Annotated in this window: 44 protein-coding genes and 1 pseudogene (2 of these 45 only partly in view); 18 read left to right on the forward strand and 27 right to left on the reverse strand. The window is 70.9% G+C overall.

Going from position 1 to position 57671, the window contains the following annotated elements:
• Window positions 1-681 carry the 3' portion of an aminoglycoside phosphotransferase family protein gene (locus AB0M63_RS16260; protein WP_366019806.1) on the forward strand. The gene continues 201 nt to the left of window position 1, outside the view, so only the last 681 of its 882 coding nucleotides appear in the window; its start codon lies beyond the left edge, outside the window; it ends in the stop codon at window positions 679-681.
• A gap of 353 nt (window positions 682-1034) precedes the next feature.
• Here the strand turns inward: AB0M63_RS16260 and AB0M63_RS16265 are convergent, their stop codons facing one another.
• Entirely contained in the window at window positions 1035-1964 is a 930-nt protein-coding gene (locus AB0M63_RS16265; RefSeq protein ID WP_366019807.1) for a LysR family transcriptional regulator, read from the reverse strand.
• A gap of 166 nt (window positions 1965-2130) precedes the next feature.
• Here AB0M63_RS16265 and AB0M63_RS16270 point away from each other — a divergent pair, with 166 nt between their 5' ends.
• From AB0M63_RS16270 to AB0M63_RS16280, 3 genes and pseudogenes are all read left to right on the forward strand, one after another.
• Window positions 2131-3378: an MFS transporter gene (locus AB0M63_RS16270; RefSeq protein ID WP_366019808.1), complete on the forward strand. Its 1248-nt coding sequence runs from the start codon at window positions 2131-2133 to the stop codon at window positions 3376-3378.
• Window positions 3375-3863, forward strand: a pseudogene (locus AB0M63_RS16275) (GNAT family N-acetyltransferase). Before AB0M63_RS16270 ends, AB0M63_RS16275 begins: the two are co-directional and overlap by 4 nt.
• A gap of 84 nt (window positions 3864-3947) precedes the next feature.
• Entirely contained in the window at window positions 3948-4973 is a 1026-nt protein-coding gene (locus AB0M63_RS16280) for a DUF4037 domain-containing protein (RefSeq protein ID WP_366019942.1), read from the forward strand.
• 13 nt (window positions 4974-4986) lie between these two features.
• On the opposite strand, the gene AB0M63_RS16285 is transcribed toward AB0M63_RS16280, so the two are convergent.
• A complete protein-coding gene (locus AB0M63_RS16285) occupies window positions 4987-6033 on the reverse strand; it encodes a LacI family DNA-binding transcriptional regulator (protein ID WP_355925477.1) in 1047 nt (348 codons plus the stop codon).
• 108 nt (window positions 6034-6141) lie between these two features.
• On the opposite strand from AB0M63_RS16285, the gene AB0M63_RS16290 reads away from it, so the two are divergent.
• The 4 genes from AB0M63_RS16290 to AB0M63_RS16305 are packed head-to-tail and all read left to right on the forward strand — an operon-like array spanning window position 6142 to window position 10152.
• Window positions 6142-7320: a phytanoyl-CoA dioxygenase family protein gene (locus tag AB0M63_RS16290; protein WP_366019809.1), complete on the forward strand. Its 1179-nt coding sequence runs from the start codon at window positions 6142-6144 to the stop codon at window positions 7318-7320.
• 16 nt (window positions 7321-7336) lie between these two features.
• Window positions 7337-8098, forward strand: coding sequence for an SDR family oxidoreductase (locus AB0M63_RS16295; RefSeq protein ID WP_366019810.1), 762 nt, complete (start codon window positions 7337-7339; stop codon window positions 8096-8098).
• 33 nt (window positions 8099-8131) lie between these two features.
• Complete coding sequence (locus AB0M63_RS16300; RefSeq protein WP_355925469.1) at window positions 8132-9136, forward strand: Gfo/Idh/MocA family oxidoreductase; 1005 nt, start codon at window positions 8132-8134, stop codon at window positions 9134-9136.
• Window positions 9133-10152 (forward strand): Gfo/Idh/MocA family oxidoreductase, encoded by a 1020-nt coding sequence (locus tag AB0M63_RS16305; RefSeq protein WP_355925466.1) that lies wholly within the window; start codon window positions 9133-9135, stop codon window positions 10150-10152. The genes AB0M63_RS16300 and AB0M63_RS16305 overlap by 4 nt, the downstream gene beginning before the upstream one ends.
• Window positions 10153-10255: 103 nt before the next feature.
• Here the strand turns inward: AB0M63_RS16305 and AB0M63_RS16310 are convergent, their stop codons facing one another.
• The 3 genes from AB0M63_RS16310 to AB0M63_RS16320 are packed head-to-tail and all read right to left on the reverse strand — an operon-like array spanning window position 10256 to window position 13262.
• On the reverse strand, window positions 10256-11158 hold the full coding sequence (locus tag AB0M63_RS16310) for an ATP-binding cassette domain-containing protein (RefSeq protein WP_358849596.1): 903 nt from the start codon (window positions 11156-11158) through the stop codon (window positions 10256-10258).
• Between the two features lie 5 nt (window positions 11159-11163).
• The gene (locus tag AB0M63_RS16315) at window positions 11164-12243 is read right to left on the reverse strand and encodes an ABC transporter permease (RefSeq protein WP_355925573.1); all 1080 of its coding nucleotides are present in this window, start codon (window positions 12241-12243) and stop codon (window positions 11164-11166) included.
• Complete coding sequence (locus AB0M63_RS16320; RefSeq protein WP_355925571.1) at window positions 12243-13262, reverse strand: sugar ABC transporter substrate-binding protein; 1020 nt, start codon at window positions 13260-13262, stop codon at window positions 12243-12245. The genes AB0M63_RS16315 and AB0M63_RS16320 overlap by 1 nt, the downstream gene beginning before the upstream one ends.
• Before the next feature lie 328 nt (window positions 13263-13590).
• Here AB0M63_RS16320 and mmsA point away from each other — a divergent pair, with 328 nt between their 5' ends.
• Window positions 13591-15090, forward strand: a complete 1500-nt coding sequence (mmsA, locus tag AB0M63_RS16325; protein ID WP_366019812.1) for a CoA-acylating methylmalonate-semialdehyde dehydrogenase — start codon at window positions 13591-13593, stop codon at window positions 15088-15090.
• Window positions 15091-15092: 2 nt separating this feature from the next.
• On the forward strand, window positions 15093-15866 hold the full coding sequence (locus AB0M63_RS16330; RefSeq protein ID WP_366019813.1) for a GntR family transcriptional regulator: 774 nt from the start codon (window positions 15093-15095) through the stop codon (window positions 15864-15866).
• 89 nt (window positions 15867-15955) lie between these two features.
• Here AB0M63_RS16330 and AB0M63_RS16335 read toward each other — a convergent pair whose 3' ends face one another.
• The 7 genes from AB0M63_RS16335 to AB0M63_RS16365 form a co-directional block, all read right to left on the reverse strand.
• The gene (locus AB0M63_RS16335) at window positions 15956-16804 is read right to left on the reverse strand and encodes a sugar phosphate isomerase/epimerase family protein (protein WP_366019815.1); all 849 of its coding nucleotides are present in this window, start codon (window positions 16802-16804) and stop codon (window positions 15956-15958) included.
• A 164-nt stretch (window positions 16805-16968) separates the two neighbouring features.
• Window positions 16969-17856: a sugar phosphate isomerase/epimerase gene (locus AB0M63_RS16340; RefSeq protein WP_366019816.1), complete on the reverse strand. Its 888-nt coding sequence runs from the start codon at window positions 17854-17856 to the stop codon at window positions 16969-16971.
• Window positions 17853-18800 (reverse strand): NAD(P)-dependent oxidoreductase, encoded by a 948-nt coding sequence (locus AB0M63_RS16345; protein ID WP_355910257.1) that lies wholly within the window; start codon window positions 18798-18800, stop codon window positions 17853-17855. Before AB0M63_RS16345 ends, AB0M63_RS16340 begins: the two co-directional genes overlap by 4 nt.
• A 4-nt stretch (window positions 18801-18804) precedes the next feature.
• Window positions 18805-20022: a Gfo/Idh/MocA family oxidoreductase gene (locus tag AB0M63_RS16350; RefSeq protein WP_355910254.1), complete on the reverse strand. Its 1218-nt coding sequence runs from the start codon at window positions 20020-20022 to the stop codon at window positions 18805-18807.
• Between the two features lie 18 nt (window positions 20023-20040).
• A complete protein-coding gene (locus AB0M63_RS16355; protein ID WP_355910251.1) occupies window positions 20041-20811 on the reverse strand; it encodes an aldolase/citrate lyase family protein in 771 nt (256 codons plus the stop codon).
• Window positions 20808-22766: a 3D-(3,5/4)-trihydroxycyclohexane-1,2-dione acylhydrolase (decyclizing) gene (gene iolD / locus AB0M63_RS16360; RefSeq protein ID WP_366019818.1), complete on the reverse strand. Its 1959-nt coding sequence runs from the start codon at window positions 22764-22766 to the stop codon at window positions 20808-20810. The genes AB0M63_RS16355 and iolD overlap by 4 nt, the downstream gene beginning before the upstream one ends.
• Window positions 22767-22797: 31 nt before the next feature.
• A complete protein-coding gene (locus AB0M63_RS16365) occupies window positions 22798-24240 on the reverse strand; it encodes an aldehyde dehydrogenase family protein (RefSeq protein ID WP_355910245.1) in 1443 nt (480 codons plus the stop codon).
• A gap of 186 nt (window positions 24241-24426) precedes the next feature.
• Here AB0M63_RS16365 and AB0M63_RS16370 point away from each other — a divergent pair, with 186 nt between their 5' ends.
• The gene (locus AB0M63_RS16370) at window positions 24427-25359 is read left to right on the forward strand and encodes a 2-hydroxy-3-oxopropionate reductase (RefSeq protein ID WP_366019819.1); all 933 of its coding nucleotides are present in this window, start codon (window positions 24427-24429) and stop codon (window positions 25357-25359) included.
• A 71-nt stretch (window positions 25360-25430) separates the two neighbouring features.
• On the opposite strand, the gene AB0M63_RS16375 is transcribed toward AB0M63_RS16370, so the two are convergent.
• Window positions 25431-27068 (reverse strand): subtype B tannase, encoded by a 1638-nt coding sequence (locus AB0M63_RS16375; protein ID WP_366019820.1) that lies wholly within the window; start codon window positions 27066-27068, stop codon window positions 25431-25433.
• 339 nt (window positions 27069-27407) lie between these two features.
• On the opposite strand from AB0M63_RS16375, the gene AB0M63_RS16380 reads away from it, so the two are divergent.
• Complete coding sequence (locus AB0M63_RS16380) at window positions 27408-28820, forward strand: PHB depolymerase family esterase (protein ID WP_366019821.1); 1413 nt, start codon at window positions 27408-27410, stop codon at window positions 28818-28820.
• Between the two features lie 55 nt (window positions 28821-28875).
• On the opposite strand, the gene AB0M63_RS16385 is transcribed toward AB0M63_RS16380, so the two are convergent.
• From AB0M63_RS16385 to AB0M63_RS16410, 6 genes are all read right to left on the reverse strand, one after another.
• Window positions 28876-30225 carry an alpha/beta hydrolase-fold protein gene (locus AB0M63_RS16385; RefSeq protein WP_366019822.1) on the reverse strand — a complete coding sequence of 450 codons (1350 nt, stop codon included), beginning with the start codon at window positions 30223-30225 and terminating at the stop codon, window positions 28876-28878.
• 61 nt (window positions 30226-30286) lie between these two features.
• The gene (locus AB0M63_RS16390) at window positions 30287-31843 is read right to left on the reverse strand and encodes an alpha/beta hydrolase-fold protein (RefSeq protein ID WP_366019823.1); all 1557 of its coding nucleotides are present in this window, start codon (window positions 31841-31843) and stop codon (window positions 30287-30289) included.
• 180 nt (window positions 31844-32023) lie between these two features.
• Window positions 32024-32404 (reverse strand): hypothetical protein, encoded by a 381-nt coding sequence (locus tag AB0M63_RS16395; protein ID WP_355910230.1) that lies wholly within the window; start codon window positions 32402-32404, stop codon window positions 32024-32026.
• A gap of 79 nt (window positions 32405-32483) precedes the next feature.
• Complete coding sequence (locus AB0M63_RS16400; RefSeq protein WP_366019824.1) at window positions 32484-34310, reverse strand: glycoside hydrolase family 15 protein; 1827 nt, start codon at window positions 34308-34310, stop codon at window positions 32484-32486.
• A complete protein-coding gene (locus AB0M63_RS16405; RefSeq protein WP_366019825.1) occupies window positions 34294-35703 on the reverse strand; it encodes a UDP-glucose/GDP-mannose dehydrogenase family protein in 1410 nt (469 codons plus the stop codon). Before AB0M63_RS16405 ends, AB0M63_RS16400 begins: the two co-directional genes overlap by 17 nt.
• Window positions 35704-35758: 55 nt before the next feature.
• Window positions 35759-37039, reverse strand: a complete 1281-nt coding sequence (locus AB0M63_RS16410) for a glycosyltransferase (RefSeq protein ID WP_366019826.1) — start codon at window positions 37037-37039, stop codon at window positions 35759-35761.
• Window positions 37040-37160: 121 nt separating this feature from the next.
• On the opposite strand from AB0M63_RS16410, the gene AB0M63_RS16415 reads away from it, so the two are divergent.
• Window positions 37161-38132, forward strand: a complete 972-nt coding sequence (locus tag AB0M63_RS16415) for a class I SAM-dependent methyltransferase (RefSeq protein ID WP_355910218.1) — start codon at window positions 37161-37163, stop codon at window positions 38130-38132.
• A gap of 15 nt (window positions 38133-38147) precedes the next feature.
• Here the strand turns inward: AB0M63_RS16415 and AB0M63_RS16420 are convergent, their stop codons facing one another.
• The 4 genes from AB0M63_RS16420 to AB0M63_RS16435 are packed head-to-tail and all read right to left on the reverse strand — an operon-like array spanning window position 38148 to window position 41948.
• Window positions 38148-39116 carry an NAD-dependent epimerase/dehydratase family protein gene (locus AB0M63_RS16420; protein WP_366019827.1) on the reverse strand — a complete coding sequence of 323 codons (969 nt, stop codon included), beginning with the start codon at window positions 39114-39116 and terminating at the stop codon, window positions 38148-38150.
• On the reverse strand, window positions 39116-39799 hold the full coding sequence (locus tag AB0M63_RS16425) for a sugar transferase (protein ID WP_355910212.1): 684 nt from the start codon (window positions 39797-39799) through the stop codon (window positions 39116-39118). Before AB0M63_RS16425 ends, AB0M63_RS16420 begins: the two co-directional genes overlap by 1 nt.
• Before the next feature lie 23 nt (window positions 39800-39822).
• On the reverse strand, window positions 39823-40887 hold the full coding sequence (locus AB0M63_RS16430; RefSeq protein ID WP_366019829.1) for a glycosyltransferase family 2 protein: 1065 nt from the start codon (window positions 40885-40887) through the stop codon (window positions 39823-39825).
• A complete protein-coding gene (locus tag AB0M63_RS16435; RefSeq protein WP_355910206.1) occupies window positions 40884-41948 on the reverse strand; it encodes a glycosyltransferase in 1065 nt (354 codons plus the stop codon). The genes AB0M63_RS16430 and AB0M63_RS16435 overlap by 4 nt, the downstream gene beginning before the upstream one ends.
• Before the next feature lie 112 nt (window positions 41949-42060).
• Between AB0M63_RS16435 and AB0M63_RS16440 the strand changes: the two genes are divergently transcribed.
• Entirely contained in the window at window positions 42061-43509 is a 1449-nt protein-coding gene (locus AB0M63_RS16440; protein WP_366019831.1) for a Wzz/FepE/Etk N-terminal domain-containing protein, read from the forward strand.
• A gap of 15 nt (window positions 43510-43524) precedes the next feature.
• Window positions 43525-44925, forward strand: a complete 1401-nt coding sequence (locus AB0M63_RS16445) for an O-antigen ligase family protein (protein WP_355910200.1) — start codon at window positions 43525-43527, stop codon at window positions 44923-44925.
• On the opposite strand, the gene AB0M63_RS16450 is transcribed toward AB0M63_RS16445, so the two are convergent.
• The 4 genes from AB0M63_RS16450 to AB0M63_RS16465 are packed head-to-tail and all read right to left on the reverse strand — an operon-like array spanning window position 44895 to window position 51298.
• Window positions 44895-46346 carry an oligosaccharide flippase family protein gene (locus tag AB0M63_RS16450; protein ID WP_366019832.1) on the reverse strand — a complete coding sequence of 484 codons (1452 nt, stop codon included), beginning with the start codon at window positions 46344-46346 and terminating at the stop codon, window positions 44895-44897. The genes AB0M63_RS16445 and AB0M63_RS16450 overlap by 31 nt on opposite strands.
• A gap of 52 nt (window positions 46347-46398) precedes the next feature.
• Window positions 46399-47565 carry a hypothetical protein gene (locus tag AB0M63_RS16455; protein WP_366019833.1) on the reverse strand — a complete coding sequence of 389 codons (1167 nt, stop codon included), beginning with the start codon at window positions 47563-47565 and terminating at the stop codon, window positions 46399-46401.
• The gene (locus tag AB0M63_RS16460) at window positions 47562-48581 is read right to left on the reverse strand and encodes an LCP family protein (RefSeq protein ID WP_366019834.1); all 1020 of its coding nucleotides are present in this window, start codon (window positions 48579-48581) and stop codon (window positions 47562-47564) included. Before AB0M63_RS16460 ends, AB0M63_RS16455 begins: the two co-directional genes overlap by 4 nt.
• A complete protein-coding gene (locus tag AB0M63_RS16465) occupies window positions 48581-51298 on the reverse strand; it encodes a DegT/DnrJ/EryC1/StrS family aminotransferase (protein WP_366019835.1) in 2718 nt (905 codons plus the stop codon). The genes AB0M63_RS16460 and AB0M63_RS16465 overlap by 1 nt, the downstream gene beginning before the upstream one ends.
• Before the next feature lie 153 nt (window positions 51299-51451).
• Here AB0M63_RS16465 and AB0M63_RS16470 point away from each other — a divergent pair, with 153 nt between their 5' ends.
• The 3 genes from AB0M63_RS16470 to AB0M63_RS16480 form a co-directional block, all read left to right on the forward strand.
• Window positions 51452-52195 (forward strand): TetR/AcrR family transcriptional regulator C-terminal domain-containing protein, encoded by a 744-nt coding sequence (locus AB0M63_RS16470; protein WP_355910188.1) that lies wholly within the window; start codon window positions 51452-51454, stop codon window positions 52193-52195.
• A 441-nt stretch (window positions 52196-52636) separates the two neighbouring features.
• The gene (locus tag AB0M63_RS16475; protein ID WP_366019836.1) at window positions 52637-55780 is read left to right on the forward strand and encodes an EAL domain-containing protein; all 3144 of its coding nucleotides are present in this window, start codon (window positions 52637-52639) and stop codon (window positions 55778-55780) included.
• 105 nt (window positions 55781-55885) lie between these two features.
• Window positions 55886-57671, forward strand: the 5' portion of a protein-coding gene (locus AB0M63_RS16480; protein WP_366019837.1) for an amino acid adenylation domain-containing protein. It continues 1505 nt past the right edge of the window; 1786 of the gene's 3291 nt are visible here — the first part of the coding sequence; its start codon is at window positions 55886-55888; the stop codon falls past the right edge of the window.

Genomic DNA, 57671 nt, shown 5'->3' on the forward strand with positions numbered 1-57671 from the left:
AAACTTCAGTACCTCGACGAGGAGACGGCCGGCGAGCCGGTCGCGCTGCGCACGTGGGCCGGCGACGGCGCCGTAGGACTCCTGGAGTACGACGACGGGACCGGCACCCTGCTCCTGGAACGCCTCGACGCGTCCCGCGCCCTCAGCCACGAACCGGACACCCGCGCGGCCACCGTCGTCATCGCCCGTCTCCTGGCGCGCCTGACGACGGTTTCCGCACCCCCGGACCTGCCCCGACGCCTCGGCCCCCTGTCCGCGACCATGCTGACCCGCGTCCCCGCGGCCCTCCCCCACCTCGTGTCCCCCGCCGACCGGCACCTGATCGAGGACTGCGCGGCGGCCGTCCGCGAGGTCGCCCCCGACCCCGGCGACCGCCTCCTCCACTGGGACCTGCACTACGACAACGTCCTCGCCGCCACCCGCGAACCCTGGCTCGCCATCGACCCCAAACCCCTCGCGGGCGACCCCGGTTTCGAACTCTTCCCGGCCCTGGCCAACCGCTTCGACCCCGACGAAATCCATTGGCGCTTCGACGCGATGACGGAGGTAATGGGCCTCGACCGGGGGCGGGCACGGGCCTGGACCTTGGGCCGGGTGCTGCAGAACGCGCTGTGGTCGATCGAGTCCGGGAACCGGCCGGCGCCGCACCACTTGGAGATCGGGCGGCGACTTCGCGGCTGAGGGGGGCTGCGTGTGCTGACACCGGTGTCCAGGTATCCCGGGTTGGCACGGCACGGTCGGACCTCGCGGCCGCGCGGCGACGGTTGTCGCGGGGGAGCGGAGATGCTCCCGTAGCGCGGCGAGGACGGGTGGCGGTCGCCGCGATGCGGGACCAGGGAATGCGGGCACACCGGGGTCGGCTTCCGTAACCGGATCCGGCGCAGGTGGTGATCGGCGGGCGAGATCAAATGAGTCCGCTCACCAACGAAGATCGACCCGGGCGCCTGCGCCCTGTCCAAGCCCCCGCACAGCGACGCCAGTCGCGGTACCGGCCCCGGAAGACAGAACCGCGACCGCACCTCTGCCCGAACCCCCTACGCCCACGCGGGCGTCCAAGTCCCCACCTCCATCCGGCCGGGCCTCCCAGCGGACCGGAGATGGTCCTCCAGCGCGGCAAGGGCCGGGTGGCGGTTGTCGCGGTGCCGGACCAGGGAATGCGGGTACACCGGTGTCGGATTCCGTACCGGAATGCGGCGCAGGTCGTGGTCCGTCGGCCAGGTCAGGCGGGTCTGCTCGCCGACGAGGGTCGCCAGGGAGTGGGAGCCGGCGATGGTGTCCAGCAGGGGTTCGACGCCGAAGTCGGGGCCCGTGCTCTCCACGGTGAGGCCGAACGCGGCGGCGAGGGCGTCGTAGTAGGCGGCCCACTCGGTGCCGGGGACCAGGCCGGGCATCCAGATGCGGTGGCCGGCGAGGTCGGCCGGGGTGAGGGTGCGGGCGGTGGCGAGGGCGTGGGCCGGGCCGGTGAGGAGCTGGACGGGCTCGTCGAAGGCGCGGGTGACCTGGATGTCGTCGGGGAGCCGTCGGCCGGTCATGGTGACGGCGCGGAAGGACGCGTCGACCGTGCCGGACCGGATGGCGTCCACGGCCGCCTCGGCGTCGAAGAGGGTCACGACGTCCAGCTCGATCTCGGGGCGCGCGCGGTGGAAGTCGCGCAGCAGGGCGGCCGGGGCGAGCCCGCGCCCGATCACGTCGACCCGCAGCGCGCGATGCCCGGGCCGGACGGAGGCGAACGCCCGCGCCTCGGCCCGCAGCAGCTCGCGGGCGTGGGGCAGGAACGCCCGCCCGTCGACGGTCGGCTCGGCCCCGCGCGGGGTCCGCACGAACAGCCGTACTCCTACGGCCCGCTCCAGCGCGGCGATGCGCTTGGAGACTGCCTGCTGGGTGATCGACAACTCCGTGGCGGCGTCCTGGAAACGGCCCGCGTCCGCGATGGCCACGAAGGTGCGCACAGCGTCGAGATCCACGCCGGTGACGATACTGGCGGCCACTGACAAGGGGCGGGGAGCAGGTCGTACAACCAGAGGTTGTGGTCTCGCGGCGGGTCGGTTGTTTGACCGGTCGGGGTGCTCCTCGGTTTGATCCCTGAGGTCCGTGAGGTCGGCGCGGGGTGGTTCGAGCGAGGGAGTACGGGTGGGCAGGCGGGCGCTCGGGCGGCGGTTCGGGTGGTTGTGGGCGGCGTTCGCCGTCAGCTCGTACGGCACGGGCCTCGGGTTCGGCGCGTTCTCCGTGCTCGCGATCCTGGTGCTGCACTCCGGGCCGACCCAGGTCGCGGTGCTGTCCGCCGCCGGGCGGGCCGTGGGAGCCCTGGTCGCGGTGCCGCTCGGCCCGTGGGTGGAGTTCCGCCGCAAGCGGCCGGTGATGATCGCGATGGACCTGACCCGGTTCGCGGCGCTGCTGAGCGTCCCCGCCGCGTACGCGCTCGGCCGGCTCACCTTCGCGCAGCTCCTCCTCGTCTCGATCACCGTCGCCGCCGCGAACATCGCCTTCAACGCGGCCAGTGGCTCGTATCTGAAGTCGCTCGTACCGCAGGAGGACCTGCTCGTCGCCAGCGCCCGCTTCGAGTCCACGACATGGACCTCGACCATGCTCGGACCGCCGCTCGGCGGGGCCGCGATCGGGCTGTTCGGCCCGGTGACGACCGTGGTGGCGGACGCGGTCAGCTATCTGCTCTCGGCTCTCGGTATCCGTGCCATCGGCGGGACGGAGCCGCGCCCCGAGCGGAGCGGCGGGCCGCGGCTGCGCGCGGGCGACCTGCTCGACGGCTGGCGCTACATCCTCGCCCACCCCACCCTGCGTCCGCTGCTCCTCAACGCGATGACGGTCAACGGCCTGATCATGGCCTCCGAGCCCCTGCTCGCCGTCCTCATGCTGGGCCGCCTCGGATTCGCGCCCTGGCAGTTCGCCCTCGCGCTCGCGGCCTCCTCCGGCGCCGGCGGCTTTCTCGGCTCACGCCTCGCGCGCCCGCTCGCGACCCGGTTCGGAGCACACAAGGTGATGCTCACCGCCGGGGCGCTGCGCGCGTGCTGGCCGATCGGGCTGGCGTTCGTCCGGCCCGGAGTCCCCGGAATGCTTCTCGTCACCGGCGTCCAACTCGGCCTGGTGACCTGCATCGGCGTCTTCAACCCCCTGCTGGCCACCGCCCGGCTCACCCGGACCGCCCCCGACCGCGTGGCCCGCACCCTCACCGCCTGGTCGGTCAGCACCAGCACGGCGATCGCGGCGACGACGGCCGCGTGGGGGCTGGTGGCGGCGGCCACCACCCCGCGCACCGCGATCGCACTGGCCGGAGCCCTCCTCCTGACCAGCCCGCTCCTGCTCCCCCGCCGCGAGCCCGCCGAGCGGGACATGGACCCGAGCCCGTCTACCCTCTCCGCATGATCCGCACCGCGATCCCCACCGACATCCCCGTCATCCACGCCCTGATCCGCGAACTCGCCGCCTAGGAGAAGGAACCCCAGGAGGCGAGGGCCACCCCGGAACAGCTCCACGAGGCCCTCTTCGGCCAACACCCGGGCGCCTACGCCCACTTGGCGATCGACGACACCACCGGCGAACCGGTCGGCTTCGCCCTGTGGTTCCTCAACTTCTCGACCTGGCGCGGCGTCCACGGCATCTACCTGGAGGACCTGTACGTCCGCCCCACCGCCCGCGGCACCGGCCAGGGCAAGGCCCTCCTCACCGAACTGGCCCGCATCTGCGTGGCCCGCGGCTACGAACGCCTGGAGTGGTCCGTCCTCAACTGGAACCGCCCCTCGATCGACTTCTACGAGGCACTGGGCGCCCGCCCCCAGGACGAGTGGACGGTGTACCGGCTGACGGACGAGGCGTTGCGGAAGCTGGGCGACACCGGGAAGCCGGCCTGAGGGCCAACTCGGCGATCACCGACGGAAATTGGGGCGCACGATCATGTCCGGACTGGGCAGGGTCTCCGCATGAGCTTCACGAATATGCCAACTTTTTTACCGGGCCTAGAACTCTCCCGCCGTTTCTACACGGAAGCCGTCCGCCCCCTCCTCGAAGAGACCGCCCCCGACCTCCCGCACTCCGCCGCCCGCATCGGCGGCGGCTCCGAGGTCCTCGGCTACGACACCCCGCGCTCGACCGACCACGAATGGGGGCCGCGGCTCCAGCTCTTCCTGCGCCCCCGGGACGTCCCCCGGCACGCGGGCCGCATAAGACACCACCTGGCCGAACACCTCCCGAAGACGTTCCACGGCTACCCGACCCACTTCGCCCCCACCGGCGAGGGAGACATCCGCGTCATGCGCGGCACCGACGGCCCGGTCCACCACCGCGTCGAAGTCACCCACACCAGGGCCTGGTTCACCGACACCCTCGGCTTCGACCCGACCCACGAGGTGACCTCCGCCGACTGGCTGGCCACGCCCACCCAGCTCCTCGCGGAGGTCACCGCGGGCGCGGTCTTCCACGACGGCCTGCACCAACTCGGCCCGCTGCGCCACACCTTGCGCTGGTACCCCCGCGACATCTGGCTCCATGTGCTGGCCCGTCAGTGGCTGCACATATCCGAGCGGGAGGCGTTCGTGGGCCGCTGCGGAGAGGTCGGCGACGAGCTGGGCTCCGCGGTGATCGCGGCCCACCAGATCCGCCATCTGATGCGCCTGTGCCTCCTCATGGACCGCCGCTACCCGCCGTACGACAAATGGCTGGGCAGCGCCTTCGCCCGCACCACCGCGGGCCACCGCCTCACCCCGGTCCTCACGGCCGCCCTCGCGGCCACGGACTGGCACACCCGCGAGAAACACCTCGCCTACGCCTACGAGGCCGTCGCCGGCATCCACAACCAGCTCGACCTGACCGACCGCGTCGACCCCACCACCCGCCCCTACCACTCCAGACCCTTCAGAGTCCTCCACGCCGAACGCTTCGCCAACGCCCTCACCGCCCGCATCACCGACCGGGCCCTCCGGGACCTGGACCGCGCCGGGCCCGATCGGGACCCGATCCCCTGAGAACCCCCGGGCGTCAGCCCAGGAACGGCATGGGCGAGGCGTCGGGCGGCAGGTTGAACGGTGTGACCACCTGGATCGCCGAGGGGAGGGTCGGGCCGTCGTCCGGCAGGGCTTTGTGGGCCCGCATGACGGCCTGGCAGGCGCGGCGTACGTCCTGGCGCAGATCGTGGTGGAGGACGGCGGAGAGGCGGCGTTCGCGCAGCAGCCGCGTGTTGTCGTGGTCGAGGTCGTGGGCGATGAAGACGGCACACGGCCTGCCGAGGTCGTCGAACGCGTCCAGCGTGGCGAGGTTGCCCCCGCCCATGGAGTAGACCGCGACGATGTCCTCGTCGTCCTTGAGCGCCTCAAGGACGAGGGCGCGCTGGGTGGCGTCCAGTCCGTCGCTGTCGGTGACCTCGACCAGGGAGCGCTTGGCGTCGCCGAGCCGCATCGCGCTGCGGAAGCCCATCTCGCGCTCCTCCTCGCCCCGGAAGGAACCGCGGCTGATCGTGGCGAGCACGTTGCCCGGCCGATCGCCGAGCCACTGCTGGAGGAGGTAGGCGGCGGTGGCGCCCGCGGCGCGGTTGTCGATGCCGATGTACGCCAGGCGAGAGCTGTGCGGCAGGTCGGTCACCAGAGTGACCACGGGGATGCCGGCCCCGACCAGTCGCCCGACGGCGGCGGAGATCTCCGGCAGGTCGGGGGCCTTGAGGATCACGCCCTGCGAACCGCGCCTGGCGATCTTTTCGAGGGTGCCGATCAGCTCCGCCGACGGGCAGGTCTCGCGGAAGTGGAAGCGTGAGCGCACGACGGCGGGATGCAGGGAGGGCAGCTCGGCCTCCAGCGCCTCGCGTACGGCGGTGGAGAACCGCTCCGGCGTCTGCATGACGATGTCGATCATGAAGGTACGGCCCGCGATCCGGACCTGGGTCTGCTGCCGGTCCAGATCCTTGATGGCTTCTTGCACCTCCCTGATGGTGCTCTCCGTCACGTTGCCCCGGCAGTTGAGGACACGGTCCACCGTGGCGGTACTCAGCCCGGCCTGGCGGGCGATTTCCCTGATCGGATAGGGGTGACGCATGACTGGCCCCAAAGGAGGATGATGGGTTTTTGATTCACCGCTGAGGATTGCCTGATGGGTGCGGGTTATCAAGACTGGCAGAAAAGCAGGCACTGCGAAAGGACCCTGATGCCCTCCCCAGCGACGGCGAAGCGAACCTGGCTCACCGAGGCCGACTGCGACCTCGATGCGTTCCGCTCACTCGTCGAGCAGAAGACCGACATCGGGGACTACCCGTCGGCCGCGGGCGTGGAGCAGAACGTGGTGCTCTACGACAGCGCCCGCCTCCGTGCTCTCGCGGCCACCTTCGAGGGCCGCCGGGACGTGCAGAGCGAACTGGTCTCCGCGCTGCTGGACGGGCCCGGCATCGTGGTCCTCAAGGGTGCCTTCTCGGACGAGGCCGTCGTGGACCGGGCGTCGGACGCCTTCCGCGCACTGATCGAGGAGGAGCGGGCGAGCAGTGCGGGCCGTGGCGACCACTTCGCCAAGCCCGGCGCGAACGACCGGGTGTGGAACGCCCTGGACAAGGTGGCCGTACGGGCGCCCGAGGTGTTCGCCGACTACTACGCCAACGACATCCTGGAGCTGATCTCCGAGGCCTGGCTGGGCCCCGCCTACCAGGTCACCTCCCAGCTCAACGTGGTCAACCCGGGCGGCGCCGCACAGAACGTGCACCGCGACTACCACCTCGGCTTCCTCACCCAGGAACGCGCCGCCGCCTACCCGGCGCACGTGCACCGTGTCTCCCCCGTGCTGACCCTCCAGGGCGCGGTGGCCCACTGCGACATGCCCGTAGAGTCCGGCCCCACCCTCTACCTCCCGCACTCGCAGAAGTTCGAGCCCGGCTACCTCGCCTGGCGCCTCCCCCAGTTCATCGAGTACTTCGGCGCGCACCACGTCCAGCTCCCCCTGGAGAAGGGCGACGCGGTCTTCTTCAACCCCGCGCTCTTCCACGGCGCCGGACACAACCGGTCGGTTGACATCAAGCGCATGGCCAACCTGCTGCAGATCTCCTCCGGCTTCGGGCGTGCGATGGAGACCGTGGACCGCGAGGCGATGGCGAACGCCCTCTTCCCGGTGCTGCTGACCCGCAAGGCCGAGGGCGTCACGGAAGACTGGCTGCGTCGCGTGATCGCCGCCACCGCCGAGGGCTACCCCTTCCCGACCAACCTCGACCTCGACCCACCGGTCGACGGCCTCGCCCCGCCCTCCCAGGCCGACACCCTCCACCAGGCCGTCACCGAGGACTGGGACCCCGAACGACTGCGCGACGAACTAGAGGCGGCCGCCAAGCGCCGCGAGAGCTGAAAGGCACCGAGACCTCATGGGACTTCTTGAGGACAGAGTCGTCCTCGTCAACGGCGGCAGCCAGGGCGTCGGCGCGGGGATCGTGCGGGCGGCCGTACGGGAAGGCGCGAGCGTCGTCTTCACCGGCCGCCGGGCCGAGGTGGGCGAGCAGCTCGCCGCGGACACCGGCGCGCACTTCGTGCGGGCGGACCTCTCCGACCCGGCGCAGGCGCGCGACAGCGTCGTACACGCCACGGACGTGTACGGGCGGGTCGACTGCCTGGTCAACGCGGCCGGACTGACGTCGCGCGGCTCGCTCCTGGACACCACGCCGGAGCTGTTCGACCAGCACATGGCGATCAATCTGCGGGCGCCGTTCTTCGCCATGCAGGCGGCGGTGGCGGACATGACGGCCCGCAAGGCGCCCGGCACCATCGTCAACATCATCTCCAACTGCGCTCACGGCGGGCCGCCCCACCTGGCGGCGTACTCCGCGGCCAAGGCCGGTCTGGCCGGCCTGACGCGCAACGCGGCGCACGCACACCGCTGGGACCGCATCCGGATCAACGGCCTCAACATCGGCTGGACGGACACCGAGGGCGAGGACGCCACCCAGCGCGCCTTTCACGGCGCGGGCGACGACTGGCGGGAGAAAGCGGCCGCCGCACAGCCCATGGGCAAGCTCGGGCAGGTCGACGAGATCGCGGACTTCGTCGTCCTGCTGCTCTCCGACCGCAGCGGTGTCGTCACCGGCTCGGTCATCGACTGGGACCAGATCGTCTTCGGCGGACAGGACTGAGCCGCCCCGCGGGGTGAAAGGAGCAGGATCTTCATGCGCTTGGGAATCATGGGCCTGGGCCGTATCGGCGCGTTCCACGCCGAGACCCTTTCCGGGCTGGACGTCGTGGACTCGCTGGTGGTCACCGACCCGGTGCCCGCGGCCGGCGCCTCGGCCGCCGAGCGGTTCGGGGCCCTCGCGGTGGACTCCCCCGAGGCCGTCCTCGCCGCCGGTGTGGACGGTGTCGTGATCGCCGCCGCCACCGACGCCCACCCGGAGCTGATCCGGGCCGCGGTCAAGGCGGGCGTCCCGGTCTTCTGCGAGAAGCCGGTGGCCCGTGGCGTCGAGGCGAGCCTCGATGTGCTGCGTGCCGTGGAGGGCAGCGGCGTCGAGGTGCACATCGGCTACAACCGTCGCTTCGACGCGGGCTGCGTGGCCGCCCGGCAAGCCGTGCTGAGCGGCGAGCTCGGCGACCTGCACACCGTACGGTCCACCACGCTCGACCCCGCCCCGCCGCCGGCCGCCTACGTGGCCGTCTCCGGCGGCATCTTCCGGGACTGCAGCGTGCACGACTTCGACATCGTGCGCTGGGTCACCGGCCGTGAGGTGGTCGAGGTGTACGCGACCGGCGGCAACCGGGGCGTCGACCACATCCGGGAGGCGGGCGACGTCGACACCGCGTCCTCGCTGCTCACACTCGACGACGGCGCCATCGCCGTCGTCTCCAACTCCCGGCACAACGCCCGCGGTCACGACGTACGCCTGGAACTGCACGGCATGAAGGACAGCATCGCGGTCGGTCTTGAGGACCGGCTGCCGCTGCGCTCCGTGGAGCCGGGCGCCACCTTCCCGGCGGGCACCCCGCACCACTTCTTCATGGACCGCTTCGCAGCCGCCTACCGCGCCGAGCTCACCGCGTTCACCGAGGTCGTCGCCGGCACCCGCCGCTCGCCCTGCACGGTGGCGGACGCCATCGAGGCGAGCTGGATCGCCGAGGCATGCACCCTGTCGCTGCGCGAGCACCGACCCGTACGACTTGAGGAGGTACGAAAGGCATGAGAGACGAACCCCTGCGGATCGGAGTGCTGGGCGCGGCCCGGATCGCCGAACTGTCCATTGTGGGACCGGCCCGCGCGGGCGGCCACCGGCTGGTGGCCGTGGCCGCCCGTGACCGGGGCCGCGCCGAGGCGTTCGCCGCCACGCACGGCGTCGAGCGGGTGGCCGCTTCCTACGCCGACCTGATCGCCGATCCCGAGATCGAGGTCGTCTACAACCCGTTGGCCAACAGCCTGCACGGGCCGTGGAACCTGGCCGCGCTCCAGGCCGGCAAGCATGTGCTCACCGAGAAGCCGTCCGCGAGCAACACCGAGGAGGCGACCGAGGTCCACGAGGCCGTCGCCAAGGCGGGCACGGTGTTCATGGAGGGCTTCCACTACCTCTTCCACCCGGTCATCACGCGCCTGCACGAGCTGCTGGACAGCGGGGAGTTGGGCGAGCTCCGGCACGTAGAGGCCATGGTCGCCATGCCCGCGCCGCCGGACAGCGACGTACGGTGGTCGCTGCCGCTGGCCGGCGGCGCGCTGATGGACCTCGGCTGCTACAGCCTGCACGCGCTGCGGATGCTCGCCCCCTGGGGAGGCGGCGCGCCCCGACTGGTCGCCGCGCGCGGCGGCGAGCGGGCCGGGGCCCCGGGAGTCGACGAATGGCTCTACGCCGACCTGGAGTTCCCCGGCGGCGCCACCGGCACCGCCCGCTGTCACATGGCCTACCACGAGTGGCAGATGGACCTTCGCGTCGTGGGCACGCTCGGCGAGGCCACGGTGATGAACTTCGTCCAGCCGCATCTGGACGACCGGGTGATGGTGCGGACAGCGGCCGGTGAGCGCGCTGAGGAACTCGGCCGCCGGTCGTCGTACACCTACCAACTGGAGGCGTTCGCCGCGCACTTGCGGCAGGGCGCACCGTTGGTGCTGGACGCCGATGACGCGTTGACCACCATGCGGTTCATCGACGAGTGCTACGGGGCGGCCGGGTTCTCCGTCCGGCCGCGTACGTTCCTTCCGACCACGGCATGACACAGCGGGAGGGGGCGGCACCGGTCCGGTGCCGCCCCCTCCCGCTGTGGGTAGGCCTACCCGTAGAGGGCCAGCCGATCCACCATGTCTCCTGTGGTCGTGGTCAGTTGGTCTGGGAAGCACCGACCTGAAGTTCGTCCGCTCCCGGAAGCTCGTCGACGTCGACGCCGCGGACCTGGGCCAACTCGTGCTTGAGGGCGGCGAGTTCGGTGCCGCCTGCCATGTGGTTGGTCAGCTCCTCCAGGCTGATCTGGCTGCGCTCGGCGGAGAGTTCCATCGTGCCCAGACGCAGCACACTGAAGTGGTCACCGACCATGTAGGCGTGGTGCGGGTTGTGGGTGATGAAGATGACCCCGAGGCCGCGTTCGCGGGCCGCGGCCACGTACTTCAGCACCACACCCGACTGCTTGACACCCAGGGCGGCGGTCGGCTCGTCCAGGATCAGCACCCGGGCGCCGAAGTACACGGCGCGGGCGATCGCCACACACTGGCGCTGACCGCCGGAGAGGGTGCCGATGGGCTGCTCCAGGTTGTCCAGGACGATGCCCATCTCCCGCAGCTCGTGATCCGCGGTCTGCTTCATCTTCTCGATGTCCAGACGGCGCAGCGGCCACGGGCCCTTGGTCATCTCCGAGCCGAGGAAGAAGTTGCGCCACACCGGCATCAGCGGCACCACCGCCAGGTCCTGGTAGACCGTCGCGATGCCCTTGTCCAGCGCCTGACGCGGAGTGGTGAAATGCACCGGCTCCCCGTCGACGAGGAACTCGCCCTCGGTGTGCTGGTGCAGCCCCGAAATAATCTTGATCAGCGTCGACTTGCCCGCGCCGTTGTCGCCCAGCACACAGGTCACCTGGCCCGGACGGACCGCGAGATCCACCCCGTGCAGGGCACGGATGTTGCCGTACGCCTTGCCCGCGTTGCGGAGCTGGACGAGGGGATGGTCGACACCCTCGGGCGCCGCATCCTGGAGGATCGCACCGTGGGTGCCACTCGTGTTGTCGGTCATGAAGGTCACCTCCGGGTCGCGGTGCGCTGGATCCACAAATTGATGAGAACGGCGCCGAGCAGCATCACGCCCAGGAACGCCTTGAACCAGTCGGGGTTCCAGCCCGCGTACACGATGCCCTGCTGCACCATGCCGAACATGAACGCGCCGAAGACCGGGCCGATCGCCGAACCGGCACCACCGGTCAGCAGACACCCGCCGATCACGGCAGCGGAGATGTAGATCAGCTCGTTGCCGACACCCTCACCGGACTGCACCGTGTTGAACGAGAACAGCTGGTGCATACCGACGAACCAGGCACCGAGACCGACCAGCATGAACAGCGAGATCTTCGTGAAGGTCACCGGCACACCCACCGCCCGGGCGGAGTCCTTGTTGCCGCCGGACGCGAAGACCCAGTTGCCGTACTTCGTGCGCAGCAGCACCCAGGTCGCGATGGCCGCGAACACCAGCCAGTACACAATGGTGATCTTCACCTGCACACCGCCGACATCGAACGACGACGCGAAGACCTTCTTGGCCTGGCTGAAGCCGTCCATGTCACTGATGTCATCGGTCGCCACGTTCCCGGTGACCAGCTTGGTCACCGCGAGGTTGACACCCTGCAGGATCAGGAAGGTGCCCAGGGTGATCAGGAAGCTCGGCAGACCGGTCTTGACCACCAGCCAGCCGTTGAGGAACCCGATCGCCAGCGACACGATCAGCGCGACGATCACACCGACCCACACGTTCATCGTCAGCTGGTAACTGAGCATCGCCGCGGTCAGCGCCGAGGTGATCACCGCGACACCCGACGACAGGTCGAACTCCCCGCCGATCATCAGCAACGCCACCGGCAACGCCATGATCCCGATCGTCGACGACTGATACAGGATGTTCGCCATCGAGGCGCCGTCCCGCACCGGCGGAGCGGCAATCAGGAAGAACACATACACCGCGGCCGCACCGAGGAAGACACCCACCTCAGGACGCGCCAACAACCGCAACGCCAAAGGCCGTTCGGAGGTCCGGCCGTCCGTCTGATGGTCCGGCGGAGCCGGCGACGGGGAACCCGTCGCCGGAGCCGTGGTCTGGGTCATAGTCATCACCGAGTGCCCTTCGCGGCGAACGCGGCGACCTTGTCGATGTTGCTCTTGTCGACAATGGCCGGGCCGGTCAGCACGGCCTGCGCACCGCCGCCGCTGTAGTTGCCGTTCGTCTTGTAGAGCCACAGCGAGTCGACCGACAGGTAGCCCTGGAGGTAGGGCTGCTGGTCGATGGCCCACTGGATCTTGCCGGACTTGATGGCGGCGACCGCGTCCTTGTTGAGGTCGAACGTGGCGAGCTTGGCCTTGCTGCCCGCGTCGGTCACCGACTGCGCGGCGGTCAGGGCGATCGGGGCGGCCAGCGTCGCCACGAAGTCGATCGACTTGTCCTGCTGGAGCTTGGCCGTGATCGTCGACTTCACCGACGGCATGTCCGTGCCGTTGACGTACAGGATGTCGGTCTTGCCGGAGAAGGTCTTCTTCAGCCCGGCACACCGCTGGGTGAGGCCGATGTTGCCCTGCTCCTGGACGACACAGACCGTGTGCTTGGCGCCGACCGAGTTGAGCTTCTTGCCGAACGCCTCACCGGCCACCGTCTCGTCCTGCCCGAAGAACTCCAGCATGCCGAGCTTCGTCCAGTCGCTCACGCCGGAGTTGAAGCCGACGACGGGTATGCCGGCCTGCCCGGCCTTGGCGACAACGCTCTTGAGGGCGTCCGGCTTGGCGAGGGTCAGGGCGATCCCGTCGACCTTCTGGTCGATCGCGTTCTGCACCAGGTTGGCCTGGTTGCCCGCGCTCGGGTCGGAGGAGTAGACGAGCTTGACGTTGTCCTTGGCGGCGGCGGCCTGGGCGCCCTTGCGGACGATGTCCCAGAAGGTGTCACCGGGCGCGGCATGCGTGATCATGGCGATCGTCATGCGGGGAGTGGTGGCCTTGCCCGCCGAGGCGCCGGAGGTGTCCTCCGTGGACTTCTTGCCGCCCGAGCTGCTGGAGCAGCCGGCGACGAGCAGCGCGGCGGCTGCGGCCGTGGCGACGACGGGGACGATTCTGCGGGAGCGGGTGTACGACGTGCGATCCATCTTCCGGCACCTCACTGTGCGACGGGGAGGGTAAGGAGGCGACTGACTGTTGCAGGCGCTGTGGGACACATGCCGTTTACGCGGATGTTTCCCATGACGAGATGGAACAGCCATGAACCCCGGGGGTCAACGTTTGTAATGACATCATTTATCCATCACGGCAAGATGTCAGAACATGCACTTGACGTTGCTTGTGGCGCCCTCTACACCTGAAATGGCCTGAGTCATTCGGCCTTTTCCCTTCGCCTACCCAACGCGATGAGCCGGCTTCAGTTTTTACATGCATTAGCCATTCAATGCCCGGCTTCATGAGAGGAAACCCGCACCCATGAAAATCCTCCGTCACTGGATCAATGGCAAGCCCTACGAAGGTTCGTCCGGACGCCGCGGCCCCGTTCTCAACCCTGCAACCGGCGCCCAGGAGAAGGAGGTTCCCTTCGCGTCGGTCGACGAGGTCGACGCGGCGGTCGCCGCGGCCAAGGACGCCTACGCGACCTGGGGCACCTCGTCCCTGGCCAAGCGGACGACGATCCTCTTCAAGTTCCGCGCGCTCCTGGACGCCAACCGGGACGCGATCGCCGAGCTGATCACCGCCGAGCACGGCAAGGTGCACTCCGACGCGCTGGGCGAGGTCGCGCGCGGCCTGGAGATCGTCGACCTGGCGTGCGGTATCAGCGTGCAGCTCAAGGGCGAACTGTCGACGGGAGTCGCCACCCGCGTGGACGTCTCCTCGATCCGGCAGCCGCTGGGTGTCGTGGCCGGCATCACGCCCTTCAACTTCCCGGCCATGGTGCCGATGTGGATGTTCCCGATCGCCATCGCGACCGGCAACACCTTCATCCTCAAGCCCTCCGAGAAGGACCCCTCGGCGGCCCTGAAGATCGCCGAACTGCTCGCCGAAGCCGGCCTCCCCGACGGTGTCTTCAACGTCGTGCACGGCGACAAGGTGGCCGTGGACCGTCTGCTGGAGCACCCGGACGTCAAGGCGGTCTCCTTCGTCGGGTCCACCCCGATCGCCCGCTACATCCACACCACCGCCTCCGCCAACCACAAGCGGGTGCAGGCGCTGGGCGGCGCCAAGAACCACATGCTGGTCCTCCCGGACGCCGACCTGGACGCGGCCGCCGACGCCGCCGTGAGCGCCGCCTACGGGTCGGCCGGCGAGCGCTGCATGGCCATCTCCGCCGTCGTCGCCGTCGGTGCGATCGGTGACGAGCTGGTGGCGAAGATCCGCGAGCGCGCCGAGAAGATCAAGATTGGTCCCGGCAACGACCCGACCTCCGAGATGGGCCCGCTGATCACGAAGGTGCACCGCGACAAGGTGGCCTCCTACGTCACCGGCGCGGCGGCCGAGGGCTGCGAGGTCGTCCTGGACGGCACCGGCCACACCGTGGAGGGCTTCGAGGACGGCCACTGGATCGGCATCTCGCTGCTCGACAAGGTGCCCACGTCGGCGAAGGCCTACCAGGACGAGATCTTCGGCCCGGTCCTGTGCGTGCTGCGGGTGGACACCTACGACGAGGGCGTGGCCCTGATCAACGCCTCGCCGTTCGGCAACGGCACCGCGATCTTCACCCGGGACGGCGGCGCGGCCCGCCGCTACCAGCTGGAGGTCGAGGCCGGCATGGTCGGCGTGAACGTCCCGATCCCGGTCCCCGTCGGCTACCACAGCTTCGGCGGCTGGAAGGACTCCCTCTTCGGCGACCACCACATCTACGGCAACGACGGCACGCACTTCTACACCCGCGGCAAGGTCGTCACCACCCGCTGGCCCGACCCCGCCGACGCCCCCACCGGCGTAGACCTCGGCTTCCCCCGCAACCACTGAGCATGCCCGGGAAGCGGAAGGCGGGCGGCGAACCGGCTCCGTTCGACATCGCCATCGACCACCGGAGCCCGGTTCCGCTGTACCACCAGCTCGCCCAGCAGTTGGAGCAGGCCATCGAGCACGGCCTGCTCCAGCCGGGTGCTCTGATCGGCAACGAGATCGACCTCGGCGAACGCCTCGGCCTCTCCCGGCCGACCGTCCGGCAGGGCATCCGGACCCTGGTCGAGAAGGGGCTGCTGGTGCGGCGGCGGGGCGTCGGTACCCACGTCGTGCACAACACGGTCAAACGCCCTCTGCACCTCACCAGCCTCTACGACGATCTGCGGGAGGCCGGGCAGCAGCCGAGCACCCGGGTGGTGAGCAACGACGTCGTGCCGGCGTCCCGTGAGGTCGCCACGGCCCTTGGGGTGAGGCAGGGCGACAGCGTGCTGCGGCTGGAACGGATCCGGTACGCGAACGGTCTGGCCGTGGCCGTACTCCGCAACCACCTGCCGACCGGTCTCCTGCTGGACCTGGACACGGAACAGTTGGAGTCCACGGGCCTGTACCGGCTCCTGTACGCGGCCGGGGTCACCCTGCACAGCGCGCAGCAGGCGATCGGCGCGCACGCTGCCACCGCCGAGGAGGGCGCCTACCTCGCGGTGCCCGAGGGAGCGGCCCTGCTCACCATGCGGCGCACGGCGTACAACGCCGCGGGCGGGGCCGTGGAACACGGCACGCACCTGTACCACGCGGCGCGCTACATGTTCGAGTTCCAACTCCTCGTACGGGCATAGGGGCGCGCGCGAAGGCAGGGGGTGGCGGGGACGACCGTGGTTTCGTCCCCGCCGCCCCCTGCGGCTCTGTCCCGGCTCTGCCCCGGCCGCTATGCCAGCAGCGCCGCCGCGGTGCGGTACGCCGCCTCTGCGGCCTCCTGGACCGGCAGCTTGCGGTGTACGTCGGACAGGATCTCCACTCCCCAGGGCCCGGACCAGCCGGCCGTGCGGAGGGCGGTGATGATCCCCGGCAGGTCGAAGGAGCCCTCTCCGCACAGGCGGCGGCGATGGACGGTGTCCTCGAAGAGGGTGCCGATCACCTGCGCGTCGGCGTCGTTGAGTTCCACGCCCACGATGCGCGAGGCGGGCACCTTCGCCAGCTCCGCGGGCGGGGTGTGGGCGCGCTCGGTGTGCCAGACGTCGATGATGAGGCCGCCGGCCGGATGCCCGGCGGTCTCGACCAGCCGGAGACCGTCGTGCACGGTCTTGAGGTTGGTCCAGGGCAGGAACTCGACGGCGAGCCGCGCGCCCACGTCGTCGCACTGTGCGGCGAGCGTGGCGAACTCCTCGGCCCAGACGTCGAGTTCCCACGGGCGGTCCTCGCCGTCGGGGCCGATCTTGAGGTGGTGTGCGCCGAGCGCCTCGGCGGACTGGAGCATGTGCCGGCGGACGGCGTCCGACGCGGCGCGCCGGGGTCCGTCGGTCCACCAGTCGGTGAGCAGCTCCAGCTCGATGTGGTCGAGTCCGTTGTCGGCGAAGAGGGAGCGGATGCCCGCGATCCCGTACTGCCGCTCGGCCTCCACGAGGTCCGCGTGCAGCAGGCCGAAGGCCGTGAACCCGGCGGCGCTCGCGGCCTCCACCCGTTCCCGCAGGCTCAGCGGGCTGCGCAGGTCCTCGCCGTCGGGAGCGGCGTCGCCAGCGGTGGTCCAGCAGGTGGCGAGCAATTTCTCAGTGGTCATTTCTCGGTATTCCTCAGAAATGGATTACGAGCCGACCGGGACGGACGAGGCCAATTCCCGGCCGGGTGTGAATTCGACCCGAAATCGTTATGTGCCCGAGAGCGGGGACGACCCGTGCGGCAGGAAGTCCCCGCCCTCAGGGCGGACAGGTGGTCTGTATACGGTTATGCGGTGGCGCGCAGCACCGAGCGCAGATGCTCGGCGCTTTCCCATACCTCCTCGACGGGTCCCTTTTCCTTGGGCTCCGCTGTGAGGATGGTGTCCTGTTCCAGGACATACCATCCGTCGTATCCGCGCGCGCTGAGGTGCGTGACGATGGACTCGACGTCCACGTCTCCCGCGCCCAGCGGGCGGTACATGCCCCCGCGTACGGCCTCGGTGTAGGTGAGGCGGCCCGACTGGACCTTGGCGGCGATGGAGGCGTCCACGTCCTTCATGTGGGTGTGGGCGATGCGCTCGGGTGCCTGCCGGGTCAGCTCGGCGGGGTCGGTGCCGCCGATGAGCAGGTGGCCGGTGTCGAGGCAGAGGGAGATCGACGAGTCCTCCAGGACGCGCCGGACCTCCTCGCCGTTCTCGATCATCGTGCCGACGTGCGGGTGCAGCACGGCCCGTACGCCGCGTTCGGCGGCCAGCGCCGTCAGCCGGTCGAGGTTGGACAGCAGCAGCTTCCAGCCGTCGGCGTCGAGCTCGGGCCGGGAGTCGTAGCCGTCCTGGCCGGTGATGGCGGAGAGGACGAGGACCTCCGCCTTCGAGGCGGCGTAGCTCTCCAGGAGCTGTTCCGTCTCGGGCAGCGGGTCGTGGCCGGGCACGTGCAGCAGCAGCGGGGTGAAGCCGCCGACCGCGTGCAGGTCGTGCTCGGCGAGGGTCCGGGCCATGGCGTCCGGCTCGCCGGGCAGGAAGCCCTCGGGGCCGATCTCGGTGGCGGCCAGGCCGACCTCGCGCATCTCCTTGAGCACCCGTTCGGGCGTCAACTGGTAGCCCCAGCCGGGCACTTCGCACACACCCCAGGAGATGGGCGCGCCGGCGATCCTGTTCAGCGGTGAAGTGGTCATGCCGTGGCCTTCCGGAGGTTGTAGTCGGGGTCGGCGACCGCGGCCGGCGGGCGGTCCGCGAGGACGTCGGCGACGCCGCGCGCCGCGTCGACGAAGGTGAGCGTCATCGCCCTGCGGGTCATGCCCATCAGGTGCGGGGTGAGGACGACGTTCGGGTGGTCGAAGAGCGGGTGGTAGAGGGCCGGCTCGGGGTCGAACACGTCCAGACCGACACCGGACAGCCGGCCCGACTCCAGGGCGGCCAGGGTGGCGTCGAGGTCGAGCAGACCGCCCCGGCCGCAGTTGACGAGGATCGCTCCCGGCTTCACCCGGGCCAGCAGGCGCTCGCCCACCAGGTGCCGGGTGCCGTCGGTGAGCGGGGTGTGCAGGGTGATGACGTCACTGGTGGCGACGAGGTCGTCCAGATCGGCGCAGGCGACGTCGGCCGGCGGCGGGCTGAACGGGTCGTACGCGAGCGTCCGCATGCCGAAGACGGCGGCCAGCTCGCCCACCCGGCGGCCGATGCGGCCGTAGCCGACGATCCCCACGGTGGCGCCGTCCAGGTCGCCGACCGGCAGGGAGGCGCGCTCGGCCCAGCGGCCCTCGCGCACCAGCTCGGTCAGCGGGTTCAGGCGCTTGGTCAGATGCAGTGCCATGGCGAGGACGCCCTCGGCCACGGCCCGGCTGCCGCTGTTCGGGGTGACGACGACGGGGATCCCTCGGGCGGACGCCGTCGCCACGTCGACCAGGTCGACGCCCACTCCGGTGCGGGCGATGACCCGCAGCCGGGGCATCCGCGCGAGGAGGTCCGCGTCGACATGCCGGTCCGCGCGGACGATGGCGCCCTCGGCGACCGCGAGGTCGTCGGGCGTCGGGTCGGTCACGAAGGTGACCCGCTCGCCCAGGACGGGGGCCACCGTGTCCGTGTCGACCGGGCCGAGGGCCACTACGACATGCTTGCTCATACGATCAACTCCGCGCCGGGTGACCGAAGTTCGCGCCGTCCACGGCCGGAACCGGCTGCCAGGAACCGCTCTGGGCGGAGGCCGCGGCGGCCGCGATCACCTCGGCGACGGCGTGCGCGTCCTCGATCGTCGAGTTGTTGTGCTCGACGCCCGCGACGGCGGCCAGGAACTTCTTGGCCTCGATGACCTTCAGGTCGTCGTAGCCCATGCTGTTGCCGGGGCCGGGCTGGAAGCTGGCGTAGTCGCCCATGTGGCCGTTGCCGAGCACCGTGGTGTAGCCCTGGTCGGGGCCGCTGCGGCCGACGGCGACGCGCAGTTCGTTCATGCGCTCGAAGTTCCAGGCGACCGAGCCGTCGGTGCCGTAGATCTCGAAGCCGATGCCGCACTGCGGGCCGACGATGACGCGGGACGCCTCCAGCGTGCCGACGGCTCCCCCGTTGAAGCGGACGAGAGCGGCGCTGTAGTCGTCGTTCTCGACCTCCGCCATCTCGCCGTCCTCGATCACCGCGAAGTGCGTGCCGGAGCCCATGGGCAGCAGCGGGCGCTCGGTGTAGACGGTGCTGGTGAGCGCGGAGACCTCGTCGATCGGGGCCACGACGTAGCTGACGAGGTCCACGACGTGGCTCATCAGGTCGCCGAGCGCGCCGTGTCCGGCCAGGTCCCGCTTGAAGCGCCAGGACAGGGCGCCCTTGGGCTCGGAGGCGTAGCCGGAGAAGAACGTGGCGCGCACGTTGGTGATACGGCCGAGCCGTCCCTCGGCGATGAGCTGGCGGGCCCGCTCGACGGCCGGGGCGTGCCGGTAGTTGTAGCCGATGGAGGTGACCACACCGGCGGCGCGGGCGGCGGCGGCGACCTCGGCGGTCTCCTCGGCGCTGCGGCCGACGGGCTTCTCGATCCAGAACGGCTTGCCGGCCTTGGCGGCGGCTATGCCGATCTCGTGGTGCAGGAGGTTCGGCGCGCAGATCGAGACGACCTCGACGTCCGGGTCGTCGAGGACGGCACGGTAGTCGGTCGAGGCCTTCTCGTAGCCGAGGACGTCACGGGCGTAGGCGGCCCGGTCCTCGGCCGTGTCGGCGGCGTGCACGAGGCGGGGCTTGATGCCCAGCTCGGGATAGACGGACGGCAGTGCCTGGTAGGCGCGGCTGTGCAGCTTGCCCATCCAGCCGACGCTGATGAGTCCGACGCCGATCTCGCGTGCGGCGCCCGGGGTGGTGGGGGTCATCTGTGTCTCCTGAGGTTTCTAGGCCCGGGCTTGGTCGAGCGCGCTGGACAGGGCGGCGGCGAGCAGGGTGGAGTCGGAGCCGATGCCGATGAAGGTCCAGCCCTCGGCCCGCTTGGCGGCCGCGGCCGCGCCGTCGTTGACGAGGAGGCCGCACGCCTTGCCGTGGTCGGCGGCGGCCTTGCGGACGCGCTCCAGCGCCTGCTGGTAGACCGGGGCGCCGAACTCGCCGGGCACGCCGAGGTCGTGGCTGAGGTCGCGGGGGCCGACGAACAGTACGTCGGCTCCGTCGAGGGCCGCGATGGCCTCGACCTCGTTCAGCGCGGCGACCGACTCGATCTGGACCACGCCGAGGATCTCCCCCTCACGGTCCAGGGCCTCGGGGTCGAGGGCGAAACGGCAGGACCGGTTGTAGGTGGCCACGCCCCGGTCCCCGGTGGGCGGGTACCTCAAGTGCCGGATGGCTTCCTCGACTTCGGCCGCCGAGTCGAGGCGCGGCAGCATGACGCCGGCGACGCCCTGGTCGAGGGCGCGGCCGATGCGGATGCGGGCCGCGGACTCGACGCGTACGACGGTCGGCACCCCGTAGGCAGCGGCGGCGGGGACGGTCGTACGGAGCTGCTCCTCGCCCCCGGCGCCGTGTTCGAGGTCGAGCAGCACCCAGTCGGCACCGGCGGCGGCGCAGACCTCGGCCGAGACCGGGGAGGCGAGGCCGATGAAGGTGCCGAGGGTGGCCTCACCGGCAGCGAGGCGGCGGCGCAGGCGGCCGAAGTCCAACGGTGAGTTGTTCATCCGTACCACCTCTGGGAAGCGAGACCGTCTTCGTACTCACGGCGCAGCTGGGCGACCGTTTCCTGCTCGGAGACCTCGGCCGGGGCCACGTCCCACCACACACCCGCACCGGGGAGGTCGGCGTGCGGGATCACGGGCACGACGAGGACGACGGGCCCGGCGTGGTCCCGGGTGTCGGCCAGGGCGGCCCGCACCTCGTCGGCGGTGGTGGCGCGGAGCGCGCGGGCGCCGAGGCCCTCCGCCGTCTTGACGAGGTCGACCTGGAGGTAGTCGCCCTCCAGCCGGGCGGGCTTCTGCGAACCGATCTCCAGGCTGCCGTCCCGGTACCGGAACTCGTTGCCGAACTCCCGGCCGTTGCGCCCCATCTGGAGGCGGTGGATGACCTGGTAGCCGTGGTTCTCCGGGATCACGATGGTGAGCGGGAGCCGCTCCTGGGCGGCCGTGACCAGCTCGGTCGGCGCCATCAGGAAGGTGCCGTCGCCCAGCAGGGACAGCACCCGCTTCGAGACGTCCGGCTCGGCGAGGCGGACGCCGATCGCGGCGGGCAGTTCGTAGCCCATGCAGGAGAAGCCGAACTCCAGGTGCGCGAGGCGGCCTTCGGTGGCGTCCCACACCTTCTGGAGGTCGCCGGGCGGACCGCCGGCGGCGGCGATGATCGTGTCGCCGGACCGCGCGTGCTCCTGGAGCAGACCGATCAACTGGCCCTGGGTGAGCACCGCGTCGGTGTCGCTCACGACGTCGGGATCAGCGGTGGAGTGGTCGAAGGGCGTGTCCGGGTCGAGGGCGGCGGCCCGCAGCTCCTGCCACCGCGCGTCCAGCTCGCGCACCTTCTCCTGCCAACCGGCCGACGTGGTCGTGCCGTTGGCGCGTACGGCGTCGGTCAGCGCGGCGAGCGCCCGCTTCGCGTCGGCCACGATGCCGGTGGCGCCGAGCCGGTCCGCGTCGTGCACGTTGACGTTGATGCTCGCGAAGCGCACATCGGGGTTCTCGAAGATGGAGTGCGAGGCGGTCGAGAAGTCCGTCAGACGCGAGCCCACGGTGAGCACGAAGTCGGCTTCCCGGGCGAGGGCGTTGACGGCCTGGGTGCCTTCGAGGCCGATACCGCCCAGCCCCCACCAGGCCCGCCGCTGCACCGCGCCCTTGCCGCCGAACGTCTCCGAGACGGGGATGCCGGCCGCGTCGGCCAGCGCCTCCAGCTCCTCGGTGGCACCGGAGTACACGACCCCGCCACCGGCGATGATCAGCGGCTTCTCCGCCTCGGCGAGCATCCGCGCCACCGCCGCGACCTCGTCGGCGTCCGGCGCCGGGCGGCGGATCGTCCAGTCGCGCTCGGCGAAGAACTCCACCGGGTAGTCGTAGGCGTGGGACTGGATGTCCTGCGGCAGGGAGACGACGACCGCGCCGGTGTCCACGTCGGTCAGCGCCCGCATCGCCGCGGGCAGCGCGGTCAGCAGCTGCTCGGGCCGGGTGATGCGGTCGAAGAAGCGGGAGACGGGCCGGAAGGCGTCGTTGACCGAGGTGTCGGCCTCGATGGGGTGCTGCAACTGCTGGAGTACGGGCCCCTGGTGGCGGGTCGCGTAGGTGTCGCCCGGCAGCAGCAGGACGGGCAGCCGGTTGACGGTGGCGAGGCCCGCGCCGGTCACCATGTTCAGGGCGCCGGGCCCGATGGAGGCGGTCACGGCGAGGGTGGAGTGCCGCCTGTTCGCCTTGCCGTAGGCGGTCGCGATGTGGACGAGGGCCTGCTCGTTACGGCCCTGGATGAAGGGGAGTTCATCGCTGAGCTGGTCGAGGGCCTGGCCGAGGCCGGCCACGTTGCCGTGGCCGAAGATGCCGAGCGCGGCGGGGATGAGGCGGCGGCGGTGACCGTCGGCCACGGAGTACTGCCGGGAGAGGTAGGTGACGACGGCCTGGGCGACGGTGAGGCGCACCGTGCGCTGTTGCGTCCGGTCAGTCATGAGTGGCTCCTGATAGGGGATACGGGCGCAGTCACCAGGGACGGCCGTGCAGAACGATGGTCTTGACCTCGGTCATCTCGCTGACCGCGGCGCGGGGGCCTTCCTTGCCGTAGCCGCTGCCCTTGAGGCCGCCGTACGGCATCAGGTCGGCGCGCCACAGGGGCGTCCAGTTGATGTGGACGGACCCGGCGTCGATCTCCCGGATGGCCCGCACCGCTCCGGCGATGTCGGAGGTGAAGATGCCGGCGCCGAGGCCGTAGGCGGTGCCGTTGGCCTGGGCGATGGCGGACTCCCAGTCGTCCGCCGAGCTGACGGCGACGGCGGGACCGAACAACTCCGTCTGGCTGAACGCGGACCGGGGGTCGACGTCGGCGACGACGGCCGGCTGCACCACGGCACCGTCGCGCTCACCGCCGATCAGGACCCGCGCCCCGTCCACGGTGGCCTGGGCGATGGCCCGCTCGACGCGCTCCGCCTCCTTGGCCGTGATGAGGGCGCCCATCGTGGTGTCCGGGGAGGAGGGGTCGCCGGTGCGGATGTTCCGGACCTTGGGGACGAGGGCGTCCAGGAAGTCGCCGGTCACGGCGGGATGGGTGATGACCCGCTGGACAGAGATGCAGACCTGTCCGGCGTTGACGTACCCACCCGCCGCGACGGCGCTCGCGGCGGCCTCGATGTCGGCGTCGGGGAGGACGACGACCGGGCAGGAGGCGCCGAGTTCCAGGGACAGCTTCTTCACGCCGGCGACCCGGGCGATGTGCTCGCCGGTGGTGGTCGAGCCGGTGAAGGAGATCTTGCGGACGCGGGGGTCGGTGACGAGGGCGTCGCCGAGCACCGAACCGGAGCCGACGAGCACGGAGAGCACGCCCTCCGGCAGACCCGCGTCGACGAAGCACTCGGCGAGTTCCAGGGCGGTGAGGGGGGTGCTGGTGGCCGGCTTGAGGATCACCGCGTTGCCCGCGGCCAGGGCCGGGGCGAGCTTGTGCAGGACCAGCAGCGCCGGGTAGTTGAACGGCGTGATCGCGACGACGATCCCGCAGGGCTGGCGCAGCGTGAAGCCGATCTTGTCCTGACCCGTGCCGCGGTTGGCGTCGAGCGGGAGGGTGTCGCCGTAGAGCTGCGTTCCCTCGAAGGCGGCGAGCCGGATCAGGTCGCCGGAGCGGGATGCCTCGCCGGTGGCCTCGGTGATGGTCTTGCCGGACTCCGCGCTGATGGTCTGCGCGGTCTTCGGGGCACGCTCGTCGGCGAGCTCGGCGGCCCGCAGCAGGATGCGCATCCGCTCATGGGCGGGCGTACGGCGCCAGACGGCCGCGCCCCGCTCGGCGGCGGCGAGGGCAGCCTCGACATCGTCGGTACCGGCGAGCGCCACGGTGCCCACCGTCGAACCGTCGAACGGCGATGTGACCTCCCGGGTCCGCCCGTCCCCCTTGGCCGCCTGCCAGCGACTACCGATCAGCAACTCCACGGGCGCCATTGCCCTCTCCCTTCAGGAAGCCGTCAGAACACGGCTGTGCCCACGGCCAAGCCGTTTACGTGCCCGTAACGGTAGGTCCGCCGGAAGGGGTTGCGAAGCCCTCGGATGAATCATTTCGCCATCATTGGGGCCAGCATTTATCCATCATCGTGGAGGGCTGTCATCGTCCTGCCCTACGGTCGGAACATGGATCGGAACCTGGATGGGCACACGGACACGTCGCACGGGAAGCTCCGCTCCGTCGCCTTCATCGGCCTCGGCATCATGGGCGGCCCGATGGCGGCCAACCTCGTCCGGGCGGGGTACCGGGTCACCGGCCACAACCGCAGCCGAGCGGCCGTGGACCGTCTCGTCGAGGCGGGCGGGCACGCGGCGGGCAGCGTGGCGGAGGCCGTGGCCGACGCGGACGCCGTCATCACCATGCTCCCGGCGGACGCCGAGGTCACCGAGGTCGTCCTGGGCGAGGGCGGCGTACTCCAACACGCCCGCGCCGGAAGCCTGTTGATCGACATGAGCACCATCAGCCCGCGCACCGCCGTCGCACTGGCGGAGGCGGGCCGCGAATATGGCCTACGAGTCCTGGACGCCCCCGTCTCCGGCGGCGAGGCGGGGGCCATCGAGGGCGTGCTGTCCATCATGGCCGGCGGCGAGGACGCGGACTTCGAGCGGGCGGCTCCCCTCTTCCACGCCCTGGGCACCACCGTCGTGCACGTCGGCCCGCCCGGCGCCGGCCAGACGGTGAAGGCCGCGAACCAGCTGGTCGTCGCCGTCAACATCCAGGCCCTGGCCGAGGCCGTCGTCTTCCTGGAGAAGGCGGGCGCCGACCTGCCGGCCGCCCTGACGGTCCTCGGCGGAGGCCTGGCCGGCTCCACCGTCCTGAACCGCAAGAAGGACGCCATGCTGAACCGGGACTTCGCCCCCGGCTTCCGCATCGACCTCCACCACAAGGACCTGGGCATCGTCACCGACACGGCCCGCGACACCGGCGCGGTCCTGCCGACGGGCACCCTGGTCGCCCAACTCCTGTCGTCCTGCCGGGAGAACGGCGAGGGGGGTCTGGATCACTCCGCGTTGCTGCGGGGGGTCGAGCGGCTTTCTGGTCGCGCGCGGACCGACTGAGCCCGCCCGTGGCGCAGGGCGTTCCGGCGTCAGGAGGCGCAAGGGAGTAGTACGGAGAACCGCCCCGGGCGCTACTTCCGCCGGCTCTTGTGGCCCGAGATGTCCGCGATCCAGGTCACGAAGTCGCCGAGGTCGATGTTGGCGCCGTGGCCCTGGTCCCAGTAGAAGAGGTAGTTGACGTCGTCGCCGAGGTTGTCCAGGGCGGTGGCGAGGTTGGCGGAGACCGTCAGTGCCGTGTCGGTGTCGTTGGTGCCCAGGCGGATCCACCAGTGCTTGGCGCGCCGGGAGTTGGGCTGGTCGACGATGAAGTGCATCGGGTTCATCAGGCGCAGCTTCGCGGGGATGTCGCTCGCGACCCGCTTGGTGGCGAGGCCCGTGGTGTCGTTCTTCGCGCCGTACGCGGTGAAGTGGCGGGCGAGCGTCGTACCGGTGCCGAACTCGTTGTTCTCGCCGGCCGACAGGTCGAAGGCGTCGAACGCGGGCGTGGTCTTCTTGCGGGCGCCGACGTGTGCGAGGTACTGCGCCCAGGTGAAGGTCGCCTGCTCGCCGTCCCAGCCGATGTCCGTGTTGGCGGCCAGATAGGTCGCGCGGTCGGTGTCCGAGAGAGCCTTGAGGTAGGCGGTGGCCGACGGCCGGATGAAGGTGTCGAGCAGGTAGTCGTCGTAGTTGCGGGCGGTGAGCGGGCCGAAGCCGTCCATGCCACGCAGCTTCAACGACGCCTGGTACTCGGCGAACTGCGCCTGGAGCTGCTTGGAGACGGTCTGGTCGACGACCGCGCCGGTGGTCTGGGTGACGTTGGTGCCCCAGTTCCACTCGTAGGCGCCGTCGGCGTGCTCCAGGTCGGCGATCGGGCACCAGTCGGCGCTCGCGAAGACCGCGTCGGAGGTGTCGGCGGCGCCGATCTCCTTGAGGTACGTGGCGTACAGCGGGCTGTCGCCGGAGGAGCCGACGAGCGCGGACAGCGCTCCGCCGGCGCTGACACCGGCGGAGATGATCCGGTCGGTGTTGCCGGGGATGCGGCCCTTGTTCGACCTGATGTAGCGCACGGCCGCCTTGAGGTCGACGATCGCGGCGGGGGCCGTTCCGTAGTACTCACCGGCGGTGTTCGTCAGCGAGCGGCCCCGGGCGCCGGGCTCCACGACGACGTATCCCGCCAGCAGGGCCATCTTCGGCATGGCGGCGGCACCACCACCGCCCGGCTCCGGTGTCGCGGAAGCCGAAGCCGAAGCAGTCGGAGTGGCGGAAGGAGACGCAGAGGCCGACGCGGACGCCGAGGGGGAGGCGGAGGCGCCGCCCGGCCCACCCGCCGGCGGTGTGCCGGTCATCGCGGCGCCGCCGACACCGGTCGCCGTCGTCACGGAGGACGGCATGTAACCGGCGATCACGTTGGACACCACGATCGGCGCGTTGCTCGCGTCCACGGCCGTGCCGTCGATCTCGACGGGCACGCTGACGATCAGGCTCTGGTACTCCTCGTCGACCGGCTTGGCGACATAGGTGATGGCCTTCCAGAAGTGGTAGGTCACCTCATGGTCCTTCAGATCCGCGCCCGTGATGGTCGTCGTGATCTCCGTGTACGCGTCCGGGTCGAAGACCAGGCTTCCCGGGGACGAGGAAGAGGCGGACGAGGCAGTCGTCGTGGCCGACGCCTGTCCGCTGAGGGTGATGCCGCCGATCGCCGCGACCCCGGCGGTCGCACCGATCCCCATGACGACGCTCCTGCGCTGAACTGACTTGTACTTCACGTCTGTTGACCTCTCCAGTACATGGCCGTGTCCCCCTCGGTCCGCACCGGCCTGCGGCTCCTGTCCTCCCGAACGTAGGCGGCATGTTGACGATATTGCCAACGATCCGTTCGCATTCACAGGAGACCGATACGTGCCACGAGGCCCCCCGAACCACGCGAACCACGGTGGCTGAGAATCCCCTTATTGTTGACGAAATTGCGGACACTTCTGTTGTGGCGGTCCTAGGGTCCGAAGGCGAACATCGAGACAGGCGACCACCGCCTTCGTCCCGACGCCCCCCACGGCAAAGGAGAAGAATCCGTGAAACGCCGGAGCGTCCTGGCTGGACTCGCCGCGGCAGCCGCCGTCCCCGCCATCGGTGCCTGCTCTTCCGCTTCCTCCGACTCGTCGAGCAGCGCGGTGAGTGGGACCCAGTTGGCCGCGCAGAGCGGCCACATTCTTGGGGCCACCGCCATCACCGAGGTGTTCGGGGACGGGCAGAAACTCACCGCGGTCGCCGTCCAGTACGACACCGAGATTGACACGTCGAAGTTGACGCTGTCCACGTTCAAGGTCACCGACAGGACCGTGACCAACGTCTACGCCAACACCGAGGCGGCGACGGCCGGACATGGGACCAACGGCGCCTACGTCGTCATCGAGCTCTCGCCCCTCGATGACGCGGCCCGCCTGTACGTGGACCACTTCTCGGGCTCGTCGTCCTCCTCCTCTCCGTCCCCGTCTGCGTCGGCGTCCTCCGCCTCGCCATCGAGCTCTCCGAGCGGCGGTCCCGGCGGCGGGGGCATGACCCCACCCACGCTGAAGACGGCGTCGGCCGAGGTGACCCAGACCGGCACGGTGACCACGGCCGCCGGCGACACGTACGCCGCGAGCGGCGGAGCCGTCACGACGAGCAAGGTCGACAACCTGATCGTCGACGACTTCCAGCAGTTGAAGTACACCGACGCCGAGACCGGCAACTCCCTGCAGTACAACCTGTTCGTGCCGAAGAACTACGACCGGCACAAGTCGTATCCGATGGTGCTGTTCATGCACGACGGCGGTACGACCAGCACGAACCCGCTCATCACCCTCACCCAGGGACTCGGGGCGGTCATCTGGGCGAGCCCGAGCGAGCAGGCCAAGCACGAATGCTTCGTCCTGGCACCGCAGTTCACCAGCGAGACGGACGAGGGCAGCGACGGCAACGCGCCGGCCCTGAAGACCATCAAGGGCCTGATCGAATCGCTGGCCGACAAATACAGCATCGACCGCAAACGGCTCTACACCACCGGCCAGTCCGGCGGCACGATCACCTCGATCGCACTCGACTTCACCTACCCCGACCTCTTCGCGGCCTCCTTCCTCGTCGCCGGCCAGTGGGACGACCTCACCCAGGTCAAGCCGCTGGCCAAGCAGAAGATCTGGGCCGTGGTGTCACAGGGCGACGAGCAGGCGTACCCGGGCATGACCGGGATCATGGACACCCTCGCCAAGGAGGGGGCGAAGATCAGCCGCGCCGTCTGGAACGGCCAGCTCACCCCGGCCGGATTCGCCCCGTACGCCGCCGCGATGCGGGCCAAGAAGACGCCGGTCAACTTCGTGGCGCTGAAGAAGGGCACCGTGGTGTGGCCCGGCCTGGAGGAGAGCAGCGTCGACAACCACGTCTGCACCTGGCGGGCCGCCTACACCATCGAGGGAATCAGGGACTGGCTCTTCGAACAGAAGAGGTGACCCGGTCATGGCGGTGGGGCGGCCCGGTCGGGGGCCGCCCCACCGCCATGACCGCTCAGGCGCCCCAGTCGGCAGGCGCGGTGGAGGCCGGCAGGAAGGCCGTGCGGGTCAGGAAGTCCCTGAGCAGCAACCGCCATACGTGCCACTCGTGTCCGCCGTCGATGAACGCGGTCTGGACGTGGACACCGGCGGCGGTGAGGTCGCGCACCGCGCGGAAGGGCCCCCGGTGGATGGTGGAGAAACCGGGGTTCACGGGGTCCTGCCAGCCGCCGCCCACGTACACCGACACCTTCTTCATGGCGGCGACGAGGTCGGCGGAGAAAGTGGTGTCCGGCGGCAGGCCGGCGCTCATGATGCCGTAGTAGCCGAACTGTTCGGTGTTGTTGAGCAGGAGGTAGGAGGTGCGCATGCCGCCTGCCGACAGCCCGGAGTACGCGCGGTCGGACGCCGAGGCCGACACGTTGTAGTGCGCCTCGACCCATGGGAAGACCCGCTCGATGAGGTCGGTGCGGTGGAGTTGCTCGGCGGTCGAGGCGGCGTAGCCGGTCGCGTTGGGCATGACGACGACCATCGGCTCGACCTCGCCGCCGTTGACGAGGTTGTCGAGGATGTCGGCCATGTCGCCCTGGGTGCTCCAGCCCATCTCGTCCTCTCCTCCGCCGTGGCTGAGGTAGAAGGTCGGATACGGCTCGGCGCGCTTCGGGTCGTAGCCCGGGGGCGTGTAGATCACGAGGTAGTTCTCGTCGGCCGGCGTCACATGCCCCGGTGAGCTGTAGGTGACGTGGCGGAGCTTGCCGCGCGGGCCGTCGGTGGGCCCCTGCCAGGACAGGTCGACGGGGTCGAAGCGCGGGTCGGAGGGGACGTAGACCTGGCTGCGGTCCACGGCCCGGCCGTGGAGGACGCCGTCGACGACGTTCCAGGCCGGGTTGGCCGGGTCGGGGACCTGCCCTGTGGTGGTCGTGTCGTCGGCGTCGGCATCGATGAAGAAGCCGTAGGTGAAGACGCCGCCCGGCAGGGGTGTGGTGTGCGTCCACACGCCGTCGCGGCCCTTCTTCATGTCGACGACGGGGAAGTTGGGGCTGGTGGAGTTCGGGTGGGAGGCCGGTATGTCGCCCGGCCGCCACTGCGCGGGCAGCAGGCCCGGGGTCGGCACGGTGTAGTCGGGTCCGGTCAGCCGCTGCGGGAGTTCACTCGGCCGCTCGAAGTACCACTCGCCCTTGAGCTGGACGCGGGTGGCGGTCGGGGCGTGGTAGCGGAAGGTGACCTCGTAGCCGGTGGGGTTCTTGCCGGTGTGCTTGACGACGGGCCCGTACTCGTCCTCGGTCCTCCTGCTCTCAGGGGGCGACGCGGCTGCGACGCCGGCCGTCGATCCGAGCAGCGACGCGCTCCCCACGGTGAGGGCCATGGCTCTGGCGGCTTCTCGTCGTGTCATTGACATGCGTGCGGCTTCCTTCCACTGGTGCGGGTCAGTTCGAAGGGCTTCCTGAGCCGGCGTTGTAGTAGCGGTCGCCGCTGTAGACGGCGGTGAGCGTGCCGGTCCAGTGGCCGGCGAGGGTGGCCCTGCCGTGGACGAGGGCGACGGGGTGGCCGACGGCGACGCCGTCGGCCTTGAACTGGACGGTGCCGGTGGGGGTTCGGGGTTCCGCGGTGGACGCCGTCACGGTCGCCGTGAGCTTGTCCGCGCTCGCCGTCACCGTGGTGGCCGTGGCCCGGAAGCCGACGCGGGTCAGGAAGTCGTAGAGGGTCTGCTGCCAGAAGGCCCAGGTGTGGCCGCCGCCGACGGAGTAGTACGTGAAGGGGACGCCCGCGTTGATCATGCCCTCGCGTTCGGTGGTGGCGGTCATCATCGGGGCGTTGCCGCCGAGGTCCTCCTGGCCGATGGCGAGGTGGATGCCGAGCACCTGCTTGAGCTGCGGGTTGGTGTAGGCGGGGTCGACGGGAGTGTTGCCGGAGCCGGTGACGGTGACGGCGGGGGCTCCGGAGGCCGGGGACCACACCCCGTAGTACCCGAACTCGGTGGTGTCCTTGAACAGGAAGTTGTTGGCCTGGGTGCCGTAGGCGGAGGTGCCGGCGAAGGCGCGGCCCGCGGCTGCTGTGGCGACGTCGTAGTGCTGCTGGACGTACGGGAGGACGTTGGCGGTGATCTCCGAGGTGTAGCTCGTGCCGCTGGTCAGGCCGGAGCCGTCCGGCATGACGACGACGGCGGGCTGCATCCGGTGCTGGGCGATCAGGTTGTCGACGATCTGCTGGACCCGGCCGCGGGTGGGCCAGGCCGCCTCGGTCTCGCCGCCGCCGTGGCTGAGGACGAACACGGGGTACGGAGTCGTGCGCCCGGGGTCGTAGCCGGGCGGGGTGTAGACCGCCAACGGGTGTGTTCCCGTACTGGAGTTGGCGGTCGGATACGTGACGTCCGTGATGCGGCCGCGCCGGCCGGCGGGGGCGTCGGCCGTGTAGGAGAGGTCGGTGGTGCCGGACTTCGGGTCGGAGGGGACGTAGACCTGGGAGAAGACGGCGGGCGAACCGGTGGTGCTCCAGGGCGGGACGGCCGGGTCGGTCTCGGCGGTGCAGCCGGTCAGCGCGGCGGACGCACAGTCCGGATAGAACTGGTAGTCGAAGGTGCCCGAGGGCAGCGGGACGGTGTAGGACCAGACGCCCGACTTGGCGTCCTTGGTCATCGAGGCCACGGCCCATGCCTCACCGGGTTGGTCCGGGGACTGGAGCGGGAAGTCGCCGGGTCGCCAGTCGGCGGCGGCGACCGGTGCGGCGTTCGTCGGATCGGTGCTGGACGAGGCCGTCGACGCGAAGGACCAGGTGCCCTTGATCCGCATCGACGTCGCCGACGCGTCCTTGACGCGGAACGTGACCTCGTAGCCCGTGGGGCCCTTACCGGTGTGCGTCACGGTCGGCCCCGACGACGGCGACTGCGACGGTGTCTGCGCGTCTGCTGACACCGGCACGAACACCACCGCCAGCACACCGGCCAAGGCCAACACCAACGAACTTCGTCCGGGAATCGTGGGCATCCTGCGCTCTCTCCGACGGTACGCGGGACTGCCGAAAGGCAGCTTGCGGACAGTTGAGTTCAACAAGTGAACGCGATTTCGCGATCTGCATCGACTTGTCTAACGCCGCCGCAATCAAGGCGTCAACGGGTCTGACAGGGCTGTGCGATCACTGTGAGAGGCCCGACGGAGAGCTCTCTGTCACGGCCGCCGTGGCATGCCTCTGAGGATGTCGTCGATGCGCCCGTTACTGGTCTCGTAACCGGCGCCGCCGTCTTCGAGAAGCATGATGCGGCGTATCCGCTCCGCGCTGAGGCCTCGATCATGAAGTTCGATCACCTGGTCGCGCCACGCTATGGCAGACATGGCACCGTCGATCGCCCAGTGGGCTCTCAGCGATTCGCGTGACAGCTCCTGCGCCTGCGCGAGAGCCAAGTCCGCTCTCTGCAAGCTCAGTTCCGCGCTGATTCGACTCTGCTCCAAGGCCGCGTCCGCCTTGCGGAGACTGACCCGAGCGACGAACACAGAGATGATGTTGGCGATGACGGCGGACAGCGCCGCGACGATCGTCCATAGTTCCAACGCGTTGCCTCCTGCTGGCCAGGTACGCACGTACCGGGGGGGGCGCCCCGCAGTGTCTTTCCCACTGACTACGTTGCCGTCACGCGCCGGCCGGGCCGCCGCAGTCGCGTGCCGCCCCTCGTGCCGCTGACAGCGCGAACGCCGTTTCCGCCAGGGCGATGTGGCTGAACGCCTGCGGTGCGTTGCCCAGTTGGCGTCCGCCGTCCGGATCCCACTGCTCCGCCAGCAGCCCTACGTCGTTGCGGACACCGAGGACCCGCTCGAAGGTCTCCCGGGCCTGTTCGGCGTTGCCGGTCACGGCGAGGACGTCGGCGTACCACAGGGTGCACGCCACGAACGCGCCCTCGCGGCCGGGCATGCCGTCCACCCCGTGCACGCCGTCGCCGCCCGGTGCGTACCGGCGCAGGAACCCGCCGTCGTCCAGTCCCCGCATGGCCCCCACGGTGCCGCGCACCCGCGGATCCCGGGCGGGCAGGAAGCCGAGCCGGGGGATCAGCAGGGCCGAGGCGTCCAGGGCCGGGGAGCCGTAGGACTGCACGAAGGACCGCTGTCCGGCGTCCCAGCCCTCCTGGCAGACCTGTCGGTGCACCTCCTGCCGCATGGCCCGCCACTCGGCGGAGGATCCGTTGCGGCCGAGCAACTCCCCCATGCGCAGGGCGCGGTCGGCGGCCACCCAGACCATCACCTTGGAGTGGACGAACTGCCGCCGCGGCCCGCGGACCTGCCACAGTCCCCGGTCGGGCTCACGCCAGTGCCGTTGCAGGAAGCCCATCATCGCCTGGACCAGGTCCCATATGTGGGCCGGCATGGGGATGCCCGCCCGCAAGGACAGATACAGCGTGTCCAGGACCTCTCCGTACACGTCGAGCTGGAACTGGTCGACGGCCAAGTTCCCGAACCGCACCGGCCGCGAGCGCCCGTAGCCGGGCAGCCAGTCGGCTTCGGTCTCCGGCAACAGCCGCTGGCCGCCGACGCCGTACACGGCCTGGAGATCGGCGGGATCGCCGGCGATCGCCCGCACCAGCCAGTCCAGCCAGGCCGTCGCCTCGTTGAGGTAGCCGCTGCGCAGCAGGCAGGACAGGGCGAGGGTGGAGTCGCGCAGCCAGCAGAACCGGTGGTCCCAGTTGCGTTCGCCTCCGACGCAGCCGGGCAGCGAGGTGGTCGGCGCCGCGACGATGCCGCCCGTGGGCTCGTAGGTGAGCGCCTTCAGGGTGATCAGGGACCGCACCACGGCGTCCCGCCACGGCCCCTGGTAACGGCAGCGGCCGACCCAGTCGAGCCAGTAGTCGGCGGTCTCCTTCACCAGGGTCTCCGCCGGTATGTCCAGCAGCGGGGGCGGCTCGGGCCGGTGCGAGGGCGCCCACACCAGCGTCAGGGCGACCCGCCCGCCGGCCGGGACGGTCGCCTCGTACACCGTGGACGGCCCGCGCTCGAGCACCCGCACCGGCCCTTCGGCGCCGAGCCATACGGCGTCCGGCCCGGCGACCGCGACGGTGCGGTCGTCAGCGACCCGGGACCAGGGCAGCACGCGGCCCTGGTGGAAGCGCAGGCGGAGTTCGCTGCGTACGGTCACGGAGCCCGACAGTCCCTCCACCACGCGTACGACACACGGCAGCCCGGCGCGCGGTGGCATGAGGTCGGTGACGCGCACGGCGCCGGTCGGGGTCTGCCACCAGGTGTCCAGGACCAGCGTGTCGGGCCGGTAGGCGCGGCGCGTGCAGGTGCCGGGCGCGGCCACCGGGGCCAACCGCCAGAATCCGTTGTCCGGCGCGCCCAGCAGCGCGGCGAGGCAGGCCGGCGAGTCGAAGCGGGGCAGGCACAGCCAGTCGATCGACCCGTTCCGGCCGACCATGGCGGCGGTTTCCAGGTCGCTGATCAGGGCGTAGTCCTCAATGAGTGCGTTCATGACCGGAGTCACTCCAGGCCGGCTCCCAGATCCCCTGACTCCGCAGCACAGCACGAGCGCCTTCAGGGCGGCCGAGCCGCGGGCGGCCCGGTGCGCGCAGCGTCCAGCCCGCAGCGCGCCAGGCGACCGGGTCGAGGCTGTGGCGTGCGTCGACGACGGCCCGGGTGCGCACCACCGCGCCGAGGGCGGCCGGGTCGAGTTCCCGGTACTGGGGCCAGTCGGTGAGGTGGAGGACCACGTCGGCCCGTTCGCACGTCTTGGTCACGTCCAGGGCGAACTGGAGCTCGGGGTACGCGGCCCGGGCGTTGTCGATCGCCTCCGGGTCGTGGACGCGGACCTGGGCGCCCCGGCGCCTGATCGCGTCCGCGACCGCCAGTGCCGGCGAGTCGCGGACGTCGTCGCTGAAGGGCTTGAAGGCGGCCCCGAGGACCGCGACGCCGTGGTCCTCGAAGGACCCGCCGACGAGCTGTTCGGCCAGGTCGACCGTGTGACGGCGCTGCCGGGTGTTGATCTCGTCGACCTGCCGCAGGAAGACCACCGACTCCCCGCACCCGAGTTCCTCGGCCCGGGCGGCGAAGGCCCGGATGTCCTTGGGCAGGCAACTCCCGCCGAAGCCGAGGCCGGGTGCCAGGCATCGCGGCCCTATGCGGGAGTCGGCGCCCATCGCCTCCGCCAGGGTGGTGACATCGGCCCCGGTGGCGTCGCAGATCTCGGCCATGGCGTTGATGAAGGAGATCTTGGTGGCGAGGAAGGAGTTCGAGGCCAGCTTGACCAGTTCCGCGGTGGCGGTGTCGGTGCCGATGAACGGGATGCCGGCCGCCAGCAGGGGCGCGTAGATCTCGCGCAGCCGCGTCTCGGCGTGCGCCGTGCGGACCCCCGCCACGATGCGTTCCGGCCGCAGGGTGTCACGGATCGCACAGCCCTCGCGCAGGAACTCGGGGTTCCAGGCGAGGTCGGCGTCCGGGGCGGCCGTGTGCAGCCGCCGGGCCAGCCGGTCCGCCGTGCCGACCGGCACCGTGGACTTGCCGACCACCAGGACGTGCTGGTAGCCGCTGAACGGCAGAGCGTGCGCCAGGCCGTCCACGGCGGCCTCGACGTGGCTCAGGTCGGCGGCGCCCGAACCGGGCCGCTGCGGAGTGCCGACACAGACGAAGTGGGTGTCGGCGAAGGCGGCGGCCTCGGTCAGCGAGGTGGTGAAGCGCAGCCGGCCCGCGTCCACCCCCCGCTTGAGCAGGCCGGGCAGGCCGGGCTCGTAGAAGGGGGTCCGGCCGGCGGCGAGCGCGTCGACCCGCTCCGGGTCGGTGTCCACGCCGAGGACCTCGTGCCCGAGTTCGGCCATGCAGGCGGCGTGGACGGCTCCGAGGTATCCGGTGCCGATGACTGCGAGGCGCATGTCGTTCTCCCTGGTCCGCGGATGATGGAGATGCGGTCGCGAGGCGGGCCGCGTCTCAGGGGCGGGCGGCGCTCCCGGGGGTGCGGTTCGGCAGGGGAAGCCCCAGCAGGTCGCGGTAGCAGGCGTCGACGGCGTCACACATGGCCGCCGGCGCGAAGGCGCCGCGCACCCTTCGGCGGCCCTGCCGTCCCATCTCCGCGGCCTCTCGTGGACGGTCGAGCAGCCAGCCGACCGCTCGCGCGGCACCCTCCGGGTCGCGCGGTGCCACGAGCAGTCCCGTGGCGCCGTGCTCCACCAGGTCGGGCACACCGTTCACGGCTGTCGCGACGACCGGGCGCTCGGTGGCCAGCGCCTCGGTGAGGGCCCGGCCCAGGCCTTCGTACAGCGAAGTGATGACGAAGACGTCCACTCCGGCGACCAGCCAGGCCGCGTCGGGCCGGTGTCCGGTGAGCGTCACGTCGACATCCAGTACGGCCGCGAGCCGCCGGACCTCGTCCTCCATCGGCCCGTCGCCGATCATGACGAACGCGGTGCCGGGACGCTCGGCACGGAGCGCGGCCGCCATGCGGATGAAGTCCAGCGGCGCTTTCTGGTCGTCGATCCGGCCGACCGTGCCGATGAGGGCGGTCTCGCGGGGTACGCCGAGCACGCGCCGGGCGACGGGATCGAACCGCTCGGGGATGTGTCCCAGTTCCACCGCCGACGGCACCACGTGGACGCGGCCCGGCGGGGCGAGGCGCTCCTCGACGGCCTGGCGGGCCACGCTCGGCGCGACGGCGAGGAAGCGGTGGGTGAAGCGCCGCGTCGACCGTTCCAGGCAGCGGTACAGCGCCTGCCGGGGGCCGGACATGTACGGGTGGAAGCTCACGCCGTGGAAGGTGTGCACCACCACCGGTGTGCGGCACAGCCGTGCGGCGACCCGCCCGAGGAAGCCGCCCTTGGCCGAGTGGGTGTGCACGACGGTGAACCGCTCGCGCCGGATGAGCCGCACCAGTCGCCACAGCACCAGCAGGTCCGCGGGGGCCAGGGTGTGCCGGAACGCCGGTATCTCCACCGTCCGGATCCCGGCGGCGCGCGCCCGGCCCCAGAGTTCGCCGCCCGGCACTCCGGCGATCCACACCTCGTACCGGCCCGCGTCCATGCCCTCGGCCGACAGCAGGGTGTTGCCGCCGGCTCCCGCCCGGAAGCGGGTGATGACGTGCAGGACCTTGATCCGTGGCGGCCGCGGTGGTTTGGGCAGCGTGGCCGTCGGCACCACGCGTGGCGGTGCCGACGGCCAGCGGACGGACGCACCGTCCCGTCGGTCCGCACCGGGGGCAAGGGGCCCGTTCCGCATCGTCGATCACCGCCGTTAAACCGTATATTTACGACGTATACGTACATCTTCTGCCCTGAGGCGGTCCAGGTCAATCCGCCGGAGGATATGGACATACGAGGCACATGCGGGAGGAACGCCCATGGCTCTGGCCGAACTGCACCAGATCAAGCGGCTGCTGGTGTGCCCGCTCTGTCGCTCACCCCTGCGGACGGAGCCCGAAGGGCTCAGCTGCACCGCACCGGACTGCCCGTGTCACGCCTCGCTCTCGTTCCCGGTGGCGGGGCGGTGGCCGGTCCTCGTCGACTTCGAGCGCAGTGTCGTGGACCGGGCGGAAACGACGGCCGCGGCCGCCCGGCCGGACGCCGGCGGGCCGCGGCCCGCCGGGCTCGTCCACCGGCTTCCCGCCGCTCTGCGGCTCGTCTGGAAGCCGCACAATCACGTCGCGGCCCGGAACATCGATCTCCTGCTGCGCGCGCTCCCCGGTCCCGCACCGACGCTGCTCGTCGTCGGCGGGGCGACGGTCGGCAACGGCGTGGGCGCCGTCTACCGCGATCCACGCGTCCAGGTGATCGGCTTCGACATCGCCCCCAGCCCGGTGACCCAGTTCATCGCGGACGCCCACCGGATTCCGCTCGCCACGGCGAGCGTGGACGCGGTGCTGGCACAGGCCGTGCTCGAACACGTACTGGACCCGCCCCTGGTCGTCGCCGAGATCCACCGGGTCCTGAAGAGTGGCGGACTGGTCTACGCGGAGACCCCGTTCCTCCAGCAGGTGCACGCCGGCGCCCACGACTTCACCCGCTACACCGCGAGCGGTCACCGCTACCTCTTCCGCCGCTTCGAGGAACTCGCCGCCGGCCCCGTCGCTGGCCCCGGCACCCAGTTCCTGTGGAGCACCGATCACCTGGTCCGGGGGCTGACCCGTTCCCCCCTCGCGGGCCGTGGCGTGCGGGGGCTGCTGTGCTGGCTGCGCGTCCTGGACCGGCTCGTCCCGGCCGGCTACGCGGAGGACGACGCGTCGGCCGTGTACTTCCTGGGGCGCAAGGCCGAGCGGGAACTGACGGCCGAGGAGATCATCGCGTACTACCGCGGGGCGCAGGCGCCGGGCTGACACCGGGCCGGCGTGTCACCTGCGGCCCGCCAGGGATTCCGCGGACCGGACCCGACGGGCTGCCCGCTCGGCCCGCACCATCGCGGCGAGTCCGGTACGGAGATCCGTGACCGGCAGATAGCCGAAGGCGTTCCGCGCCACGGTGATGTCGGCCGCGGTGCGCCGGGCGTCGCCCGGCCGCGCGGGCCCCGGCACCACGTTCACCGGAGCGGCCAACTGCCCGAGCAGCGCTATCGCCTGACGCATCGTCACCTCGCAGCCTCCACCGATGTTGGCGACCCCGGTCCACGAGGAGGACGCCGCCGAGCGCATGGCCGTCACCACATCCCCGACGTAGGTGAAATCACGGCTCTGCCCGCCGTCCCCGTACAGCGGGAAGGGCCGATCGGCGCAGGCGGCCGAGACCAGCCGCGAGAACGCCATGTCGGGCCGCTGCCGGGGACCGTAGACGCTGAACAGCCGCAGGGAGAGCGCCGGGACGTCGAAGACGGTGCGGTAGGTCTCGCACAGCTGCTCCGCGGCGAGTTTGGTGACGCCGTACGGGGAGACGGGCCTGGGAGACAGTGTCTCCGAGGTCGGATACGCCTCCGCGTTCCCGTAGACGGACGAGCTGGACGCGTAGACCAGCCGGCCGAGCCGGGTCTCCCGTGCCGCCTCCAGCACCCGCTGGGTGACCAGGACGTTCCGTTCGAGGTAGACGGCGAACTCCGCGCCCCAGGAACCGCGGACTCCGGGCTGGCCGGCGAGATGGTAGACGGTGTCCGCGGCGGCGAACAGCGGCTCCAGACGGAGATCCAGCAGATCGCCCCGGCGGAACGTGAACCGGTCCCGGCCCACCAGCGGGGCGAGGTTGCGCCGCTTGCGCGCGGGTTCGTAGAAGTCCGTCATGGCGTCGATGCCCATGACCTCGTCCCCGCGGGACAGCAGATGTTCGCACAGGTGCGAGCCGATGAATCCCGCCGCACCGGTCACCAGGGCGCGCATCAGAGCCCGCCCCCTCGGCCACCGCGCCGCCCGCCCGCTCGCCGGTCGGCGTCCCGGTGCGCGTGGCCGTCCCACCCGGCGGACAGCACGTACAGGGCGGTCCGGGCGGTGAGGCGCAGGACGTTCGCCACCGTGGCACGGCGGAGGAACTCCGCGTCCAGGGCGACGCGTTGGGGCACGAGCACCGTCAGGTAGTACTCCTCGGGATCGGAGCGGCCGTCGAGTCTCGCGGCATACGCGCGCGACCTGAGCTGGCACGGTCCGGTGAGCCCCGGGCGGTGCCGGAACACCCATCGGTGCTCCGGCGGGTAGCGGCGGGCAAGGTCCGGTATCTCGGGGCGGGGGCCGGCCAGGGTCATGTCGCCGCGCAGCACGTTCCACAACTGCGGCAGTTCGTCCAGCTGGAACCGGCGCAGCAGGTGCCCCGTGCCCGTCACCCGCCGGTCGGAGCCACCGGTGACGCCGGGGCCCGCGCTGCCGTTCCGCATGCTGCGGAACTTGTAGAGGGTGAACTCCCGCCCGGCCTCCCCCGTCCGCCGCTGCCGGAACAGCACCGGTGCGCCGCTCGTGACCCGGACCAGTGCCGCCACCAGAACCAGCAGCGGCCCGAGAACGACGAGCAGGGTCAGGGCGACGGCGACGTCCAGGGTCCGGCGTGCCGACGAGAGCCGCACGGCGCTCATGGCGGGCGGAACCCCTCGGGGAATCAGTCGGGGTGTCTGTCGGGGTGTCTGTCGGGGAATGCGGCCGACGGTGTGCATGAGTGGCCCGCCTCGTTTCTCGGTACCGGGTCAAGTGGGTCGAGTGGGTCGAGTGAGTTCTGGTCACGGCTCGCGCGGAGCCAGCGCAGGAAGCGCAGGTACACGCCCAACGTGGGCCCAAGATCCGCCCACTGTCCCCGCACGGCGGCGGCCGCCAGGCGCACGGCCGGCTCCACGGACAGGGTCAGCGCCATGAGCAGCCATGCCTGCGGCTTCGTCCAGTGCAGGAACGCGTAACGGCTGCGGCTGCGCAGCATCAAGTAGTGGCGCCACGGCCCGAGTTGGGCGGAACTCACGTTTCCGGCATGGTGGACCCGCGCCTGCCGTACGAAGTACGAGGGCCACCCGGCACGGCGTGCCCGCAGCGCGAAGTCGACCTCTTCGAAGTAGAGGAAGTAGCGCTCGTCGAAGCCGTTCAGTTCGGTGAACACCGGTCGGCGCACCAGGAGGAACGCCCCGATGACCTGGTCCACGGCGCCCGACCGGGTCAGGTCGCGCGGCCTGAGATGGTGTGGCGGGAAGAGAGCCGGCACCAGCCGGTCGAGCCCCGTCATCTTCCCGGCGAGAACGCGCAGGGTGGGGAATCGCGAGCACGAGATCTGCTGATGCCCGGCTTCGTCCACCATGAGTGCTCCGAAGATCCCGAAGCCGTCCGTGTCCGGTCTCCGCAGGAGCCGGCCCATGACCTGCAACGTGTCGGGGTACAGCCGCGTGTCCGGATTGAGGAAGAGCAGGTAGTCGCTGTCGCCCCGGGCCGCCCCCTGGTTGCAGGCGGCGGCGAAGCCGCGGTTGCGCGCGTTGCGGACCACCTCAAGCGGAATGCCGGCCGCGGTCAGACCGTGCAGGGAGTCGTCGCCGGAGGCGTTGTCGACGACGACGATCCGCGCCACACACAGCTGCGAGCGATCGGTCCCGACGATCGAACGCAGGCAGTCTCCCAGGTAGCGGCCGGTGTTCCAGTTCACGATCACGATGTCGGCGGTCGGTGCGGGCCGCGCCTCGGCCGTCATCGGAGCACCGGCCCGAGTTCCAGGGCCGAGACCCAGCGGGGCAGCCACGCGTCGTACGAATACCTCCGGCCGGTGATGCCCCGGGCGGCCCGGCCGAGGCGTTGCCGGCCGGCCGCGGAGGAGTCGGTCAGATCGAGGATCGCGCTGGTCCAGTCGTCCTGGGTCCGGGCCGCGGGCATGCCGAACTCGGACAGCAGGTCGGCGTTGACGCCGAGCGGGGTGGCCACGGCGGGCAGACCGGCGGCGGCGTACTGGAGCAGCTTGTATCCGCATTTGCCGAGGCTGTAGGCGGTCGCCCGCAGCGGCATCAGGCCTATGTCCATGCCGGCCAGCGCCGTCCGCTGGCTGTCCGGGCTCCAGGCGATCCGGTCGATGAGGCGCTCCAGGCCGCCGAGGGACGGCGTGGTCGTGCCGACGAGCGTCACCCGCGCACCGGTACGCCGGTGGATCTCCGTGAGCGCTTCGGAGATCAGCAGCAGGCAGGCCTCGTTGTCCGGCGAGCCGATCCAACCGAGCCGCGGCGGATCGTGCAGCGCGTACGACGTCTTGGAGGTGTAGTCCTCCAGGGCCACGCAGCTCGGGATCACCACGACGTCGTGGTGGTACCGGGAGGCCCAGTCCGCGAGGACCGTGTTGCCCGCGATGACCCGGTCCGCGTGACGGACGGCCACGTACGCCTTGCCCGCCTTGGGAGCGAGCCTGCGCGCGAGACCGCCCTCACCCAGATCCCACTGCAGGGCGTCGTCGAAGTCGTACACACCGAACTCGGCACCCGTGAGCAGCCGCCGCTCCCACCAGCCGCGGCTGAGCGGGGAGGCCTCGCGGTGCAGCAGGAGCCGGCGAGGACGAGCGTGCGCGATGGCCGCCAGCCGCAGTTCCGCCTGCGCGAGGGAGACCGGCCGCCGTACCAGACGGGAGACGGAGGCGTCGGGCAGCGAGAGATAGCTGCCCACGGTGAAGTCCGCGCCGACGCGGTCCAGCCACGCGAAGACGCGGACCCGTGAGCTTCCCGCCCCCCGGCCGTAAGGGGTGACCGCGCAGCGCTCCAGATGACGATCCATGGTTCACGTCCAGCCGTATGCTGATAACGTATGTTTACAACGTAAATCCCACCTTCCCTCTCCATTCGGACGACGTCAAGAACAGCCGGAGCGACCTGTAGGGAGGAGTCCCATGGATCTCCGCGACTACATCAGCACCCTGCGCCGAAGGTGGCGGTTCATCGTGGTGTGCGTCCTGCTCGGACTGGCAGGGGCCGTGGGCGTGACCGCGCTGATGCCCCGCACCTACACGGCGAACGCCCAGCTCTTCATCGCGACCAGCGACAAGGACAGCGCCGTCGCGTACCAGGGCGGTCTGTTCGCCCAGCAACGGGTCAAGTCCTACACCCGCATCGTCACCAGCACCACGGTCCTCGGCGGCGTCATCTCCGATCTCGGCCTGCACACGTCCCCGGCACGACTGGCGCAGAAGATCACCGCGCAGGCGCCGCTCGACACGACCCTGATCGACATCAAGGTGAACGATCCGTCGGCCGCCAGGGCGCAGGCCATCGCCGACCAGACCGCCGTTCAGTTCACGCGGTACATCGCCACCATCGAGGACTCCTCAGCCGGTTCCCCACCGCTGGTCAAGGCCAGTGTGGTGGGCGGGTCCGAACCGCCCACCACCCCGACGAGCCCGCGTCCCGCACTGAACCTGGCCCTCGGCCTGCTCGCCGGGATCGTCGTGGGCGTCGGGGGCGCCGTGCTGCGGCAGTCGCTCGACACCACCCTCCGCTCCGCGACCGACATCGACACCCACCTGGGCCTGCGGACGGTGGGGGCTGTTCCCCCACCCGAACACGGCCGCCCCGGCGCCGGAAGGCGGGGCGGCGCGGCCCGCCGTACGGAGGCGGTGAGCCGACTGCGCACCCGACTGCGGTTCGGTGACGGGGACCGCATGCCGAACTCGGTGCTCATCGCCGGCGCACTGCCCAAGGAGGGCAGGACGCGGACCGCGATCGATCTGGCGACGAGTGTCGCCCGCACCGGGCGGCGCGTCGTCCTTGTGGAGGCGGATCTGCGCCGGCCACGCCTGGCCAAGGACCTGGGCCTGCGCGGCACGCCCGGACTCACCGGCGTCCTCGTCGACGGCACCCCACTCCACGACGCCCTGGAGGACTGGGAGGACGGCGGCATCAGCGTGCTGCCGAGCGGCCCCCCGGCGGAGGATCCGAGCACGCTCCTGTCCTCGCCCGACACCGCACGGCTCATCCGCACGCTGGAGGCACGCGCGGACCTCGTGGTGGTCGACAGCCCGCCGCTGCTGCCCTTCGCCGACGGGGCGGCACTGGCCTCCGTCACGGAAGGCGTGCTGTTCGTCGTCCGGGCCGGGAAGACCCGCCGCGACGCCGCCGTCCGCGCCCTCGACGACCTCTCGGCGGTTCACGTACGGGTACTCGGTGCCGTCCTCACCGGGACCCGCGCCGAGGAGCCGCCCGGGCGGCAGCCACCCGGGCATCCGCAGCACCAGGACCTGTCGCCCCGGGAGCAGTTCCGTCCGGACCACGCCTGGAAGCCGGACGACCGGACGTGGTCGGCACCAGCCGTGTCGCCCTCCCCCGACCGCCACCGCGCATAGGGGGTGAGACGCCCCATGACGCAGCACCAGACTGATACGGCACTGCTGCTGGGTGTCCTGGCCCTGCTCTCACTGCTCCCGGTGGCCGTGGCGCTGCGGCGCGCCCGGGCCTTCCGGGACTGGGACCTCACCGCGACGATGGTCTTCCTGATCGGCGTGCTGGCCGGTTTCCCGAGCGTCGTGTACCTGATGCACGCGGGCCGCACCGAGCAGTTCGACCCGTCGGGAGAGGTGGTGATCGGATTCCCCGGCTGGGTGACCAGAATCGGGGCCGTGAGCAACGGCGTCCTCCTGGCCGGATGCGCCCTGTTCGTCCTCCAGCGGCTGCTCTTCGCCCGCGCCCGGATCAACACCGCGCCACTCATCGCCTGTCTGCTCGTCCTGCTGTTCGCCTTCTCCGACGGTCTGCACGGGCAGCAACTCCTCGCACCCAGACAGCTCGTCCTGCTCATGTGCCTGCTCGCTGCGGGCGTCGCCCGGCCGGGGCGCTCGGCGTTCCTGGGCGGAGCGGCCGTCGTCCTCCTGTTCACCGTGCTGAGCGGGGTCGAGGCGCTCATCGAGCCGGCCACCGTCCTGCGGGAGTGCCGGGCCGACAACCCGTGCGGTCTTCTGGGGGTTCACTACGCGGGCGTCTTCACCAACGAGAACATCTTCGGCCTGCTGCTGATCACCGGCATCCCCTTCGTCTGGATGGGGCTGCGCGGACGCGTGCGCACCCTCCTGGCGTGCTACGTCGCCTTCGTGGCCGTCGCCACGGGCAGCAGGCTCGCCGATGTCGCCGCCGTGGCGACCGTGGGCTTCCTGATGCTGCTGCGTCCGAGGCTCCCGGACGAGACGGGCGACCGAGACCGAGGTGCCTCACCGGGACGGACGCTGCTCGCCGTGCCGGTCCTGGGAGCAGCGGCCCTGATCGGCCTCGCCGCTCCGTTCACCAGCGCGAAGGGCGACGGCGTCGGCGATCGTGCCGCCATCTGGGGCATGGCCACGAGCGAACTGCACAAGTCGCCCCTCTTCGGTTTCGGCGGCAAGGCATGGACCGGCAAGTACCTCACCGGCGAGATCCCGGCCGCCCTCTCGCCGTCGCTGCACAACCAATGGATCGAAGTCCTCTACGCGGGCGGGATCGTGGGCCTCGCTCTCTACCTGTTGCTGCTCGGCCACCTTCTGGTGAGGGGGCGCGTCCCCGGCTTTCCCGTCGCCGCGAGCGTGCTGCTCCCCGTCCTGCTCGCCTCGGTCGTGGAGCGTCCCTGGTCGTTCAGCATCAGCAATGAGCTGACCTTCGCTCTCGTCACCGCCGTACTCGTGCCCACGGTGGTCCGCGACGTGGCCGGTACGACGGTCGCGGCATCCGGTTCCGGCGCGCTCCCGGTGTCCGCGCGTGCCGATCAGACCCCGATCCTCAGCCGCCGCAACTGACCGCCGGCCACGACCATTGCCGCGCAGGCCAGTGCGGCGAGCACCGGGAGCCCCGCCAGCGTCAACGGGAGCAGCCCGTGCCAACCGGCGTTGAGGATCGGCAACTCGCCGACCACACCGGTGATCACACCGAGAGCGGTGGCGGTCGCCCATCTCTTCGGCAGCCGGGCTTCCCTGAGATCGGCCAGCCGCCGGCAGAGGAACACGAAGCGCACGGCGCCGGCCGTGTAACCGATCGCGGTGGCGAGAACCACCCCGACGACACCGAACTGGAGGGTCAGGGGCACGGTGAGCGCCAGATTCACCACCGTGGCGAACCAGCAGTAGCGGGTTTCCAGACCAGGCCGTCCCGTCGCGCGCACGAAGGCGGTGCGGATCCCGGTAAAGGCCACCTGGGCGGCGTAGCCCGCCATCAGAACGGCGGCGACGACCCCGCTCAGCGCCAGATCGGTACCGAGCCACACCTGCACGGCGAAGGCGACGGTCGCGGTGGTCACCGCCCCGTAGGTGAGGACGACCGGCAGCCAGCGGGCCTCCACGGCGTGGAACTCCTCCACCGCCCCGGCGAGTCCGCGCCGGGCGTAGACCACCGTCATCCGCGTGAAGATCGGCGGGAAGGCATAGAGGGGAAGGCTGCGCAGTGCGGTGGCCGCCTGATAACCGGCGGCATAGATCCCCACGTACCGCACGGGCAGCAACGCGGCGATCACAAAGGCGTCGATCTGGCCGTTCAGGAAGACCGTCAGCCCCGAGAGCTGCATCCGCAGGGCGTACCCGAAGAACTCGCGGCGGGCGTCCGCGTCCGGCAGCAGCGGCCTGCGCAGGCGGACGTGTCGTGCGCCCACGCACAGACCGCAGACCAGCAGGAGCAGATACCTCCCCACCGAGACCGCGGCGAGCGTACCGAGGCTCCCGCCAGGACCGACCAGCAGCACCACCGCGGCTCCGTACGCCGCACACGAACCGAGGCTGACGCCCGCCAGAGAGCGGAATCGCCCGTGCGCCTGCAGCAGTGCGGTGGCCGCGTTCGAGCCCATCGCCGCGGTGACGAGGGGACCGAGGTAGAGGAACAACTCCTCGGCCTCGCCTCGCAGATGGGACGGAAGGTCCAGGAGATCCACCGCCGTGGGGGCTACCGCCAGGCCGATGCCGCTGATCAGCGCTCCGAGCCCGACGAAGACCGTCATGGAGCCGATCACCAGCCGCCCCGTCCCCTCAGGGTCGCCGCGCGCCCCGTGGCAGGCGAAGAAACGCTGCAGGGACGCCCCCACGCCGCCGTCGAGGACGGTGAGTGTCGTCAGGAGGACGAGGATCAGCGACCACACGCCGAAGCGGTCGAGGCCCAGATGGTGAATGAGGTACGGGGTGAGGGCCAGATTGGTCAGGAGAGGTGCCACCTGGGCGAGTGCGCTGTACCCCACGCCGGAGAACGGACCGCGCGTTGCCCCCGGACGGTCCGTCCCTCGGTTCCGCTCACCGAATCGGCGAGCTCTCAGGTCCATTTCGAGGAATCCTTCGCCGAGAGGGCGTGCCGGTCGGACCGTCGGCCAACAGACCCCGCAGCGGAGCGAGGGTCTCGTCCCAACTCAGGCGTTCCGCCTGTGCGTAGGCCTGGTCGCTGAGGGCACGCCACCGGTTCTCGTCCCGCATGTCGTCCACCACCGAGCGGAACGTCTCCTCGGTATAGGGCAGCGAACCCCGCAGCAGATCCAGGTGACGCCGCCAGGCGGGAACGAGTACCGGAAGCCCGTAGGAGAAGTAGTGGAGGTGTTTCGAGGAGAAGCCGTCGCGTCTCAACTGGTCCTTGCTGCAGGTGACCAGCCCCAGCTGGTACTGGGCCAGCACGTCGAGCGACGGCGTGTAACCGCGGTATCGCAGCCCCAGTCGCGGGTCGGGGGGAGGTCCGCCGAAGACATCGATGTGGGGGTAGAGCCTGCACAGACGCGTCAGCAGGTCGGGATCGTTGAAGCCCGCGCTCACATTGCCGAGGTAGACGACGCGCGGTGGATCGCTGAAGGAGGCGCGCCGGGCGGAGGGAGTGCAGCCGAAGTTCAGGGGCATCAGATTCCGCCCGCTGATCCCGTACTGCTCCAGGGCGTACCGGGCGTACGACTCCCAGTGGAAGGCCAGGTGATCCGTGCCCTCCAGCACCCGGGTCTCCAGCCGCCGGAGTTTCGCGTGCTGCCGCTCGGTGAGCCTGCCGTCGAAGTACACCTCGTCCGCCCAGGGAGCGGGGGCGTCGTACAGCGTGGGGGTGCGGCCGGCGTGGCGCAGGACCCCCGCGTCGTACACCGTCTCGCAGATCACGAGATCGAAGTCCTCCAGCCGGATCGACCTCTTCAGAATGTGTCGCCGAAGGTGGTGATCGGCGACCAGCAAGTAGTACGAGAGGTGGCGACGCCCGATGCCCCAGCGGCGGACGACCAGCGCGGAGGCCGCCTCCGTCGCGTACAGCGCGAGCCGCCCCGGACCGGGAGCGGGAAGCTTTCCGCGCAATGGTCCGCCGTTCCACCGGCTGAGGTGGTAGGTGTCGAAGAGGCTCACCTCGTGGCCGCGGGCGCGGAGGAACCGCTGGATCGCATCGGGTTTCACGCCGTTGGCGAAGGCGTCCTGCTGGCAGATGACGAGGATGCGTTTCATGGTTGCTCCTCCATCGCACGGCACTGTGCCCGCAGTTCCGCCTTGTCCAGGATCAGTGCGTACTGCCCGCGGATCATCTGCGAGTGGACGATCGGCGCGGTGCTGAACGAGGTGTGAGCGGCGTCCAGATGGCGCAGGCCGAGTGCGAGGTCGCGCAGATCGCCGTTGGACATCCGGTCGTCCACGCTCACGGTGCGGGTGATCGCGTCGAGGGTCCGGGTGGTGCCGAACGGATCGGTGATGCCGACCCCGCCACGCACCCGACCCACCAGGCCGCGCAGGAACTGCTGTTGGTGTTTGATCCGGTCCAGTTCGCCGCCGGGCAGTCCGTGGCGCTGACGGACGTACGCCAACGCCTCCTTACCGTTCATGGTGTGGGTGCCGGCCATGAAGTGCCGGTGCTGCTCGGGGTCGTAGCTGTCCCTCGCGACGGTGACCGGTACGCCGCCGACGGCATCGGTGAGGGACCTGAACCCGTGCCAGTCGACGACGCCGAAGTGGTCGACCCTGACTCCGGTGAGCTGTTCCACCGTCTTGATGAGCAGGGGCGGCCCGCCCCAGGAGAACGCGGCATTGACCTTGGCGGAGCCGTGCCCGGGGATGGGCACCCAGCTGTCCCGGGGGATGGACAGCGTGGCGGCCGTGCGTTCACCCGGGCCCAGACGCACGAGCATCAGCGTGTCGCTGCGCTGTGCCCCGTACGTCCACAACCGCGCCGTGGCGTCCCGTCCGGTGGTCGGTTCGCGGGAGCGGCTGTCGACGCCGGCCAGGAGGAAGGTGGTTCCGTCGGTGGCCCTGGGCCGTGGGCCGGCCGGGAAGGCGTGGGGAATGCGGGTCACCCGGTCGCCGTAGTGGTTCGTCGCCCACCAGACTCCGCCGGCGCCTAGCCCCAGGAGGACCGGCACGGCGAGGAGGGCGAGGACCAGCACCGCCCGCAGAAGCCGACGGCGTGGCCGGGCGGTCCCGCCGAGAGCGTGCCTCGGCGCCCACTGGGGCGGCTGACGGTGCCCGGACATCAGAAGCCGTCCGGATACGGATCGGCCATGCCGTCGTGCGGCCGGTGTGCCGGCGCCGACACGGGGAAGCCCGGGAGGAGACCGGCCAGCACCCGCCGCACCTCGCCGGGGTCGTTGCGGTCCGCCGCCGCGTACAGGGCATGGAGCCGCTCCGGCAGCGCGGCCGGGGGCCCGTCGCCGTTGACGGGCCTCGCCGCGAGGATCCGCGGGTGGGCGGTGCGCGTCTGCCGCTCGCGGGAGGAGAACAGCGTCTCGTTGAGCTTCTCGCCCGGCCGCAGCCCGGTGAAGCGGATGTCGACGTCCGGCACGTGCACGGAGCGGGCGAACTTGCGGACGATGTCCACGATCCGCACGGGGCTGCTCATGTCCAGCACGAACACCTCGCCGCCCCGGGCCATGCGCGCCGCCTCCAGGACCAGGCCGACCGCCTCCTCGACGGTCATGAAGAACCTGGTCACGTCCGGGTGGGTGACGGTCACCGGGGTTCCCCTGCCCAGTTGCTCCGCCACCACCGACAGCAGGGAACCGCGGCTGCCCAGGACATTGCCGAAGCGGACGGCCGAGAAGACGGTTCCGGGCGGGACCTCGCGCTGACCGTGCTGCACGATGAGCTCGGACAGACGCTTCGTCGCGCCGAGCACCGACACCGGGTCGGCCGCCTTGTCCGTGGAGATCAGTACGAAGCGCGCGGTGCCCACCGCCGCGGCGGCGCGGACGAGGTTCTCCGTTCCCCGCACGTTCGATTTCACGCCTTCGCATGGATGCAGTTCGAGCAGCGGCAGATGCTTGTGGGCGGCCGCGTGGAAGACCACCTCCGGGCGCAGTTCGCGGAAGATCTGGTCGATACGGGCTCGGTCCCGGATGTCCGAGATCACGATGTCGTCGCCGCGCAGGGCGTCGCCGTAGAGCTCCAGTTGCAGCCGATGCAGGTTCGACTCGTCGTGGTCGAGCAGGAACAGCCGGCTCGGGCCGAAGGCCCGTACCTGGTGGCAGAGTTCGCTGCCGATCGAACCGCCGGCGCCGGTCACCAGGACCCGCCGCCCGACGATCGTCGAGCGTGCCTCGGGACTCACCACGTGCACCTCGGCGCGGCCGATCAGTTCGCGTACGTCCAGCGACCGCATGTCGCTGCCCACCACGTCGCGGCGCAGGGCCGCGATGAACGACGGCAGGTACCGCACGTTCGCCCCCTCGGCCTCGGCGTCCCGCGCCACCTGGTGGAAGCGGTCCGGGGCGAGACCGGGGATGGCCACGACCACCACCTCGATCCGGTACGCCGACACGGCGGCCCGGGTCTCGTCCAGGCCGCCCAGTACGGGCAGGTCCCCGGTGGCATCGGCCCGTTTGGCGGGGTCGTCGTCGAGGAAGCAGACGGGGTCGAGCCCGAACTCGGGGGTGCGGGCCAGATCCCGGGCGAGCGCCTGTCCGGCCTCACCGGCACCGACCACCAGAGTGCGCAGGCCGTGGAGCGGTCGCCTCTCCCGCGGTCGGACCGTGGCCGAGGGGGCGGCGAGCCGGGCCAGCTCCGCGCAGACCCGGTCGACGGCCCGCTCGGTGAGACCGGGGTACAGGGGCAGCGACAGGAGCTGCGGGTACAGCGCGTCGGCGCCCGGCAGGTCACCGGGCGGGATGATCGCCGTGCCCTGGAAGTACGGCATGTGGTGCAGGGGGATGAAATGGACGGAGGTGTGGATGCCGTGCTCGGAGAGCCGCTCGACGAGTTCGTCACGGCCCGTCCCGTACTCCTCCAGCACACGCACCACGTAGAGGTGGCGGGCATGCCGCCCGGGCGTGGCGGCCTCCAGCGGTTCGAGTCCGCGGACAGCCGCCAGCGCCGTCGTGTACCGCGCGGCCAGGGCTTCGCGCCGCCGCTGCCAGTTGTCGAGGTGCCGGAGCTGGGCCCGCCCGATGGCGGCCTGCACATCCGTCATATTGGCCTTCAGGCCCGCCTCCTCGACGGTGTACCGCCAGGAGCCGCCCGGCAGGTCGCGCCGCCAGGCGTCGGCGGACATCCCGTGCAGCCGGGTGCGACGGATCCGCTCGGCGAATTCGGGGTCGTCCGTGGTCACCATGCCGCCCTCGCCGATGGGCAGGTTCTTGGTGGCGTAGAAGCTGAAGCAGGTCGCTCGCGACACGCTGCCCACCGGCCGGTCGCCCACCGACGTGCCCAGGGCGTGCGCGGCGTCCTCGACGACGTGCGTCAGGGGCAGCCGCGCCGCCCGCGCCAGTTCGGCGACCGGTGCCGGGGCGCCCGCGTAGTGCAGGACCACCATCGCCTGGGGGCAGCCGCACACCCGGACCGCCCGTGCGACGGCGGCCGGGGTGGGCATCGCGGTACGCGGATCGACGTCGACCAGGACCGGCCGCAGCCCGGCGTGCAGGACGGCCTGGGCCACGCCGCAGAAGGTGACGGCCGGGACCAGGACGGTCCCGCCGGCCGGCAGCCGCAGGGCTCGCAGCGCCAGTTCGAGCGCCGCGGTGCACGAACTCACCGCGACCGCGTGCGCGGCCGAGACGTAGGCCGCGAACTCGTTCTCGAACAGCTCGGTCTCGGGGCCGGTGGTGACCCAGCCGGAGGCGAGCACCCGCTCCGCCGCCCGCCGGGCACTCGGACTGATCCAGGTCGAGGCGAACGGCACGTCCTGCTGCGCCGGGTGCTCCGCGGGGCGGGCGCCGTCGTCCGGCTCCCGCCGAGGGTGCAGACCGTGAACCTTCATCTCGCGCTCCCCACTCGCCGCTCCCCGGGGAACGACGGCACCCTCCGATGCAATTGCGTATATTTACGTCGTATACGTACACATTGCGCTCTCGAGCGCATAGAGTCAACACAGGCGGGGAACGGCACGGGTCCGAGCGTGTGGAGGCGAGGCATGGCCAAGGAGCGGAGCGAGACGCGCAAGAAGGACGCGGGTCCGCCGGCCGACCCGGCGCGCCGCGCCAGCGACCGCGGCCGTTACGGCCGGCTGAGCCGGGAGCGGGTGCTGGCCAGCGCGCTGGACCTGGTCGACCGGGAGGGCCTGTCGGCGCTGAGCATGCGCCGGCTCGGCACCGAGCTGGGCGTGGAGGCGATGGCGCTCTACCGGTACGCGGAGGGCAAGGACGCCCTGCTGGACGGCCTGGTGGAGGCCCTGTACCTCAAGCTGGAGGAACGACTGGCCACCGAGCCCACCGCCGCAGACTGGCGCGACGGGCTCCAGCGCATCGCCCGGGCGACCTACGACGTCTGTCTCGCCCACCCCCAGGCGGTCCCGCTGCTCACCACGCGCATGCTGGCGGTCCCGCTCGCCCAGCGTCCGCTCGCCGTCCTGAAGGACCACGAGAGGGTGCTCACCCTGCTCCGTCAGGCCGGTCTGGACGACGTCCGCGCCTCCGCCGTGTTCCGTGCCTTCACCGCATGGCTCCTCGGCTATGTGTCCGCGGAGCTGCGGCCCATGGTGGACAACCCGGAGGAGCCCGATCCCGCCTTCCGCCTCGGACTGCACCGCATGCCGCCCCAGGAGCTGCCGACGCTCCGGGCGACCGCCCCCGCCCTGGCCGAACGGGGCGGGCCGGAGGGCCTGGCCGCCGGCCTGGACGCACTGCTCGACCGTTTCGCCCGCGCTCAAGCGGAGTGAAGGGCCCGGCCGCCGGCGGTCCTGCCTCGGCGAAGAACCTGGTCGACAGCGTGCTCGCCGGGATCGGGCCGACGTCGTAGATCACCTCGTCGAGCACCGACTCCAGCGAGTGGGCGGTGTACGGCAGTTGAGACGACTCCCGGTGGTTCTCCGCCCGGCGGAACCCGCCGGGCCGCGACGGAGCATGGGACTCCACGCTCCGTCAGGAGTCCCCGTTTTCACGGATGGCGCGGCATCCCGCGACGCGAGGCGATATCTCTTCCTGCGCGTGCGGGAAATGACCAGCTGAGTAAAATGGATGCCGGAAACGTCGATGTCTCGGCGAGAAGGAGCCCGCACAGCTGCGGAGAATTCTCCTCAACACCAGCCCGATGCCACGAGCCTCTCCGTTGTTCTCCGGTGCCGTTCGCCCGATGAGTGGCCCCCAGGAGGTGAATTGGGGTGAACGCGCGACTGCGCAGCCAGGGCGTGATGGCGGCCGTCAGCGTATGCATCGTCGTACTGACCGCGTTCTACTACGCCTTTCCGGAACAGCGGTTGATATTCGTCGCCATCGGGGCAACGGGAGTCATCGGTATTGTCCTGGGTGTCATTCTCAACCGCCCGGCGCATCGATCCCCCTGGCTGTTGCTCGCCGCGGGAAACCTCGCCTTCGCCGCGGGCGAGGCCACCCAGATCATCCTCATCCAGTCTCGTGAACAGGTCCCTTTCCCGTCGATCGCCGATGGCTTCTATCTCGCCGCGTATCCGCTCTACGCGGCCGGGCTGCTGGGCTTCGTCCGCTGGCGCACCAGCTGGCGCGACCGCGCGAGCCTCGTCGACGCGCTGACGCTGACAGTCGGCCTGGCACTGCTGTCGTGGCTCTTCCTCATCGAGCCGAACTCCCACGTCCCGGGTCTCACCTGGGTGCAGAAGGCGTTCGCCATCGCCTATCCGCTCGGCGACATCCTCGTCCTGGCGATGCTGCTGCGCCTGCTCGCCGGCCGCGGCGGCAGGAGCCGCTCGCTCCTGCTGCTCACCGTCGGCACCCTCGGCCTGCTCACCGCCGACGTGCTGTACGGCCTGATCCAGCTGAACGGGACGTGGCGTACGGGTACCGCGGTCGAGCTCGGCTGGGTCGTCCTGTACGGCGCCTGGGCGGTCGCCGCGCTCGATCCGTCCATGCGGTCGCTGACCCGCCCGGTGGCATGGCGGGCCGAGACCGGTACCGGCCGGCTGAGCCTGCTCGTCCTGGCGTCGCTGATCGCGCCGGGCATCCTCCTGACGGAAGCGGTGCGCGGCGAAAGCTCCGACATCGGCGTCATCGGGGTGTTCTCCACGGTGCTCTTCCTCCTCGTGCTCTACCGGCTGGCAGGCGTGGTGGCGACCCACCGGCAGGCCGTCGGCCGGGAGAAGGCGTTGCGCAACGCGGTGTCGTCACTGGGCGGAGCCGGCGATCCGCGGGATGTGGCCGCCGCCGTCCACTCCGCGGTGATGGAGCTGACGTCGCACGGCCCGTTGCGTTCCGCTCTGCTCACCCTGCCGGACAACGCGCTCTGGGTGAACGGGGCGTACGGCGACGTACGAGGGCCCGTGCCCGCGCAGGGGACGGCAGCGGTACGGGAACTGGCCGCGTCCGGCGAGAACCACCTGACGGCGCTCGACGACGTGGGGCCCGATCTCGCCGCCCGGCTCACAGGCCGGGAAGAGGAGCCGACCCGAGCCGGCCACGCGCTGGTCTGCCCGCTCACCTCGCAGGTTCACCCCTCGGGCGATCCGCTGATCGGGGCGCTGATCGTGGCCGGCGACGAGCACGCCCTGCTCGTGCTCCGCGACGCGATGGAGACGCTCGCCGCGCAGACGGCACTTGCCGTGGCGCGGGTCACCCTCGCCGAGGAGGTCAACCGGCGCAACAGCGAGGCGTACTTCCGCACGCTGGTGCAGAACGCCTCCGACGTCATCCTGATCCTCGACGAGGACGACTGGGTCCGTTACGCCAGCCCCTCCGCCGGCCAGATGCTGGGCGTCCCGAGCCTGGAGGGCACCCGGCTCATCGATCTGGTGCCACCGCAGGACACCCAGGCGGTGATCGAGACGCTCGGCCGGATTCGGAGCCACGAGTACCAGACCAGGCGTGAGCACTGGCGCATGGTGCGCGTCGATCAGACGTCGATCGAGGTCGAGGTGAGGTGGAGCGACCTGCGGGAGGAGGCCACCGTCGGCGGGGTGGTGCTCACCCTGCGGGACGTGACCGAACAGCGCAAGCTGGAACGCGAGCTCACCCATCAGGCTTTTCACGACTCGCTCACCGGCCTGGCCAACCGCGTGCTCTTCCAGGAACGGGTCAACCACGCCCTGGTGCAGGTTCAGCGCGAGGGCACGGTGGTCGGCGTGCTCTTCGTCGACGTGGACGACTTCAAGGTGGTCAACGACATACACGGCCACGGTGTGGGCGACGAACTCCTGGTCGCGCTGTCCCTTCGTCTGCAGACCACCGTCCGTGCCTCCGACACCGCCGCGCGCCTCGGCGGCGACGAGTTCGCGCTGCTGGTGGAGGGCTCCGCCGCGACCGAGAGCGTGGAGCGGTTCACCGAACACGTGATGAGCGTGTTCGCCGAACCGTTCCGGCTCAGTGTGGGACCCATGAGCGTGTACGCCAGCGTCGGCTTCGCGACGACGGACGACAGCGTCGACTCGGTCGAACTGCTCACACACGCCGACCTGGCGCTGTACGCGGCGAAGACGGCGGGCAAGCGCCAGTGGCGCCGCTACCGCCCGGAACTGCAGAGCGGCATGGCCGAGCGTGCCAAGTTGCAGGAGGGACTGGACAGTTCGCCGATCGAGACGTCGTTCCTGGTGCTCTACCAGCCCATCGTGGAGCTCACCAGCGGGCGGATCTCCGGCTTCGAGGCGCTCGTGCGCTGGCCCCACTCCACGCGCGGCATGGTGATGCCCGAGCAGTTCATCACGCTGGCCGAGGAGAGCGGGCAGATCGTCCCGCTCGGCGCCTGGGTGCTCAATCGGGCCGCGGCCGAGGCCGTCAAGTGGGAGGACTCCCTGTGCCGTTACGGGGTGCCCGACCGCAACGCACCGTATGTCAGCGTGAATGTGTCATCGCGTCAGTTCCGGGACGAGGAGTTCTACAACGTGGTCCGGCGCGCCCTGGATCTGTCCGGCGTCGAACCGTCGTCTCTCGTACTGGAACTGACCGAGAGTGTGTTGATGTACAACGACGAACGTATCCTCCGGGAGATGAGGTCGCTCACCGACCTGGGGATCCGTATCGCGATCGACGATTTCGGAACGGGCTACTCGTCCCTGAGCTATCTGCGTGAATTCCCCATCTCGATACTCAAGATCGACAAGTCGTTCGTCGACGAACTCGGGCGCTCGTCCGAGCAGTACGCCCTGGTCGAGGGGATCACGCATCTCGCGGACACACTCGGCCTCACGGTGATCGCCGAAGGAGTGGAGGACATGAGACAGCAGGAGGTGCTGATCTCCATGGGCTGCCCGCTCGGCCAGGGGTACCTGTTCGCCGAACCGGTCAGTGCGGAGGAGGCGGGGCAGCTGGTCCTCGCGCCGCCGCTCGGCCGCCCGGCCTGATCGCCCGCGGCGCCCGCGGAGGGGAAGCGGTCATGGCGGCGGCCCGCTCCCACGAAGGGCGCAGGCCGTGCTCCGCAGAACGCCGCACCAGGCAGGAGGCCCAAGGTGACGGAACGTGATCACCCTCCGGCAGAGCCGGCCGCGTTGTGCGTCGTACTGCGCAACGACGAGGAGCAGTACGCGATCTGGCCCGCCGGTCGCCGGATTCCGGCCGGGTGGCGGCGGATCGGCGGACCGGCGGACGCCACGTCGTGCGGGAGCCTGGTCGACCGCCTGTGGACCGACATGCGGCCCGCGAGCGCCCGCGGCGAGCGGCGGCCCCGGGGATCCGGGCCGCGTACCGTGCCCGAGCTCGTCCGGGAGCGGGCGCGGCGCGAGCCGTCCGCGCCCGCGGTGCTCTCGGACGAGGGCCGGCTCAGCTATGCCGAGCTGACCGGCCGCGCCGACCGGCTCGCCCACGAGCTGCGGGAGTCCGGTGCCGGCGCGGAGTCCGTGGTCGCCGTGTGCCTCGACCGGGTGCCCGAGTTGATCGTCACGCTGCTGGCGGTGCTGAGCTCCGGCGCCGCGTTCCTGCCCCTCGACCCGGCGACTCCACGGCAACGGATGGTCGCGCTGGTCGAGGAGACCGGTTCACGCCTCATCGTCTCCAGCCCCGAGCGCGCCCCGATGTTCGCCGGGTGCGAGGCACGCGTCGTCTACGCCGGGATCGCCGGGGAACCGGCCACGCGGGCGCCGGCCGAACCGCCGGAGGCAGGCGGCCCCCGGCCGGACGACCTCGCCTATGTGATCTACACCTCCGGATCCACCGGACCGCCCAAGGGCGTGATGATCACCCACCGGTCGCTGTCCCACTCGCTCACCGCGGTGGCCCGGGCCTACGAACTGACGCCCGGCGACCGGGTGCTGCACGCCGCGGCGCTCGGCTTCGACACCTCACTGGAGCAGATCTTCGCCACGCTGATCAGCGGCGCGACGCTCGTCCTCGCGGGCGCAAGGACGTGGGCACCCACCGACCTGCTGCGCCGCCTCCCCGAGCACGGGATCACCGTCGCCGACCTGACCCCCGCCTACTGGCAGCGGATCGTCTCCGTCGCGGACCGCGGCGAGATCCTCGCGTCGCTGAGGCTCGTCATCGTCGGCGGCGAGATCGTCACCGCCAAGGACTGCCGCGCCCTTCGGCGCCGGATCCCCGGCGCTCGGCTCGTCAACGCCTACGGACTCACCGAGACCACCATCACCTCCACGCTCTGCGACCTGAACGAGGAGGTGCTCGCCGCGCCGGACACCGCAGTCGCCCCGGTCGGCACACCCGTGGAGGGAACCCGGGTCCACGTCCTCGACGCGGAACTGCGCCCGGTGCCGCCGGGCGAGCGCGGCGAGATCTACCTCGGCGGCCCGGGTGTCGCGCGCGGTATCTGGCGGCAACCCGCCCTGACCGCACGGCAATTCCTGCCCGACCCGTACGGCTCCGCGCCGCGGGACCGGATGTACCGCACCGGGGATCTGGGCCGCCGGCGCTCGGACGGCAACCTGGAGATCCTGGGCCGGGTCGACGACCAGATGAAGATCCGCGGATTCCGGGTCGACCCGGCCGAGATCGAGGCCGTGCTCGTCTCCCACCCGGAGATCGGCCAGGCGATGGTGGTGGCCCGGGCCCGCGACAACGGCGACCGGGACCTCGTCGCGTACTACACGCCGACCGCGCCACCGACCGGCGGCGCGGCGGCGCTGCGCGCCCGGCTGCGGTCGGCGCTCGCCGAGGTCCTGCCGGGCTACATGATCCCGGCGGCCTTCCACGCGGTGGAGCGGCTGCCCGTCACGCCCGCCGGAAAGCTCGACCGCAGGGCCGTGCCGGAAACCGGGACCAGGGCCTCGGCGACCGCCGCCGACG

The organism is Streptomyces sp. NPDC051576 (genome assembly GCF_040681835.1).
Classification (GTDB): Bacteria; Actinomycetota; Actinomycetes; order Streptomycetales; family Streptomycetaceae; genus Streptomyces.

Excerpts from the sequence above, each read along its gene's own strand:
- AB0M63_RS16280 (WP_366019942.1), top strand. The coding sequence starts at position 3,948 with ATGCCAACTTTTTTACCGGGCCTAGAACTCTCCCGCCGTTTCTACACG.
- AB0M63_RS16285 (WP_355925477.1), bottom strand. The coding sequence starts at position 6,033 with ATGCGTCACCCCTATCCGATCAGGGAAATCGCCCGCCAGGCCGGGCTG.
- AB0M63_RS16290 (WP_366019809.1), top strand. The coding sequence starts at position 6,142 with ATGCCCTCCCCAGCGACGGCGAAGCGAACCTGGCTCACCGAGGCCGAC.
- AB0M63_RS16295 (WP_366019810.1), top strand. The coding sequence starts at position 7,337 with ATGGGACTTCTTGAGGACAGAGTCGTCCTCGTCAACGGCGGCAGCCAG.
- AB0M63_RS16300 (WP_355925469.1), top strand. The coding sequence starts at position 8,132 with ATGCGCTTGGGAATCATGGGCCTGGGCCGTATCGGCGCGTTCCACGCC.
- AB0M63_RS16305 (WP_355925466.1), top strand. The coding sequence starts at position 9,133 with ATGAGAGACGAACCCCTGCGGATCGGAGTGCTGGGCGCGGCCCGGATC.
- AB0M63_RS16310 (WP_358849596.1), bottom strand. The coding sequence starts at position 11,158 with ATGACCGACAACACGAGTGGCACCCACGGTGCGATCCTCCAGGATGCG.
- AB0M63_RS16315 (WP_355925573.1), bottom strand. The coding sequence starts at position 12,243 with ATGACTATGACCCAGACCACGGCTCCGGCGACGGGTTCCCCGTCGCCG.
- AB0M63_RS16320 (WP_355925571.1), bottom strand. The coding sequence starts at position 13,262 with ATGGATCGCACGTCGTACACCCGCTCCCGCAGAATCGTCCCCGTCGTC.
- mmsA (WP_366019812.1), top strand. The coding sequence starts at position 13,591 with ATGAAAATCCTCCGTCACTGGATCAATGGCAAGCCCTACGAAGGTTCG.
- AB0M63_RS16330 (WP_366019813.1), top strand. The coding sequence starts at position 15,093 with ATGCCCGGGAAGCGGAAGGCGGGCGGCGAACCGGCTCCGTTCGACATC.
- AB0M63_RS16335 (WP_366019815.1), bottom strand. The coding sequence starts at position 16,804 with ATGACCACTGAGAAATTGCTCGCCACCTGCTGGACCACCGCTGGCGAC.
- AB0M63_RS16340 (WP_366019816.1), bottom strand. The coding sequence starts at position 17,856 with ATGACCACTTCACCGCTGAACAGGATCGCCGGCGCGCCCATCTCCTGG.
- AB0M63_RS16345 (WP_355910257.1), bottom strand. The coding sequence starts at position 18,800 with ATGAGCAAGCATGTCGTAGTGGCCCTCGGCCCGGTCGACACGGACACG.
- AB0M63_RS16350 (WP_355910254.1), bottom strand. The coding sequence starts at position 20,022 with ATGACCCCCACCACCCCGGGCGCCGCACGCGAGATCGGCGTCGGACTC.
- AB0M63_RS16355 (WP_355910251.1), bottom strand. The coding sequence starts at position 20,811 with ATGAACAACTCACCGTTGGACTTCGGCCGCCTGCGCCGCCGCCTCGCT.
- iolD (WP_366019818.1), bottom strand. The coding sequence starts at position 22,766 with ATGACTGACCGGACGCAACAGCGCACGGTGCGCCTCACCGTCGCCCAG.
- AB0M63_RS16365 (WP_355910245.1), bottom strand. The coding sequence starts at position 24,240 with ATGGCGCCCGTGGAGTTGCTGATCGGTAGTCGCTGGCAGGCGGCCAAG.
- AB0M63_RS16370 (WP_366019819.1), top strand. The coding sequence starts at position 24,427 with ATGGATCGGAACCTGGATGGGCACACGGACACGTCGCACGGGAAGCTC.
- AB0M63_RS16375 (WP_366019820.1), bottom strand. The coding sequence starts at position 27,068 with ATGGGGATCGGTGCGACCGCCGGGGTCGCGGCGATCGGCGGCATCACC.
- AB0M63_RS16385 (WP_366019822.1), bottom strand. The coding sequence starts at position 30,225 with ATGGCCCTCACCGTGGGGAGCGCGTCGCTGCTCGGATCGACGGCCGGC.
- AB0M63_RS16390 (WP_366019823.1), bottom strand. The coding sequence starts at position 31,843 with ATGCCCACGATTCCCGGACGAAGTTCGTTGGTGTTGGCCTTGGCCGGT.
- AB0M63_RS16400 (WP_366019824.1), bottom strand. The coding sequence starts at position 34,310 with ATGAACGCACTCATTGAGGACTACGCCCTGATCAGCGACCTGGAAACC.
- AB0M63_RS16405 (WP_366019825.1), bottom strand. The coding sequence starts at position 35,703 with ATGCGCCTCGCAGTCATCGGCACCGGATACCTCGGAGCCGTCCACGCC.
- AB0M63_RS16410 (WP_366019826.1), bottom strand. The coding sequence starts at position 37,039 with ATGCGGAACGGGCCCCTTGCCCCCGGTGCGGACCGACGGGACGGTGCG.
- AB0M63_RS16415 (WP_355910218.1), top strand. The coding sequence starts at position 37,161 with ATGGCTCTGGCCGAACTGCACCAGATCAAGCGGCTGCTGGTGTGCCCG.
- AB0M63_RS16420 (WP_366019827.1), bottom strand. The coding sequence starts at position 39,116 with ATGCGCGCCCTGGTGACCGGTGCGGCGGGATTCATCGGCTCGCACCTG.
- AB0M63_RS16425 (WP_355910212.1), bottom strand. The coding sequence starts at position 39,799 with ATGAGCGCCGTGCGGCTCTCGTCGGCACGCCGGACCCTGGACGTCGCC.
- AB0M63_RS16430 (WP_366019829.1), bottom strand. The coding sequence starts at position 40,887 with ATGACGGCCGAGGCGCGGCCCGCACCGACCGCCGACATCGTGATCGTG.
- AB0M63_RS16435 (WP_355910206.1), bottom strand. The coding sequence starts at position 41,948 with ATGGATCGTCATCTGGAGCGCTGCGCGGTCACCCCTTACGGCCGGGGG.
- AB0M63_RS16440 (WP_366019831.1), top strand. The coding sequence starts at position 42,061 with ATGGATCTCCGCGACTACATCAGCACCCTGCGCCGAAGGTGGCGGTTC.
- AB0M63_RS16445 (WP_355910200.1), top strand. The coding sequence starts at position 43,525 with ATGACGCAGCACCAGACTGATACGGCACTGCTGCTGGGTGTCCTGGCC.
- AB0M63_RS16455 (WP_366019833.1), bottom strand. The coding sequence starts at position 47,565 with ATGAAACGCATCCTCGTCATCTGCCAGCAGGACGCCTTCGCCAACGGC.
- AB0M63_RS16460 (WP_366019834.1), bottom strand. The coding sequence starts at position 48,581 with ATGTCCGGGCACCGTCAGCCGCCCCAGTGGGCGCCGAGGCACGCTCTC.
- AB0M63_RS16465 (WP_366019835.1), bottom strand. The coding sequence starts at position 51,298 with ATGAAGGTTCACGGTCTGCACCCTCGGCGGGAGCCGGACGACGGCGCC.
- AB0M63_RS16470 (WP_355910188.1), top strand. The coding sequence starts at position 51,452 with ATGGCCAAGGAGCGGAGCGAGACGCGCAAGAAGGACGCGGGTCCGCCG.